39 protein-coding genes and 1 rRNA gene (1 of these 40 running past the window's edge) are annotated in these 57,671 nt (G+C 70.0%); 18 read left to right on the top strand and 22 right to left on the bottom strand.

Annotated elements, in window-relative coordinates; all coding sequences use genetic code 11:
* Nucleotides 1-565, bottom strand: the 5' portion of a protein-coding gene (ftsE, locus tag ACWCP8_RS28505; protein WP_352262681.1) for a cell division ATP-binding protein FtsE. 125 nt of this gene lie to the left of the window's left edge; only the first 565 of its 690 coding nucleotides appear in the window; its start codon is at nt 563-565; its stop codon lies off the left edge, out of view.
* A gap of 268 nt (nt 566-833) precedes the next feature.
* On the opposite strand from ftsE, the gene ACWCP8_RS28500 reads away from it, so the two are divergent.
* The gene (locus tag ACWCP8_RS28500) at nt 834-1,037 is read left to right on the top strand and encodes a hypothetical protein (protein ID WP_030922919.1); all 204 of its coding nucleotides are present in this window, start codon (nt 834-836) and stop codon (nt 1,035-1,037) included.
* A gap of 141 nt (nt 1,038-1,178) precedes the next feature.
* On the opposite strand, the gene ACWCP8_RS28495 is transcribed toward ACWCP8_RS28500, so the two are convergent.
* From ACWCP8_RS28495 to ACWCP8_RS28480, 4 genes are all read right to left on the bottom strand, one after another.
* A complete protein-coding gene (locus ACWCP8_RS28495; protein WP_451118962.1) occupies nt 1,179-2,063 on the bottom strand; it encodes an LPXTG cell wall anchor domain-containing protein in 885 nt (294 codons plus the stop codon).
* 409 nt (nt 2,064-2,472) lie between these two features.
* Nucleotides 2,473-3,579: a peptide chain release factor 2 gene (prfB, locus tag ACWCP8_RS28490; protein WP_352262685.1), complete on the bottom strand. Its 1,107-nt coding sequence runs from the start codon at nt 3,577-3,579 to the stop codon at nt 2,473-2,475.
* Between the two features lie 184 nt (nt 3,580-3,763).
* Nucleotides 3,764-5,002, bottom strand: coding sequence for a serine/threonine-protein kinase (locus tag ACWCP8_RS28485; RefSeq protein WP_451118960.1), 1,239 nt, complete (start codon nt 5,000-5,002; stop codon nt 3,764-3,766).
* 169 nt (nt 5,003-5,171) lie between these two features.
* The gene (locus ACWCP8_RS28480) at nt 5,172-6,821 is read right to left on the bottom strand and encodes a serine/threonine-protein kinase (protein WP_352262689.1); all 1,650 of its coding nucleotides are present in this window, start codon (nt 6,819-6,821) and stop codon (nt 5,172-5,174) included.
* Between the two features lie 511 nt (nt 6,822-7,332).
* Between ACWCP8_RS28480 and ACWCP8_RS28475 the strand changes: the two genes are divergently transcribed.
* From ACWCP8_RS28475 to ACWCP8_RS28450, 6 genes are all read left to right on the top strand, one after another.
* The gene (locus ACWCP8_RS28475; RefSeq protein WP_451118958.1) at nt 7,333-11,301 is read left to right on the top strand and encodes an FHA domain-containing protein; all 3,969 of its coding nucleotides are present in this window, start codon (nt 7,333-7,335) and stop codon (nt 11,299-11,301) included.
* Nucleotides 11,302-11,567: 266 nt separating this feature from the next.
* Entirely contained in the window at nt 11,568-12,926 is a 1,359-nt protein-coding gene (locus ACWCP8_RS28470; RefSeq protein ID WP_352262695.1) for an ABC transporter substrate-binding protein, read from the top strand.
* A 4-nt stretch (nt 12,927-12,930) separates the two neighbouring features.
* Nucleotides 12,931-14,316 carry a carbohydrate ABC transporter permease gene (locus ACWCP8_RS28465; RefSeq protein ID WP_352262697.1) on the top strand — a complete coding sequence of 462 codons (1,386 nt, stop codon included), beginning with the start codon at nt 12,931-12,933 and terminating at the stop codon, nt 14,314-14,316.
* A 97-nt stretch (nt 14,317-14,413) separates the two neighbouring features.
* On the top strand, nt 14,414-15,337 hold the full coding sequence (locus ACWCP8_RS28460; protein WP_352262699.1) for a carbohydrate ABC transporter permease: 924 nt from the start codon (nt 14,414-14,416) through the stop codon (nt 15,335-15,337).
* A gap of 191 nt (nt 15,338-15,528) precedes the next feature.
* Nucleotides 15,529-17,826 carry a bifunctional glycosyltransferase/CDP-glycerol:glycerophosphate glycerophosphotransferase gene (locus ACWCP8_RS28455; protein WP_451118955.1) on the top strand — a complete coding sequence of 766 codons (2,298 nt, stop codon included), beginning with the start codon at nt 15,529-15,531 and terminating at the stop codon, nt 17,824-17,826.
* A gap of 84 nt (nt 17,827-17,910) precedes the next feature.
* Nucleotides 17,911-20,088 (top strand): bifunctional glycosyltransferase/CDP-glycerol:glycerophosphate glycerophosphotransferase, encoded by a 2,178-nt coding sequence (locus ACWCP8_RS28450; protein WP_451118953.1) that lies wholly within the window; start codon nt 17,911-17,913, stop codon nt 20,086-20,088.
* 70 nt (nt 20,089-20,158) lie between these two features.
* Here the strand turns inward: ACWCP8_RS28450 and ACWCP8_RS28445 are convergent, their stop codons facing one another.
* From ACWCP8_RS28445 to ACWCP8_RS28425, 5 genes are all read right to left on the bottom strand, one after another.
* A complete protein-coding gene (locus ACWCP8_RS28445) occupies nt 20,159-20,533 on the bottom strand; it encodes a DMT family transporter (protein WP_352262704.1) in 375 nt (124 codons plus the stop codon).
* 79 nt (nt 20,534-20,612) lie between these two features.
* Complete coding sequence (locus tag ACWCP8_RS28440) at nt 20,613-22,130, bottom strand: methyltransferase domain-containing protein (RefSeq protein WP_451118951.1); 1,518 nt, start codon at nt 22,128-22,130, stop codon at nt 20,613-20,615.
* A 30-nt stretch (nt 22,131-22,160) separates the two neighbouring features.
* Nucleotides 22,161-23,402: a glycosyltransferase family 39 protein gene (locus tag ACWCP8_RS28435; RefSeq protein WP_352262708.1), complete on the bottom strand. Its 1,242-nt coding sequence runs from the start codon at nt 23,400-23,402 to the stop codon at nt 22,161-22,163.
* A 232-nt stretch (nt 23,403-23,634) separates the two neighbouring features.
* The gene (locus ACWCP8_RS28430) at nt 23,635-27,210 is read right to left on the bottom strand and encodes a CDP-glycerol glycerophosphotransferase family protein (RefSeq protein ID WP_451118949.1); all 3,576 of its coding nucleotides are present in this window, start codon (nt 27,208-27,210) and stop codon (nt 23,635-23,637) included.
* Nucleotides 27,211-27,561: 351 nt separating this feature from the next.
* Nucleotides 27,562-28,170: a TetR/AcrR family transcriptional regulator gene (locus ACWCP8_RS28425; protein ID WP_352262710.1), complete on the bottom strand. Its 609-nt coding sequence runs from the start codon at nt 28,168-28,170 to the stop codon at nt 27,562-27,564.
* Between the two features lie 130 nt (nt 28,171-28,300).
* On the opposite strand from ACWCP8_RS28425, the gene ACWCP8_RS28420 reads away from it, so the two are divergent.
* Nucleotides 28,301-29,251 (top strand): ABC transporter permease, encoded by a 951-nt coding sequence (locus ACWCP8_RS28420; RefSeq protein WP_352262712.1) that lies wholly within the window; start codon nt 28,301-28,303, stop codon nt 29,249-29,251.
* Between the two features lie 4 nt (nt 29,252-29,255).
* Nucleotides 29,256-30,032 carry an ABC transporter ATP-binding protein gene (locus ACWCP8_RS28415; protein ID WP_352262790.1) on the top strand — a complete coding sequence of 259 codons (777 nt, stop codon included), beginning with the start codon at nt 29,256-29,258 and terminating at the stop codon, nt 30,030-30,032.
* A 236-nt stretch (nt 30,033-30,268) separates the two neighbouring features.
* Here ACWCP8_RS28415 and ACWCP8_RS28410 read toward each other — a convergent pair whose 3' ends face one another.
* The gene (locus ACWCP8_RS28410; RefSeq protein WP_382832330.1) at nt 30,269-35,299 is read right to left on the bottom strand and encodes an NAD-glutamate dehydrogenase; all 5,031 of its coding nucleotides are present in this window, start codon (nt 35,297-35,299) and stop codon (nt 30,269-30,271) included.
* Between the two features lie 381 nt (nt 35,300-35,680).
* On the opposite strand from ACWCP8_RS28410, the gene ACWCP8_RS28405 reads away from it, so the two are divergent.
* Entirely contained in the window at nt 35,681-36,247 is a 567-nt protein-coding gene (locus tag ACWCP8_RS28405; protein WP_352262716.1) for a DJ-1/PfpI family protein, read from the top strand.
* A 66-nt stretch (nt 36,248-36,313) separates the two neighbouring features.
* Here the strand turns inward: ACWCP8_RS28405 and ACWCP8_RS28400 are convergent, their stop codons facing one another.
* Nucleotides 36,314-36,985: an HAD family hydrolase gene (locus ACWCP8_RS28400; RefSeq protein WP_451118946.1), complete on the bottom strand. Its 672-nt coding sequence runs from the start codon at nt 36,983-36,985 to the stop codon at nt 36,314-36,316.
* Nucleotides 36,986-37,041: 56 nt separating this feature from the next.
* Complete coding sequence (locus tag ACWCP8_RS28395) at nt 37,042-37,548, bottom strand: DUF6912 family protein (protein ID WP_352262720.1); 507 nt, start codon at nt 37,546-37,548, stop codon at nt 37,042-37,044.
* 285 nt (nt 37,549-37,833) lie between these two features.
* Here ACWCP8_RS28395 and ACWCP8_RS28390 point away from each other — a divergent pair, with 285 nt between their 5' ends.
* Nucleotides 37,834-38,253, top strand: a complete 420-nt coding sequence (locus ACWCP8_RS28390; RefSeq protein ID WP_352262721.1) for an Rv3235 family protein — start codon at nt 37,834-37,836, stop codon at nt 38,251-38,253.
* Nucleotides 38,254-38,432: 179 nt separating this feature from the next.
* Here the strand turns inward: ACWCP8_RS28390 and secA are convergent, their stop codons facing one another.
* Nucleotides 38,433-41,258, bottom strand: a complete 2,826-nt coding sequence (gene secA, locus ACWCP8_RS28385) for a preprotein translocase subunit SecA (RefSeq protein ID WP_352262723.1) — start codon at nt 41,256-41,258, stop codon at nt 38,433-38,435.
* 240 nt (nt 41,259-41,498) lie between these two features.
* Between secA and ACWCP8_RS28380 the strand changes: the two genes are divergently transcribed.
* A complete protein-coding gene (locus ACWCP8_RS28380; RefSeq protein ID WP_451118943.1) occupies nt 41,499-42,152 on the top strand; it encodes a GNAT family N-acetyltransferase in 654 nt (217 codons plus the stop codon).
* Between the two features lie 34 nt (nt 42,153-42,186).
* Nucleotides 42,187-43,362 (top strand): winged helix-turn-helix domain-containing protein, encoded by a 1,176-nt coding sequence (locus ACWCP8_RS28375; RefSeq protein ID WP_355993844.1) that lies wholly within the window; start codon nt 42,187-42,189, stop codon nt 43,360-43,362.
* A gap of 13 nt (nt 43,363-43,375) precedes the next feature.
* Here the strand turns inward: ACWCP8_RS28375 and ACWCP8_RS28370 are convergent, their stop codons facing one another.
* The 7 genes from ACWCP8_RS28370 to mtnA all read right to left on the bottom strand — a co-directional run bounded on the left by ACWCP8_RS28370 (nt 43,376) and on the right by mtnA (nt 51,876).
* A complete protein-coding gene (locus tag ACWCP8_RS28370) occupies nt 43,376-44,134 on the bottom strand; it encodes a response regulator transcription factor (protein WP_352262729.1) in 759 nt (252 codons plus the stop codon).
* Between the two features lie 183 nt (nt 44,135-44,317).
* Nucleotides 44,318-45,007: a ribosome hibernation-promoting factor, HPF/YfiA family gene (gene hpf, locus ACWCP8_RS28365; RefSeq protein WP_267004867.1), complete on the bottom strand. Its 690-nt coding sequence runs from the start codon at nt 45,005-45,007 to the stop codon at nt 44,318-44,320.
* 296 nt (nt 45,008-45,303) lie between these two features.
* Nucleotides 45,304-46,059 carry a ComF family protein gene (locus ACWCP8_RS28360; RefSeq protein WP_451118940.1) on the bottom strand — a complete coding sequence of 252 codons (756 nt, stop codon included), beginning with the start codon at nt 46,057-46,059 and terminating at the stop codon, nt 45,304-45,306.
* 96 nt (nt 46,060-46,155) lie between these two features.
* Nucleotides 46,156-48,021 (bottom strand): LpqB family beta-propeller domain-containing protein, encoded by a 1,866-nt coding sequence (locus ACWCP8_RS28355; protein WP_352262734.1) that lies wholly within the window; start codon nt 48,019-48,021, stop codon nt 46,156-46,158.
* Nucleotides 48,011-50,035 (bottom strand): MtrAB system histidine kinase MtrB, encoded by a 2,025-nt coding sequence (mtrB, locus tag ACWCP8_RS28350; RefSeq protein WP_451118939.1) that lies wholly within the window; start codon nt 50,033-50,035, stop codon nt 48,011-48,013. Before mtrB ends, ACWCP8_RS28355 begins: the two co-directional genes overlap by 11 nt.
* Before the next feature lies 1 nt (nt 50,036).
* Nucleotides 50,037-50,726: a two-component system response regulator MtrA gene (mtrA, locus tag ACWCP8_RS28345; protein WP_352262738.1), complete on the bottom strand. Its 690-nt coding sequence runs from the start codon at nt 50,724-50,726 to the stop codon at nt 50,037-50,039.
* 4 nt (nt 50,727-50,730) lie between these two features.
* The gene (gene mtnA / locus ACWCP8_RS28340) at nt 50,731-51,876 is read right to left on the bottom strand and encodes an S-methyl-5-thioribose-1-phosphate isomerase (RefSeq protein ID WP_451118937.1); all 1,146 of its coding nucleotides are present in this window, start codon (nt 51,874-51,876) and stop codon (nt 50,731-50,733) included.
* A gap of 140 nt (nt 51,877-52,016) precedes the next feature.
* On the opposite strand from mtnA, the gene ACWCP8_RS28335 reads away from it, so the two are divergent.
* From ACWCP8_RS28335 to ACWCP8_RS28315, 5 genes are read left to right on the top strand one after another with little or no spacing between them, the layout of a single operon-like run.
* The gene (locus tag ACWCP8_RS28335) at nt 52,017-53,216 is read left to right on the top strand and encodes a glycerophosphoryl diester phosphodiesterase membrane domain-containing protein (RefSeq protein WP_355993832.1); all 1,200 of its coding nucleotides are present in this window, start codon (nt 52,017-52,019) and stop codon (nt 53,214-53,216) included.
* 4 nt (nt 53,217-53,220) lie between these two features.
* The gene (locus tag ACWCP8_RS28330) at nt 53,221-53,910 is read left to right on the top strand and encodes a DUF4129 domain-containing protein (RefSeq protein WP_352262744.1); all 690 of its coding nucleotides are present in this window, start codon (nt 53,221-53,223) and stop codon (nt 53,908-53,910) included.
* Nucleotides 53,907-55,142 (top strand): DUF4350 domain-containing protein, encoded by a 1,236-nt coding sequence (locus ACWCP8_RS28325; RefSeq protein ID WP_451118935.1) that lies wholly within the window; start codon nt 53,907-53,909, stop codon nt 55,140-55,142. The genes ACWCP8_RS28330 and ACWCP8_RS28325 overlap by 4 nt, the downstream gene beginning before the upstream one ends.
* Nucleotides 55,139-56,140, top strand: a complete 1,002-nt coding sequence (locus tag ACWCP8_RS28320; protein ID WP_355993824.1) for an AAA family ATPase — start codon at nt 55,139-55,141, stop codon at nt 56,138-56,140. The genes ACWCP8_RS28325 and ACWCP8_RS28320 overlap by 4 nt, the downstream gene beginning before the upstream one ends.
* A gap of 10 nt (nt 56,141-56,150) precedes the next feature.
* Entirely contained in the window at nt 56,151-57,461 is a 1,311-nt protein-coding gene (locus ACWCP8_RS28315) for a DUF58 domain-containing protein (RefSeq protein ID WP_451118932.1), read from the top strand.
* Nucleotides 57,462-57,579: 118 nt separating this feature from the next.
* Here the strand turns inward: ACWCP8_RS28315 and rrf are convergent.
* A 5S ribosomal RNA gene (rrf, locus tag ACWCP8_RS28310) occupies nt 57,580-57,671 on the bottom strand; the annotation flags it as partial.

Raw genomic sequence — 57,671 nt, 5'->3', positions numbered from 1 at the left:
TCCCGGTCCGGTTGATCCGGTCCAGCAGCTTCATGATGCCCACGGAGGTCTGCGGGTCGAGGTTTCCGGTCGGCTCGTCCGCGATCAGCAGCATGGGACGGTTCACGAATGCCCGCGCGATCGCCACGCGCTGCTGCTCACCACCGGAGAGCTGACCGGGCATCCGGTCCTCCTTGCCGCCGAGCCCGACCAGGTCGAGGACCTGCGGTACGGCCTTGCGGATCTCGCCGCGCGGCTTGCCGATGACTTCCTGGGCGAACGCCACGTTCTCCGCAACGGTCTTGTTGGGGAGGAGCCGGAAGTCCTGGAAGACCGTGCCCAGCTGGCGGCGCATGTGTGGCACCTTCCAGTTGGACAGGCGCGCGAGGTCCTTGCCGAGGACGTGGACCATGCCCTGACTGGCACGCTCCTCGCGGAGGATGAGTCGCATGAAGGTGGACTTGCCGGAGCCGGAGGAGCCCACCAGGAAGACGAACTCGCCCTTCTCGATATCGAGAGACACATCCCGTAGAGCGGGATGGCTCTGCTTCGGGTAGGTCTTGGTGACGTTGTCGAATCGGATCACGGATGCACCACGGTCGGCCGGGAGTAGGTGTGCGTGACCATACGCGAACCGGGCTGAGGCGTGCAGGCGAGCGTCCACTGATGGGCGATTTATGGCGGAACGGAACCGTGCTGGGGCGCAACGGGAGCCGGAACGGACCGGGTGTTTCCGGCGGGCCGCGCCGAAATCAGCGCGAGCTGGCACAGTGGAGGGGGAACGGATGCGTTTCCATGAGCGTTGTGCGGAGAGAACGCGTATGCGGCTCCGCCGCGCGGGAGGAGGAAAGCGCATGACCTATGACCGATTGGTGTGCGCAAACTGCGCGGCGCCCGTGAACGAGGGCCGGTGCCCGGTATGCCGGGCCAGCCGCGCACGGCTGCAGCAGCAGGAAGAGCAGCAGGGACTCTTCGCGGGCCTGAGCCCGGCGATGCTGGTCGCGCTGCTGGTGGTGCTGCTGGCGACGCTGGCACTGCTGGCGCACCAGACCGTATGACCGTGTAGCTGTCTGTAACCGCCGCCGCCCGCATGGCGGAGTGAGTACGTGACTGTGTGCGTGCGTAGAAGGGCCCGGGACGCCGAGCGGCCGTCCCGGGCCCTTCTGTGTACGCAGGCGCGTCCACCGGCCACAGAGGCCTTAGGCGACCGTGCGGCCGTTCACCAGACGCGGCAGGATCCGGAAGCCGATGCCGCCGGCGATCATCGTCGCGGCGCCGAGCAGCAGGAACGTGGTCTCGGCCGCACCGGTCTCGGCGAGCTCGTCCTTGCCCTTGCCCTGCTCGACCGGCTGGTTGCCGACGCTGTCGGTGTCGGTGTTGTCCGCGCACTCGGCACCGTCGAGGTCGACGGTGCAGGTGTTGGCACTACCGTCGTCGCCACCGCCACCGTCGCCGCCACCGGTGACGTCGCCGGAGGCGCCGCCGTTGCCGTTGCCACCGTTGTTGCCGTTGCCACCGTTGTCGGCCGCGCCACCGTTGTCGGCCGCACCGCCGTTGTCAGCCGCGCCACCGTTGTCGGCCGCACCGCCGTTGTCAGCCGCGCCACCGTTGTCAGCCGCGCCACCGTTGTCGGCCGCACCGCCGTTGTCAGCCGCGCCACCGTTATCGGCCGCGCCACCATTGTCGGCAGCACCGCCATTGTCGGCCGCGCCACCGTTATCGGCAGCACCGCCGTTATCGGCCGCGCCACCGTTGTCAGCCGCGCCACCGTTGTCAGCAGCACCGCCGTTGTCAGCCGCACCGCCGTTATCGGCCGCGCCACCTTCAGTGGTCTCGCCCGTGGTCGAAGGCCCCTCGTCGACACCGCCGGCCACATCGCCGCCGCTGTCGCCCTCGGTGTCTCCCTGGACACCCAGGCCGACGTTGAGACCGTCCTCGTTGGCCTCGGCCGTGGCCGAGAGCCCACCGATGTTGACACCGACACCGACGGCCTGCGCCGCGCCGGCAGCGGTCAGCGAGGCACCCGCGGCGATTACCGCACCCGCGGCTATCCGCGCGACGCGGACTCGCGTCTTCTTGGTCATCTGCTGCTACCCCCAGTAGCTGTTCTCGTCAATGGAGCAGCCATATGCGGGCTCACGGCTCTGCCAGGGGCTGCGCTCTCGGCCTGCCGGGCCACGTAGTGCCGTGGCCAAGCCGCCCTCCCCCGCCCACACCCGTCCCAGACATACGCATGCTGCACCAGCACCCTGTCCAGAGTTAAGGACTACGTCAAGCCTGTTCCGTGCAATGTGCACCGCTTTGCGAGCAGTTGACCGTCAATCAGAATCACGACTGTGACGCACTCACCACGGGGCCTACGCAACTCGCGGCCCCAACTCCCCTTCGGACAACGGAATTCCGCACGCACCACGGCGGCCGCCGGGTACCGAAAACGGCGGTGCCGGAACCCAGTGGGGGTCCCGGCACCGCCGTACGCGCGCGAACTGGTTGTTACTTCTCCCGCTGCTTGCGCCAGCGGATGCCCGCCTCCAGGAAGCCGTCGATCTCGCCGTTGAAGACCGCTTCCGGGTTGCCGATCTCGAACTCCGTACGCAGGTCCTTGACCATCTGGTACGGGTGGAGGACGTACGAACGCATCTGGTTGCCCCAGGAGTTGCCGCCGTCGCCCTTGAGCGCGTCCATCTTGGCCTGCTCCTCCTGGCGGCGGCGCTCAAGGAGCTTCGCCTGGAGGACGTTCATCGCGGATGCCTTGTTCTGGATCTGCGAGCGCTCGTTCTGGCAGGAGACGACGATGCCGGTCGGCAGGTGGGTCAGGCGCACCGCGGAGTCGGTCGTGTTGACGCCCTGGCCACCGGGGCCGGAGGAGCGGTACACGTCGACGCGCAGCTCGGACTCGTCGATCTCGATGTGGTCGGTCGTCTCGACGACCGGCAGCACCTCGACACCCGCGAAGGACGTCTGGCGGCGGCCCTGGTTGTCGAAGGGCGAGATCCGGACGAGCCGGTGGGTGCCCTGCTCGACGGAGAGCGTGCCGTAGGCGTACGGAATCTGCACGGCGAAGGTGGTCGACTTGATGCCGGCCTCTTCCGCGTACGACGTCTCGTAGACCTCGGTCTTGTAGCCGTGCCGCTCGGCCCAGCGGATGTACATGCGCTGGAGCTTCTCGGCGAAGTCGGCGGCGTCGACGCCACCGGCCTCGGCCCGGATGTTGACCAGCGCCTCACGGGAGTCGTACTCGCCGGAGAGGAGGGTACGGACCTCCATCTCGTCGAGCGCCTTCCTGACGGACTCCAGCTCCGCCTCGGCCTCGGCGAGGGTGTCGGCGTCGGCCTCGTCCTGGGCGAGCTCGAAGAGGATCGCAAGATCGTCGATGCGCCCGCGCAGGGTCTCGGTCTTTCGGACCTCGGCCTGGAGGTGCGAAAGCTTGCTGGTGATCTTCTGTGCCGCGTCAGGGTCGTCCCAGAGGGACGGCGCCGCCGCCTGCTCCTCGAGCGCGGCGATGTCCGCCCTCAGCGCATCCAGGTCCAGGACGGCCTCGATCGACCCCATGGTCGAGGAGAGGGACTTCAGCTCTTCGGAAATATCGACGACTGCCACGGGTCCAGCGTAACGGCTGTCGGCGCGGACCTGCCCCGGGCTGCTTGATCACGGGCCGGAATCCTTGCGTACCGGGCCGCCGGGCGGCCCGGCATCCTTGCGTACGGGGCCGCCGGGCCGCCCGGCGGACGGACTGAGGGTGTCCGGGACCACAGTGGCCGGACCCGTTCGATCTTCCAGGGGCCTACGGCATCGCCGGTGCCGAGCTCCCCGAGTCCTGTGGAGTCGCGTCCGCGTCGTTGCCGCTCAGGGCCAGCCAGCCGCCGACGCCCACTGCCGCGCACAGCACTATCGCCACCGCGCCGAGCGTGATGCGGCGTTTACGGATGGCGGCTGATTTGTTGCGGGCCGAGCCGGGGCGAGGCTGTCCCGGTGCGCGCGGGGCCCGGGCCGTGCCCCTGGGGCCGCCGGAGAGTTCGTCCGGGGCGGGGACGCGCATGCTCGTGTGGGTGTCGCGGTTGGAGTCGGGGGACGCGCCGGGGACCAGCGGGACCGCGCCGCGGCGGCGGGGTTCGTCGGGGTTGGGGGTGTACTGCTGCTCGTCGTACGGCTGCGGTTCCGGTTCGGTGTCCGGCTCGTCGACGTCGAGGGGCGGGATGCCGGCCAGGTGCGGGAGCTGTTCGCGCAGGCCGGCCGCGAGCTCGGAGGCGCGCAGCCGGGAGGCCGGGGCCTTGGCCAGGCACTGGACCAGGAGCTGCCAGAGCTCCTCGGGGATGCCGGGGAGCGGGACCACTGTCTCCGTGACATGGCGGCGCAGCACCGCGCCGGGATGGCCGCCGCCGAACGGCGTGAAGCCCGCGAGGAGCTCGTACAGCACCGTCGCGAGAGCGTAGATGTCCACGGCGGCGCGCGGCGGCAGACCCTCGACGATCTCGGGGGCCAGATAGTCCGGCGTACCGATGATCTTCGTGGCCTTGGTGCGGTGCGGGGTGTCGATGAGCTTCGCGACGCCGAAGTCCGTGAGCAGTGCCGGGTGCGAGCCGCCGGGGCCGAGCGGGCCCTCCATGTCGAGCAGGATGTTCTCCGGCTTGACGTCGCGGTGCACCACTCCGGCGGCGTGCGCGGCGGCGAGGCCGTCGGCCACGTCCGCGATGATCGCGACCGCTGCCTCGGGGGCGAGGCGGCGCTCGCGGTCGAGGCGGGTGCGCAGATCCGTGCCGCGTACCAGGTTCATGACCAGCGCCAGGTCGTTGCCGTCCACGACGAGGTCGCGGACGCCGACGATGTGCGGGTGGTCGAGCTTGAGCAGGGCGGCGCGCTCCTGGACGAAGCGTCCGACCAGCTCCTGGTCGGACGCGAGGTCCTCACGGAGGAGCTTTATGGCTACGGGACCCTCAGGACCCACGCCGAGCCACACCGTGCCGGCGCTGCCGCGCCCCAGGATCTGGTGGGCGGTGTACCGGCTGCCGATATTCCGTGCCAAGACTGCTCCCTCAGCGGCTGGCGATGGACCTCGCTCACTAACCCCCGGTCGACAAAGTTACGCGTCTATCGGGGTGCTGCGTGCCCTGCATGGCGCCAACCTTCACTTCTGCGGGCGAAATTGGCCCGCAGAAGTCGACAAAGCCACGAAGTCGGTGGTGCGTGCGCTCTCAGTTGGCGCCGCTGTCGCCCAGTTTGGAGAGCCAGTCGGTGGCGGCCGAGATCCCGTCACCGATCACCTGCCAGTAGCTCTTGCCCTGGGCCACCCAGTCCTGCAGGGGCGTCAGTTCCCAGATCAGCCAGCCCGCGACGAACAGCAGCACCATGGTGAACAGGCATCCCTTGAGGCAGCCGAGGCCCGGGATCTTCGTCGGGTTGGCACTGCGCTGCCTCGGCTCGCGGGGCTGGCGCGGCGCCGGCTGCTGGGGCGGCGGCTGCTGCGGGGGCGCGTACTGCTGGCGCTGCGGCTGCTGTTGCGGGTATTGCTGCTGCTGACGGCGCTGGGGGTACTGCTGCTGTTGCTGGGGCTGCTGCCCGTACTGCTGGTGCTGCGGCCGCTGCTGCTGGGGCTGTTGGGACTGCGGCTGCTGGCGCTGGGGGCGGCGGCGCAGCGGGTCCTGGCTCGGGTCGAGGTACTGGACCTGCGTCTGCTCGTTGCGGTCGCGGGCCGCCTGCAGCTGGGACTGCCACGGGTGCGGGCCCTCGGGCTGCGGCGGGCCTTCCGGGCGCGTCGGCACGGGCGGCATGACCGCGGTCGGGTCGGCGTACCCGCCCTGGCCCTGCCCGTATCCCTGGCCGGGGGCGTGCTGCATGACACTGGTCGCCGCGTTCGGGTCGTACGCACCCGCATTGCTCGGCAGCACCTGTGTCGGGTCGGCCGCACCCTGGGTCCCCGGGACCGCCGCGGGCGCCGGGTCGGGGGCGAGCAGAGCGCCCACCCCGTCGGCGGCGGCGATCTGGGCCGAGTTGGCGTGCACGCCGATGCCGGCCGCGACGGTACGCAGTCCACGGGCCAGGTTCTCGGCGCTGGGCCGCCGGTCCGGGTCCTTGCTCAGGCAGCGCTCCATGACTGTCCACAGCGGCGCCGGGACGGTGGTGGGGCGGCGGGGCTCCTCGCTGAGGTGCCGTTGCAGCACTTCGAGGGCGGTGCCGCCGGCGAACGGCGGTCGCCCGGTGACCAGCTCGTACAGCAGGATTCCCGCACCGTAGATGTCGACCGCGGACGTCTGCGGCCGACCCTCGGCGGACTCCGGCGCCACATAGGCGGGCGTGCCGACGAACTCATGGGTCCGGGTCAGCCCCGGGGAGTCGGCGAGCCGCGCGATGCCGAAGTCGGTGAGCATCGGGTGCATCTGGCCGTCGCGCTCGGAGAGCAGGACGTTGGCCGGCTTCAGGTCGCGGTGGACGACGCCGTCGGCATGGCTGGCGGCGAGCGCGTCCGCGATCTGGGCGGTGAGGAGCGAGGCGGCGACCGGGGTGAGCGGACCGTTCTCGCGGAGGTAGCGGTGCAGGTCGGGGCCGTCGACCAGGTCCATCACAAGGGCGAGGAGATCGCCCTCCACGACCAGGTCACGGGTGCGCACGATGTTCTCGTGGGTGAGCCGCAGCAGCACGGAGCGCTCGCGCAGGAAGCGCATCACGACGTCCGCGTCGTTGGCGAGCTCCTCCTTGAGGACCTTGATCGCCACGGTCTCCCCGGGCTGACCCGCGACGGCCGCCTCGGAACCTGCGGTCTCCCGCTGGCGGGCACGCCAGACGGTGCCCGTGGCGCCGCGTCCCAGCGGCTCCTCGAGCAGGTACTTGCTGCCTACCGGCCGCACGTCATGCGCTCCCTGCTGATCGTGGTGCTTGCGGTCCCCCGGGGCCGCCCGGGAGTTCCGGCCCACTCTAGTGCCGCTTCGTGCCCTTCGAACGGGACACGGGTCGGTCGTTCTCCGGTCGTGAACGGCGAGTGAGCCGTCGTGTCCGGAACGTGTGATTCATCGTGTCCGCAAGAAGACGCGCACGCAGGACGGATGGTTGCCGCAGAGTTGCCGCACAAACGTGCCCATGGCCGGCCCCGGACGGCCGCCCGGTTCCTGTGCGCAGCTCCCGGGAACGCCCCAAGCAGGCACTTTTGGGACCACAGCCGACGCTCCAAGATCAATTTCAGGTGGCCCCCGGGCGTGTTGTCGGTGGCAGGTGCGAGGATGCCTCCAGCACGGAACTGTGGGGGCGGGAGCCTCGCGTTACGTGACGACCTGTACCGGACGACGCGTCCGTGCCGGGTGGGGGGAATCACAGGGCGTTTCCCCTGCCGGGCACCCCGCGCAGAAGGGACCGCTGACGGCGATGCAGATCCGGCTGACCGTCCTCGCGCCGCCCAGCGGCCAGACACCGGCTCGCGCCTGTGACGTGCTCGTCACCGCCCCTGCGGGGACAGCGCTCGCCGCTGTGGCCTCCAACCTCACCGCGGCCGTCACCGGGCCGGACGGCTCGCTCGGCAGCGGTGCGGTGGTGCTGTTCGCCGGGCGCGAGCGGCTCGACGCGCAGCGGTGCGCGCTGGGTGAGCCGCCCCTGGTCGACGGGGCGGTGCTGTCGCTCCAGGTCCCGGGCGAGGACGACGAGGCGGCGGACGATGCCGTACCGGCACAGCTCCATGTGGTGGCGGGCCCCGACGCGGGCGGCGTCCATCTGCTGCACGGCGGGCAGATCCGGATCGGCCGCTCCGCCGACGCGGACGTCCCGCTCGACGACCCCGATGTGTCCCGGCTGCACTGCGCGGTGACGGTCTCCGAGGACGGCCGGGTCTCGGTCGCCGACCTGGGCTCCACGAACGGCACCTCGCTGGACGGTACGGAGGTCCACGACCGCCCGGTCCGGCTCGAGCCGGGTGCGCTGCTGCGGCTCGGCGAATCGACGCTGCGGCTGGCCTCGGGGGCGCGTACGCCGACTCTGGCCACGACGCCGGACGGCGAGGGTCATCTGCGGGTGGCGCGGGCAGCGGGCGGCGTCGGCGAGGACGGGAACTTCCCGGAGGGTTCGGAGTCGGGGTCGGCGGAGTACGGCTCCGGTCATGCGTACAGCGCGGGTGTCTCGCCCGGCCTCGGGTCCGGCGACGGCGTCGCGTTTGCGTACGGAAGTGGCACACCGGCCGAGGCCGATGACCGGGGCGGGCGGGGACCGGCCGGCCGGTTCGCGGACGACGAGGTACCCCGGCGCGGCGGGATAGGAGCCTGGGCCCGCAGGCTGGCAGGCAACAAGGGCGAGCCGGTGCACGAGGCCGCGCCCGATGAGTCGCGGCCGGTGGGCCGACCGGGCCCGTCCGCCTCGTCCTCCTTCACGGCTTCGCGCCCGTCGGGCTCGTCGGTCGGGGAGACATGGCCCGATCCGGCGACCGTGCTGCTGACCGCCCTCGGACCGGGCCCCCGGCTGTGGGAGCGCGACGCCGAGCACCCGGAGGCGCTGGTGGTCCGGCTCGGCACCACCGACCGGGCCGATCTGCCCGCAGTACCGGTGACCGTGGGACTGCGGGAGGCCGGTTCGCTCGGGCTCGCCGGACCGCGGGAGCGGCTGGCCGGGCTCGCCCGCTCTGCGGTCGCGCAGCTCGCCGCGCTGCACTCCCCGGCCGACCTGGAGATCGTGCTCATCAGTACCGACCGCGCCCGCAACGCGGACGAGCGCAGCCGTCAGTGGGCGTGGCTCGGCTGGCTCCCCCATCTGCGGCCGATGCACGGCCAGGACTGCCGGCTGCTGCTCGCGTACGACCGGGAGCAGGCCACCGCCCGTACGACCGAGCTGGTGCGCCGGCTGGACGACGGGCCGCTCGGCACCGGCTGGGCCAGCGTCGACCGGGTCACGGTTGCCGAGGCCGCCCGGCGATACGTCGGGCCGCACACCGTGGTGATCGTCGACGGCGACCCCGGTTCCGCGGTGCTGCGCGAGACCACGGCCCGGCTGGCCGCCGCGGGTGCGGCCGCCGGAATCCATCTGATCTGCCTGGCCGAGGCGCCGGCCGCGTCGCCCACCTCGCCGGTCGCGGCGACGTACGAGGCGGCCTGCCATGCGTCGATCGCGTTCCGCGAGTGCGGGGCGGTGGCGATGCTGAGCGGCGATGTGGCGACGGCACTGCGGCTGCTGCGCACGGCGGGCGGGCAGGCTGCGGGCCACGGCACGGTGGCCGCGGTGGACGCGGTGTCGGCGGCCTGGGCGGAGCGGTTCGGGCGGGCGCTGGCCCCGTTGCGTATGGCGGGTTCGGCGACGGCACCGGGCCGCCGGACGGCTGCGGCCCTCCCGTCGTCCGCCCGCCTGCTGGACGAGCTGGGCCTGGCCAGGGCCACCCCGGCCTCGCTGATGGCCCGCTGGGCGTCGACGTCGGACGACCAGCCGGGGGCGACGGTGTATGGGCTCGGCAGTATGGAGGTGCCGCCCGTCGGCACCCACGGTTCGGGCCGCACGGAGTACTCGGGCAGCGCGGGTCCCCGTGCAGGCGCGCAGCGCACGGCCGACGGCGGGCCGGGCGCCCCGTTGCCGTCCTCGCGCCCGGCCGGTGCGGGTGCCGACGGAGCCCGGGGGGCGGATGACGTCTACGGATCCGGGTCGGGGCGTACGCCGTACCCCGGTGGCGAGTCGCCGGAGTCGGGGCGCACTCCGTATCCGGGCACCGCCACGTCCGGCTCCGGCCGCACCCCGTACCCCGGCACGAGCAACGACACCCATGCGGGCAGACCACGGCATACGTCGGTTCACGGCGACGGCAGCCTGTCGGGCACCGGGTCGGGACGCACCCTGTACACGGGCACCCCGAACTCGGGGCGTACGCCGTACCCAGGGGCGGATGCCCCAGGCTCGGGCCGCACCCCGTACCCGGGCGGGACACCCTCGGCATCGGCGCGAACCCCGTACCCCGGCACGGACAACCACGGCTCGGGCCGCACCCCGTACCCCGGCACGGACAACCACGGCTCGGGCCGCACCCCGTACCCCGGCACGGACACCTCGGGCTCGGGCCGAACCCCGTACCCCCGATCCGGCGCGTCCGACTCGGGCCGAACCCCGTACCCCGTCACCCCCCGGATCGGCGCGCAGCGTCACGACCGTGCGGTCGGCGACTCCTCCAGTTCTCGGACCGGTCCCGGTACCGAGCCCGCCGAGCGGGCCGCAAGCCGGGTGAGCGGGCCCCGTGGCGGCGATGCGCCGCAGGTTGCTGCTCGGGTGACCGAGGGCGCGAGCCCGGTCAGGACTGCTGCAGCTTGCACTGCCCCGGCCCCCGACGCGACCGCCGTCGCCGCCCGGCCCGTCGTCGTTCTCGGCGCCGGGCCCCGGGGTGCGGTCTGTGTCGATCTTGCGGACGAAGGACCCCATCTCCTCATCGAGGGCCCAGCCGGCAGTGGACGTACCGAGTTGCTGCGCGCCGTCGCCGCCTCGCTCGCCGCCGCGGCGCGGCCCGACCGGCTCGGCATCCTGCTCGTCGACGGCGCCGGTGGCGAGCGAGGCGAGAGCCTGCGTCCCTGCACCGAACTCCCGCATGCCTTCATGAACTTGACGGCCTCCGATCCGCTGAGGATGCGTGAGTTCGCCCAGGCCCTGGGCGGCGAACTGAAGCGGCGTGCCGAGCTGCTCGGGCGGCTCGACTTCGACGACTGGCACGTCCGGCACGAGGTGGCGCAGCGGATGGTCGGCCAGCGGGCACCGAGCGCCGCCGAGCAGCGCGGCGATCTGGACCCGACGACGAACGGCACGCTCCGGTTGCGGGCCGCCGCCGCGCGGTCCGTGGATTCCGGCCCGTCCCCGCTGCCCCGGCTCGTCGTCCTCGTCGACGACTTCGACGCGTTGGTCGCACCCGCCCTCGGCAGCCCGGGCCGGCCCGCTGCCGGTTCGGTCGTCCGGGCGCTGGAGGCCGTTGCAAGGGACGGCGGCCGGCTGGGCGTGCATCTGGTCGCGACGTCCGCCCGCGCCGACCGTACCGAGGACACGGAACTGGCCCGCGGGGCGCGGCTACGGGTGGTGCTCGACGCGCCCGTCGTGCCGCCCTCGCCGGAGGACCCGCTGCCCGGCCGGGGGAGGCTGGGGCATCCGGACGGGCGGGTGACGCCGTTCCAGGGGGGCCGGGTGACGGGCCGCATTCCGCGTACCGCGACCCTGCGGCCCACCGTCGTCCCGCTGGAGTGGGAGCGGATGGGCGATCCGCCCACCCGGCGACCGGTCCGCGAGCTGGGCAACGGGCCGACGGACCTGGCGCTGCTGGCCAGTGCGCTGGAGCGGGCGGCCCGTTCGGTGAACGCCGAGCGAATAGCTCCGCTCGTGGCCCACCAGCCCTGAGGTCCCCTCACCCCGGCCGGGGCATCCCGCCCCGGCCGCCATTGCGTTATTTCGCTATTTCGTCATTTCGTCCTCGATCACCGGACGGGCTGGGACATCGGGCCCGTCCGACGACCGAACACGACTGACCTCACGTCACGAGCCCATCACGATCGACAAGTTGACACCGAAAGCGGTATTGCGGCGCTCGTGCACCCGGCGTAGGACTGTGCGCACAGGAGCAGACACTCACGTACAGGCAGGCGCACAGGAGAGACGGGGCACGGATGCGCACAACGCTTCGGATTCGCAGGGCCGCCATGGTGTTCACAGCCATCGGCGCACTGGCCCTCACCGGCTGCGGTGACGACGGAAAGGAAAAGGCGGGCGGAGGTTCCAGCAGCTCCAAGGAGACGCCTTCGGGTGTCTCACTGCCCAAGCTGGACGGCGAGAAGATCTCGGTCGCGGCGGTCTGGACCGGCCCCGAGCAGGCCAACTTCGTCAAGGTTCTCAAGGAGTTCGAGAAGCGCACGGGCGCCACGGTCACCTTCGTCCCTGCGCAGGACCCGATCGTCAACTTCCTCGGTACGAAGATCGCGGGCGGCCAGCCGCCGGACGTCGCGATGATCCCGCAGGTCGGCGCGATCAAGCAGGCCGTGGAGAAGAAGTGGGCCAAGCCGGTGGGCGCCGACGCCAAGGCCCAGCTGGACAAGAACTACTCGAAGGTCTGGCAGGACCTCGGCGCGGTGGACGGCACCCAGTACGGCGTCTACTTCAAGGCCGCCAACAAGTCCCTGATCTGGTACAACGCCAAGGCGTTCGAGAACGCGGGGGCGAGCGAGCCGAAGACCTGGAAGGACTTCATGGCGACGGCCGAGACGGTCTCCGCCTCGGGTGTCACCCCGGTCTCGGTCGGCGGGGCGGACGGCTGGACCCTCACCGACTGGTTCGAGAACATCTACCTCTCCCAGGCGGGCCCGGAGAAGTACGACCAGCTGGCCCAGCACAAGATCAAGTGGACCGACCCGTCCGTCAAGGACGCGCTGACCACGCTCGCCGAGCTCTTCGGCAAGCCGTCCCTGATCGCGGGCGGCGCGGACGGTGCGCTGCAGACGGAGTTCCCGGCCTCGGTCACCCAGACGTTCACCGGCGGTGACCAGCCCAAGGGCGCCATGGTCTTCGAGGGCGACTTCGTGGGTATCAACATCGCGCAGACCAAGGCGAAGATCGGTACGGACGCCAAGGTGTTCCCGTTCCCGGCGGTCGGCGCCGAATCCCCCGTGGTGACGGGCGGCGACGCGGCGGTGGCCCTGAAGGACAGCAAGGGCGCCCAGGCCCTGCTGACCTGGCTGGCCTCGACGGACGCGGCGAAGATCTGGGCCGAGCAGGGCGGGTTCATCTCGCCGAACAAGGCCCTGGACACCGCCGCGTATCCCAACGAGGTGCAGCGCACCATGGCGAAGGCGCTGATCGCCGCCGGTGACGCCGTCCGGTTCGACATGTCCGACCAGGCCCCGCAGTCGTTCGGCGGGACGCCCGGGAAGGGCGAGTGGAAGACCCTCCAGGACTTCCTGAAGAACCCGAAGGACATCGCGGGGACCCAGGCGAAACTGGAGTCCGACGCGGCCAAGGCGTACAAGAGCTGACGGGATGACGACAGCGACAGCGGGGGGCGCCGACGCGGTGCCCCCCGCCGACAAGCGTCCCCCTGAGCGCTCCGAGCGCCCTGGGCAGCCGCGCCCCCGCAGGAGCGTGACCGGCACCCGCAAGATCGTCGCGACGGCGTTCCTGCTGCCTGCGCTGGTGCTGCTCGGCGCGCTCGTGCTCTACCCGATCGGCTACTCCGTCTACCGGTCGTTCTTCGACCAGTCGGGTACGGGCTTCGCCGGTGTCGACAACTACAAGGCGCTGTTCACGGACGACACCATCCGTACAGCCGTCAAGAACAACGCGATCTGGGTCGTCTTCGCACCGACGATCTCCACCGCGCTCGGGCTGATCTTCGCGGTGCTGACCGAACGGATCCGCTGGGGTACGGCGTTCAAGCTGATCGTCTTCATGCCGATGGCGATCTCGATGCTGGCCGCGGGCATCATCTTCCGGCTGGTGTACGACCAGGCCCCGGAGCGCGGGGTCGCGAACGCCGTATGGGTGGGTGTGCACGACACGTTCGCCGAGTCGGCCGGCTATCCGAAGGCGCACCCGCTGCCCGTCCATCCGCTCAAGGCGGGCGGCGGCGGATCGTTCGTCACGAAGGTGCCGGTACGGGCCGGCGAACCGGTCCAGTTGCCGCTGGTCGGTGTGGCGCCCGCGAAGATGCCGACCGACGCGAAGCCGGCGAAGGCGGCCACCCCGCAGTCCGGGAAGGTCACCGGTACCGCATGGCTGGACTTCACCAAGGGCGGCGGCGGCAAACCCGATGTCATCGACACCAAGGAGCTCGGTCTCAAGGGGCTCAAGGTCGAGGCGGTCAAGAACGGCAAGGTGGTCGCCTCGGCGAAGGCCGCCGCGGACGGTACGTTCACCCTGCCCGCCTCGGCCGACGGCACCCTGCTCCGGCTCCCCGCATCGAACTTCAAGGAGCCGTACAACGGGGTCGACTGGCTCGGCCCCACCCTGGTGACGCCCGGAATCATCGGCAGTTACGTGTGGATGTGGGCGGGCTTCGCGATGGTGCTGATCGCGGCCGGACTCGCGGGCCTGCCGCGTGAACTCCTCGAAGCGGCCCGGGTGGACGGTGCCAACGAGTGGCAGGTCTTCCGCCGGATCACCGTGCCGATGCTCGCGCCCGTGCTCGCGGTCGTGCTGGTCACGCTGATGATCAACGTCCTCAAGATCTTCGACCTGGTCTTCATCATCGCCCCGGGTTCCTCCCAGGACGATGCGAACGTCCTGGCCCTCCAGTTGTACCGGTCCTCGTTCGGCACGGATGCGGACCTCGGGATCGGCAGCGCCATCGCCGTACTCCTGCTGTTGCTGGTGATCCCGGTGATGATCTTCAATATCCGCCGGATGCGGAGGGAGAGGCGCCGATGACAACTCCGTCGACCACGGTCGCCTCCGGCCGGAGGTCCGGGGGTTGTCCCCCGGAAAAGCACGGCAATATCCGCCGGATACGGAAGGAGGGGCGCCGATGACAACCCCGTCGACGACGGCCGCGGCCACCCGCACGACCCCGGCCTCCGGCAGCGACGCGGCGCGGGCGAAGCAGTCCCTCGGTTCACGGATCGCGGCCCGCGCCGGCGGCGGCGTGATGCGGGTCCTCCTCATCCTGGTGGGCCTGTTCTGGCTGATGCCGACCATCGGACTGCTGCTCTCCTCGCTGCGCAGCGGCGAGGAGATCGCGGCGACCGGCTGGTGGAAGGTCTTCACCGCCCCGTCCCAGCTCACCTTCGACAACTACTCCCGGCTGCTGGACAATTCGACCATCACCCACTCCCTCCTGAGTACGGTGATGATCACTGTCCCGGCGACGGTCCTGGTCGTGGTGTTCGGCTCGCTCGCCGGGTACGCCTTCGCCTGGATGGACTTCCCCGGCCGCGACTGGTGGTTCCTGCTGGTCGTCGGGTTGCTGGTGGTCCCGGTGCAGGTCGCTCTCATCCCGGTGTCCAAGCTCTTCGGCGAGATCGGGATCTTCGAGACCACCTTCGGTGTGATCCTCTTCCACACGGCGTTCGGCCTGCCCTTCGCGATCTTCCTGCTGAGGAACTTCTTCGCGGAGATCCCGCGCGAACTCCTGGAGGCGGCCCGGCTCGACGGGGCGGGTGAGATCCGGCTCTTCACCCGGGTCGTGATGCCGCTGGGCGGTCCGGCGATCGCCTCGCTCGGGATCTTCCAGTTCCTCTGGGTGTGGAACGACATGCTGGTCGCGCTGATCTTCGCGGACTCCGACTCGCCGCCGATCACCGTGGCCTTGCAGCAGCAGGTACGGCAGTTCGGCAACAACATCGATGTACTGGCGCCCGGCGCCTTCGTGTCGATGGTGATTCCACTTGCCGTGTTCTTCGCCTTCCAGCGCCAGTTCGTCTCCGGCGTGATGGCGGGCGCGGTCAAGTAGCAGCACCGCACAGAAATCCAACAGCTGTACGTCGACCGGATGTACGTCAACATGGGGCGTGTCCCGTTACTCCAAACGGGCACGCCCCACCTGGCACTTCGCGCGAATGCCACGTTTCGGCGTAACCATCGCGCCCCATCGGCCGTTTGCGGACCACCCGCCCGCACCAGCGAACGACCCATGGATGTGTTGTGCCCAGGTTCAGTGTCATCGTGCCCGCGTACCGGGTTCAGGCGTATCTGCACGAGAGCCTGGACTCGGTGCTGAGCCAGTCCTACGCGGACTTCGAGGTCATCGCGGTGGATGACTGCTCCCCCGATTCCTGCGGCGCCATCATCGACGGGTTCGCCGCACGCGACAGCCGGGTGCGGGCCCTGCACCTGCCGGAGAACGTGGGCCTCGGCCTCGCCCGCAACGCCGGGATCGCACAGGCCACCGGCGACTACCTGATCTTCCTGGACAGCGACGACACTCTCGCCCCCGGCGCCCTGCGGACCATCGCCGACCGGATCGCGCGGACCGGGGAGCCGGACGTCCTGGTCTACGACTACGCCCGTACGTACTGGACGGGCGAGAGCGTGCGCAACGCCTTCGCCGGGTATCTCGCCGAGACCGGCGCCGCCACCTTCACCCTCGCCGACCGGCCCGGTCTGCTGAAAGTCCTCATGGTCGTCTGGAACAAGGCGTACCGCCGCGAGTTCGTCGAGGCCGAGGGGTTCACCTTCCCGCCCGGCTACTACGAGGACACCCCGTGGACCTATCCGGTGCTGATGGCCGCCGGTTCGATCGCCGTCCTCGACGAGGTGTGCGTCCACTACCGGCAGCGGCGCCGGGGCAACATCCTGTCCACCACCAGCCGCAAGCACTTCGACATCTTCGACCAGTACGACCGGGTCTTCGCGTTCATCGACGCCCACCCCCGGCTCACGAACTGGCGGCCGGTGATCTATCGCCGGATGCTCGACCACTTCTCGACGCTCTTCACCACCCGTGGCAGGCTGCCGCGCGGCAGCCGCGGCGAGTTCTTCCGCCGCGCCCGCGCCCACTGCGGCCGCTACCGCGTCCCCGGCGCCCCCGCGCCACGCCGCGCCCGACTGCGCCACGGACTGATCCGGCTGGGCGCGCACCGTACGTACCGCGCCCTGTGGACCGCGCAGCTGCTGCGGGGGTGGCTGCACCGGATCGCCGGGGCCGCACGCCGGGTGGTGCGGGCCGGCGCGCTCCAGGCGTACTACCGCGTGCAGCTCCGGCTGCCCGTGCGCGCGGACCGCGCGGTGTTCGCTGCGTACTGGCACCGCGGCTATGCCTGCAACCCGGCGGCGATCGAGGAGAAGGCCCGCGAACTGGTGCCCGGGCTGCACACGTCATGGATCTGCCGCGCCGAGGACGCGCACACCGTCCCCACCGGAATCCGCCGGCTCACACCGGGAACGTACCGCTACTGGCAGGCGCTGGCCCGCTCCAAGTACCTGGTGAACAACGTCAACTTCGACCGGCGGCTGGTCAAGCGGCGCGGCCAGGTGCTGCTCCAGACCCATCACGGCACTCCTTTGAAGACGATGGGCCTGGACCTTCAGGACCGTCCCGCGGCGGCCGGCACGATGGACTTCGAGCAGCTGCTCGCCAACGTCGACAAATGGGACTTCTCGCTCTCCGCGAACCGGCACTCCACCCTTGTGTGGGAAAAGGCCTACCCGTCGGAGTCAGCCGGCTTGGAGACATTGGAGTACGGCTGTCCGCGCAACGACCTCTTCCGGCGGGCCACCGCCGACGATGTGGCGCGGTTTCGCGAGTCGATCGGCATCCCCGAGGGTGCCACCGCCCTGCTGTACGCCCCCACCCACCGCGACTACCGGCGCACCCAGCACCTCGGCCTCGACCTGGAGCGGGTGGTCCGGGCGCTCGGCCCCGACTTCGTGATCCTGACCCGCGCGCACTACTCGTACGAGGCTCCGCCGGCCCGCGGCACGCACCCGCGAATCATCGACGTCAGCGACCATCCCTCGGTCGAGGCGGTCGCGCTCGCCTCCGACGCACTGGTCACCGACTACTCGTCGCTGATGTTCGACTACGCCAATCTGGACCGGCCCATCGTCATCCACAACAGTGACCGGGAGGCGTACGAGGCAGCCCGCGGCACCTACTTCGATCTGCGCTCCTGCCCACCGGGTGCGATCGCCCACAGCGATGACGAGCTGCTGGACATCTTCGCCACGGGCCACTGGCGCGACTCCCGCTCCGCGCAGCTGCGAGCGGCGTTCCGGGCGCGGTTCTGCCCGTACGACGACGGGCACGCGGCGGAGCGGGTGGTGCGCCGGGTGTTCCTGGGCGACACGACCGTGCAGGTGCCCGCGGCGTCTGCGGTGTCCCTCGCGGAGCGTTGTCCGGGGCCCGCGCCGGTCCCGGCGTCCGTCCCCGTACCGGCTCTGTTGAGCGGGACCTCGCCGGGACGCAGTCCGTCGACCGGACCTGACCGCCCGACCACCTGACTTACCGGCCTTCCGACTTCCTGTTGTCCCCCGTCTCCCCCGCTGTCTGCGCCCACGGGTGCCAGTGACCGAGAAAGAGCGTGTATGCCCCGGCTGAGTGTCATCATCCCCGTCCGTCGCGTCCGAGGACATCTGCGCGAGTGCCTGGAGTCGGTGCTCTCGCAGTCGTTCACGGATATCGAAGTGATCGGCGTCGACGACGGGGCGCCGGACGGTTCGGGCCTGCTGCTGGACGAGTTCGCCGCCCGGGACGATCGGGTGCAGGCCATCCACCTCCCGGCGGGCGAGGGCGTGGGTCCCGCCGGGCGGCGCAACGCCGGGGCCGAGCGGGCCGTCGGGAGCCATCTGCTCTTCCTGGAGGCGAACTTCGTCCTGCTGCCGGGTGCCCTGCAGGCCGTCGCCGACGCGCTGGACGGGGCGGGCGACCCGGAACTGCTGCTGTTCGGCCATCACAAGCGGTCGTTCCGCGGCAGGCCGCGGCCGACCAGGTCGCTGGAGGTGCTGCACGAACTGCCCGTGGGTCCCCTCACCCTCGCCGACCACCCCGAACTCCTCGACATCGCACAGGTCTCCTGGAACCGGGCCGTACGCCGCACCCTCCACGAGTCCGAGAAGCTGGCCTTCGGCCCCGGACAGCACGGCGAGCGGATGTACGCGCTCCAGACGCTGGCCGCCGCCGAATCCGTCGCCGTCCTGCCGGTCGCCTGCGTCGAGCACCGCCAGCAACGCTATCTGCCGGACCTCGCCGACGCGTCGGAGCCGACCGACGGCACGACACCGCTCCAGCTCGTCGAGGCGTACGCGGGGCTGATGACGTTCCTCCGGGACCGGCCGGCCCTGCATCCGCTGCGGGCGCTGCTCTTCGAGCGGGCCGCCCAGGAACTCCTGGCCGGATACCCGTCGGTGGAGCGGCGGCGCAGGCGGTACGTGCGGTCCGTGGCCGCGTTCCACCGTACGCACCGGCCCGAGGGGCACCGGTTCCCGGGCGGCGCCAGGGGGCTGCGGCCACGGCTGATCGGCGGCGGTCGGTTCGCCGCACTCGGCGCCCTCGACACCGTCCTCACCCTGCGCCGGAGCATGCGCTCCGTGCCCACCGCACTCCGGGCGCGTGCGAAGCGCACGCTGTCCGCGCGCTACTACTGGTGGCAGCGCAGGCGTCCGCTGGACCGCGGGCTCGCCGTCTACGCCGCGTACTGGAACCGCGGGGTCAGCTGCAACCCGGAGGCGATCTTCCGCAAGGCCCAGGATCTGGCCCCGCAGGTGCGCGGCGTGTGGGTGGTCTCGAAGAACCAGGTGGACACGGTGCCGCCCGGCATCGACCACGTGGTGCCGGGGACCCGCCGCTACTGGGCGACGGTGGCCCGTGCCACGTACTTCATCAACAACGTCAACTTCCCCGACCACCTGGTCAAACGCCCCGGTCAGGTCCATGTGATGACCCACCACGGCACCCCGCTGAAGATCATGGGCCTGGACCAGCAGGAGTATCCGGCGGCGGCGCAGGGGCTGAACTTCGACCGGCTGCTGCAGCGCGTCGACCGGTGGGACTGGAGTATCTCCGCCAATCCGCACTCCACGGAGGTGTGGGCCCGCGCCTACCCGAGTGCCGCGCGCTCGCTCGAAACGGGCTACCCGCGCAATGACGTCTTCACCACGGCGACGGCCGGGCAGATCGCCGAGATCCGGGCCGGGCTGGGCATCCGCCCCGGTCAGCGGAGCGTGCTGTACGCGCCGACCCACCGCGACTACGAGGCGTCGTTCACCAGCAGGATCGATCTGGAACGGCTCGCCGAAGCGCTCGGCCCCGACACCGTGATCATGGTCCGGGCACATTACTTCTACGACGAGGCGGGGCTGCCGGACCGTCCGTCGATCCTCGATGTCTGCGACCATCCGCGGATCGAGGAGCTGTGCCTGGCGGCCGACGCGCTGGTGACGGACTACTCGTCGGTGATGTTCGACTATGCCGCGCTGGACCGGCCCATCGTGGTGCACGCCCCGGACTGGGAGACGTACCGCACGGTGCGCGGGGTCTGCTTCGACCTGCTGTCCGGGGAGCCGGGAGACACCCCGGGGGCCGTCTCCACGAGCACGGAGGAGCTGGCCCGGATCTTCCTCGACGGCAGCTGGAACAGTCCGGAGAACGAGGCCCTGCGGGCCGCTTTCCGGGCGAGGTTCTGTCCGTACGACGACGGGCGGGCGGCGGAGCGGGTGGTTCGGGCGGTGCTGCTGGGGGAAGAAGGGGCACCCGGCGGGCGTTAGTCCTCAATCGCCGGACGGGCTTGTCCTTGCCGCCCGGCGATTGATCGCGCACCCGTTCCCGGGATGCGCCTCAGCGTTGCTGGCCCGCCATGACCGTGACGAGGCCGACGACCACGAGCAGCGAGCCGCCCCAGGTCCACATCGAGGTCCGCTCGTGCAGCACCGTCGATCCGGCCAGCACGATCAGCAGATAGCCGAGCGCGTTGAACGGGTACGCGATGCTCAGCGGCACCTTGGCCAGCGTCGCCATCCAGGCGAGCGCGGACACCGCGAAGACGAGGAGCCCGAGGACGACCCACGGGCTGGTCGCCGCGCGCATCGCCAGGGATCCGCCGTCCCGCCCGGCCGCCGCCGCGGCACCCTTCATCCCGTGCTTGAGCATGATCTGGCCGCCCGCCGACGCGAACACGGCGAACAGCAGCAGCGTCAGACTGGGCAGGGTCAAGGTCTTGCTCCTGACGGGGGCGGCGGGCACCGGCTCGGGGGTGCGTGCGGAGTGGGGCACGGAGTCGGCGGTGTCCGTCTCAGACTCCGACCTGGCCGGCAGGGGCGTACTGTCGGTTGAGGATGTCCTGTACATCGACGTGCTCTCCAGCGATGATCGTCTCGGCCGCATGCGGGGTCAGCAGTGCGACGTGCTGATAGCCGAACAGCGTCGGCCGGATCCTGGTCAGCAGCTTCGACAGGCCGCCGAGGATCGTGGCGAGCGGTCCGCGACCGCCGAGCAGCGACCAGAACGGCGCCCCGGTGGACGCGATGTCCAGAACGTCGTAGCCGGCGTTCCGGACGGTGCGGCGCAGGCTGGCCCGGGTGAAGAAGCGCAGATGCGTCTCGTCGAGGATGCCGCGCCGGTCGTAGTCGAAGACTCCGAGCGCCACCCGCAGCCGTGAGTACCAGTGGCTGAAGTTCGGTACGGACAGCAGCACATGGCCGCCCGGCCGGAGCACGGTCGCGGCCTCGGAGAGGACGCGTTCGGGACGGGAGAGGTGCTCGATGACATCGCCGGCGACAACGTAGTCGAAGTCGGCGCCGATCTCCTCGGGCAGCCCCTCCTCCAGGTCGGCGAGGTGGAAGTGCGTGCACTTCTCGCGGACGCCCGGGACCTCGATGTAGTCGACGCCGGTCACTTCGTGGCCGAGCGCCACCAGGCGCTGCGCGAACAGGCCGCCGGAGCAGCCGAGATCGAGGACGCGGCCGGGCGGCAGTGCTCGCATCTTCTCCAGGATGACGGCGTGCGAGGAGCCGTCGCCCTCCTTGAAGGCGTACTCGACGGGCTTGGGGATCCAGGCGCAGGTGCCGAACCCCTTGATGGCGAGGCGGTATTCGAGGACGTCCTTGATGACGTCCTTCGCGTACTTCAGGCCGTTGACGTAGCAGATCTCGTCGCCGTAGTACGTCGGGACGGGGATCTCCTTGATCCGCATCCCTTCGTTGAGCAGCTGGACGATGATCTGGGTGTCGAAGTCGAACGCGTCGGTGTTCCGGGCGATGGGCAGTTTCTTGAGGGCCGCGACGCTGTAGGCACGGTAGCCGGAGTGGAATTCGGTGAGCTTCGAGCCGAGGAGCCTGTTCTCCAGGCGGGTGAGAATACGATTGCCGAGCCACTTGTACATCGGCATGCCGCCCTTGAGGGCGCTGCCGGACTTCATCATCCGCGAACCGAACACGGCTTCGCATTCGCCGCGCTCGATCGGCGCGACCATATCGGGCAGCAGTTCGGGGGCGTACTGTCCGTCGCCGTGCAGCAGCACGATGATGTCCAGTCCGTGTTCGGCGGCCAGCGCGTATCCGGCCTTCTGGTTTCCGCCGTATCCGAGATTCTTGGTGTGCCGCATCACGACGGTCCGCGGCATTCCCTCCGCCAGCGACCAGCGGCATCCTGCGGTGAAGGTCGCATCATGGCTCGCGTCGTCGAGAATGAGGATCTCGGAGATCCGGGACCGGAAATCCTCCGGAATCCGGTCGAGGGTCTTCTCCAGCGTCATCTCGGCGTTGTACGCGACCACCAGGATGCCGATCCTGGGGCTCGTGCTTTCCTTCACGGGAGGATCTCCAGTTGCGCTCGGGTGTGGTCAGTTGACGGCGGAACCGAACGGATGCGAGGTGCGGGGCGCAGTGACCGATGCCGGTTCGCCGGGGGACGACGGGGGCCCGTCCGGCGGGGCGGCGAGAATCCCGCGGACGCCTCTGACCAGGCAGACCGCGAGAACGAACCAGCCGGCAGTGCCCAGTTGCAGCACCGTCTCGCTCCAGTGCACGGGGGAGCGTCCCTGGTAGCCGAGGATGGCTGTCCAGCCGAGCAGACAGCTGTACGCGACCCCTTCCCAGAACCCGATGACGAACATCGCGGCGGCCGCCCAGGTCAGGTACTGCAGGCCGGACGCGGTGGAGAGCAGCAGCAGGAGGCCCATCGTCACGGCGACGACACCGGGCAGCTGCCCGGGCCGCACCCAGGCCAGCCAGACACCGACGGCCACACAGATCAGCACGAAGAGGAAGTGGCCCTCGCCGCGCATGAAGGTGATGAAGGACTCCGGCAGGCCGAGCACATCGGCGAACCGGACGAGGCCCCAGAGGCGGTATCTGCCCCCCGTGTACTCCAGGACGTTCTCATTGAGGTTCTCCGGCACGGTCACCAGCACGGGTCCCCAGACGAGCGCGACCAGCGCGGTGAACCCCGCGGTGAAGCGGACGAACACCGGCCGGCCGGCCCGCAGCGCGACGACGAAGAGCGCCGGGATCACCACGACCGGGATGAACTTGACGCTGATCGACAGCGCGGCGGCCACCCCGGCGGCCAGCGGCGACCTCCGGTCGGCCAGTAGATACGCGGCGGCGAGGGCGAAAGCGATGGCAACCGCGTCGGTGTTGCCGTGGTAGCCCGAGGTGGCGATCAGCACAGGGCTGAGGGCCACTCCGATCCCGCAGGCGACCGCGGTGCGCAGACTGCGACGCCGCCGGACAATTTCGAACACGATGAGTGTGCAGAAGAAGTCGGCGATCGAAGCAGGTGACCGGATCAGCGTCCCGAACGGAATTCCGAGCTCGGCGAGTTCATTCAGCCCGAGGAGCATCCAGCCGGCCAGCGGCGGATGATTGTAGACGGGCAGGCCCGGCAGCGGCTGCTCATAAATGCGAACGGGGCCGTAAACGGTGATGGCCTTGGCGAAACCTTGGAAAAAGCGCACATCGGCGGGGCCCGACGTGTTCGCCGCGATCAGCATTCTGACGAGCAGCCCTATGGCCGCGGCGACGAACACGACAGCTCTCGCGCGCCGCACGCTCCAGGCGTCGCACCACGTTCGGATACCCATGAAAACGAACGTAGCAACCCGCAGCGGCTATCCAGTGCACCGATCAACATACTTAAGCGAACGAGTGAATCGCTCCCCGCCCATCTGCACGTACGTGGACGGTGAGAATCACTCGAACGGTTCACTTATCCCCCCTTGCGCGGGCGCTTCCTGCCGTTCACCACCGCTGCACCCCGGAGTCCGGTTCCGGTCCCGCACGGGCACGGGGGCCGGAACCGGACTCCGGGGTGGACTACCGGGGGTCGGGCTGCAGCATCCGGTCGACCACCCGCTGCGCCGCATGCCCGTCGTCGAGGTCGCAGAAGTCGCGCCGAAATGCCTCGTACGCCTGCGCGTGTCCCGCGGTGGCCCGGACCGGGTCGCGCAGCGCCTCGATGAGATCCGCGGAGTCGGGGATCAGCGGGCCGGGGGCGCGGTTCTCGAAGTCGAAACAGAAGCCGCGCAGGGTGTCGCGGTAGTGAGCGAGGTCGTACGTGTGGAACAGCATCGGGCGGCCGGTCTGGGCGAAGTCGAACATCAGCGAGGAGTAGTCGGTGACGAGCGCGTCGCTGATCAGCATCAGCTCACCGACGTCCCCGTAGCGCGAGACGTCCCGCACGAAGCCGCTGCCGCTGTCCGGGAGCCGGTCGGTGACCAGATAGTGGCGCCGCACCAACAGCACGGTGTCGGAGGCGAGTTCGCGTTCGGCGGCGGCCAGGTCGAGCTGGAGGTCGAGGGCGTATCTGCCGCCGCCCTGCGGCCGGTCCTCACGCCATGTCGGCGCGTACAGCACGACCCGCTTGCCCGCGGGGATCCCCAGCCGCTCCCGTACCGCGGCGGCCACCTTGGTGCGGTCCGAGGCGTGGAAGAGGTCGTTGCGGGGATAGCCGCACTCCAGCATCTCCCCCCGATACCCGAAGGAGCGCCGCAGGACGGAGGTGGAGAAGCTGTTCGGGGAGACCAGGACGCTCCACTGGCTTGCGCGCTGTTCGATGGTGGCGATGTAGGCGGCATTGGCCTGGGCCGTGTCCGCGAGGTCGAGGCCGATGCGCTTGAGCGGGGTGCCGTGCCAGGTCTGGACGACACTCTGGCCATCGCGCCGTTCGAACCATTCGGGCAGCTGGGTGTTGGTGACGATGTGGCGGCTGCGCGCCAGCGCCTCGTGCCAGGCGGCGGAGCCATGGACGACGGCGGTGGCGCCCGCGGGGATCCGGGCCTGCTGATCGCGTACGACCCACAGATGCTCGAACGCGGTGGTGCGGGCGGCCAGTTCCTCGTAGATCGCGCGCGGCGAGTCGGAGTACTGGCGCCCGTCGAAGCTGCTGTGCAGGACGGTGTCGCGCAGGGGGGCGGTGCGCTGTCCGGCGTACGCCTCGCGCAGCAGCCGCTTGCCGCGGGCGCCGCGCTCCGCCGCGGTGAGCATGGACGCGGCGTTGACGAGCAGCTGGTCGTGGTAGCGCCGCTCGATGACGTAGGTGCGGCCCGAGAGCGTACGGGCGGCGGGAAGGGTGCGGTGGGCGGCGGCCGGGATGCGCAACGGCATGTCGCCCGTGTCGTCGGCGGCGCCCTTCGGGCGGAGGAAGAAGTACCAGTGGCCCTCCCCCAGGGGCAGCGGGCCACCGGGCGCTTCGACGGCGTCGGGCCGCAGCTCGGCCCTGAACCGCCGGGCCTGCGCAGGCCCGGAGAACACCACCGGGAAGACGGCCTCCTCGTCGTGACCGCTGTGCCGGGCCACCAGCTCGACGGGGCGGTCGGGGTCGTCGGGGAAGGTGCCCTCCAGGAGCAGCAGCCCGTCCTCCGTCCAGCTCGCCAGCTCGCAGGCGGGCTGCACGGGCCGGTCGCTGATCAGCAGGTTGCCCCGGGAACTGGCGGTGAGCGCGAGCTCACGCGGCTCGTCGGCGCCCCCTTCCGGTGCGGGCGAACCGATCGGGTAGCGGCCCGGCGGAACGGGCCCCGGCACGTCGATCGGTGTCCTGCGGCCGTCCGGTCCGACCAGATGCAGGCTGTACGCGACGGTGGCCGCCTCTGTCGTCGGCCGCGCGTCGGTGACCGCTGCGAGCGGGACCACGGCGGTGAAGCGCCGCCAGCCCGCCGCCGACGGCACGGCGCCCTCGTGGACGGTCGCCGGGAAGTCGAGGGAGGTGCTGGAGGGACGATGGGTGAGACCGATCCGGAGCGGTCCCTTGCCGAGACGGTCGCGGATCATGCCACTGATCACCACGGTGGCGGTCCCGTCGCCCGCATCGCCCGCCCGGTGTGTCTCGAACCGGGCGTCGATCCGCTCCGCGTGAACCACCAGCTTGCCGCCCTCCAAGGCGGGCACGATGCGGTGGTCGCCGTCCGGTCGATGCACGGGCGGCGCCGCCGCGGCCACGTCGGTGGAGACGTCGGAGCGGCGCAGCATCCCGTGTCCGGCGATGCCGACTTCGAGGCGCCAGGTGAGCCGTTCCGTGTCGCCGTCGGCGGAGATCCGGAGCCGGGCCGGGTCGATGACCGTCTCGAAGCCGGACCGGTCGTAGTCGTGCAGGCTCTGCCGGGAACGGACGGTGGCCTCCGGCTCATCGACCGTACGCAGCCGCAGCGGCACCACGTGCCGGCGCCCGGCCCGCAGCCAGCCGGCCCGGAACTCGCTGTGCCACGAGCCGGCGGGCAGGTTGCGGATGTACGCGTACCCCTTGAGGTGCAGCTTGCCGCCCTGCCAGTGCGCCTCGCGCAGCCGGGCGGTGAGCGGCAGGTCCCGGTCGCCGACCCGCAGCACCGAGCGCGGTACCGGCCCGGTGAGGGCCGGGTACGAGGCGCTGCGGTGCCGCACGCCCCGTACGGCGAAGGCACCGGGTTCGGCCTTGTCGTGGGCGAGCAGCTCCAGCAGTTCGTCCGTGCGCCGTTCGCGTACGAGATGCCACATCAGCCGCAGCCGCAGCGGCAGCCCGTCGAGGACGGCCGGGTCGACCTGGTCGGTGAACTCGTTGGCGTACGTGAGGAAGGCGCGGCGGTACTCGTCGTCCCCGTCGGGCAGCGCCTCCATGAAGTACCAGAGGTCGTTGGCGAGGACATGCGCCTCGTAGTGGCGTTTGTCGGCGGCGCCGCGGTGCTGTTCGAGGAAGGTGGAGACGCCCAGTACGTGCGAGGCCCGGTCCCGGATGCCGCGGACGACGGCGCGGCGGGTGGTGATCGAGCCGGCCCGGTCGCGCCAGTGGTAGACGGCGTCCTTGACCACGTCGACGGAGCGGGCGAGGAAGTGGGCGGGGAGGACGACGGGGATGTCCTCGTAGAGGGTGCCGACCGGGAAGGCGAAGGCGTGTTCGTCCCAGAAGGACCGGCGGAAGACCTTGTTGCAGGCGATCCGGTCGGCGGCGAGGTCCCAGTCGCGCGAGATGTGAGTGCGCAGCCGGGTGGTCGCCATGGGCTTGCGGAAGTTGGGCGACTGCTGCAGCTTGCCGGAGGCCCGCAGCCGGAGCACATTGCCGGATGCGATGTCCGAACCCGTCTTGTCGAGTACGCCGACGAGGAGTTCGTACGCCCGGGGCGGCACGATGTCGTCGCTGTCGACGAAGGCGACATAGCCGCTGCCCGGATCGCAGTTGCGGACACCGGTGTTGCGGGCGTGCCCGAGGCCGCCGTTCTTCTGGCTCACCAGCCGGAACCGGCTGTCCTGTTCCGCGAAGGCAGTGGCCAGGGCGGCGCTGCCGTCGGTGGATCCGTCGTCGACCATCACCACCTCCAGGTCGTCCATGGTCTGCTCCGCGAGGGACTTCAGGCAGTCCGTCAGATAGAGCTCCACGTTGTAGACGGGGACGACGACACTGAGCCGTGGCGGCATGTTGAGCACGTCCGTTCATCGGGGGCCTGGTTGTCCGTATGGCTCAACCGCGTGAACGGCCGGGGGTCACCGGTTACGGCCTCGAACGAGTGACATCACAAGCCGTTCAGGAACACCATCGCACCACGCGGTCGGCAGCGTGGCCGTCATGGTACGGACGGAACCACTCCCGGAACATGCCCCGGAGCCCGCCCGCCCGCTGTGACCTCCACTCCCCGATCCGAAGACCCCCGGCAGCTCGCCCTCGGTGGTGGCGACAGCTCCGGGGGTGTCGCCGGGGCGGCCGGACGGCAGGCCGACGTGCGCGCCGTACGAGGCCCGGTAGGCGTACGGGCCGGGGCGCAGCCGATGGTCGGGCGGTCAGTTCTTCTTGAGGGCGGCGACGGCCGACTCGGCCAGATCGTCCAGATAGCCCTTGGGCAGATCGCCGCGGACCACGGCGAGCCGCCAGTAGAGCGGGCCGACGATCAGGTCCAGGGCGCGGTCCGGGTCGCTGTCCTCGGGCAGCTCACCGCGGGCGACGGCGTCCCGGACGACCACGGCGGCGATGCCCTGCTGCGGGTCCAGCAGGGCCGACTTGATCGTGTCGGAGATCTCCGGGTTCCGCGCCGCCTCGACCAGCAGATCCGGGATGACCTGCGAGGCGACGGGGTGGCGCAGCGCATAGGCGGCCAGCTGGAGCACAGCGCGGACATCCCCGTACAGCGAACCGGTGGCCGGCGCCGGCATGCCCTGGACCGCGACGGCGGAGACCAGGTCGAGGACGAGGGCCAGCTTGGACTTCCAGCGGCGGTAGACGGCGGTCTTCCCGACGCCCGCGCGCCGGGCGATGCCCTCGATCGACATCCGGGCGAAGCCGACCACCGCCAGCTCCTCGAAGACGGCGCTGCGGATGGCATCGGTGACGTCCTCGCGCAGCACAGCGGCTCCGGCGGGGACGCGGCGGCGGGTTCCCGGGTCGGTGGTCATGACGCGAATGATAGTCCGTAACGACGAAACGGTTGCGTTGCGACGTGATCACGTCCTACTCTCGGCGTTGCGACGATACGGTTCCGTTCCGGCGTTCGCGATGGTTCCTGTCCTCCCGTCGAAAGCGATCGTGGTGAGCCAGACAACAGCCCCGCCGACCACCCCGGCGGTGACCGACGCAGCCCCCACCCCCCTCCTCCCGGTCTACGAGCCGGGTGAGCTCGCCGCGCTCGCGGCCCGGCACGGGCTGACCGTGAGCGGGGCCCGGCCGACACTCGGCGCGTACGTCCGGCAGCTGTGGGGCCGCCGGCACTTCATCACGGCGTTCGCCACCGCCAAACTCACCGCCCAGTACAGCCAGGCGAAGCTCGGCCAGATCTGGCAGATCATGACCCCGCTGCTCAACGCGACGGTCTACTACTTCATCTTCGGCATCCTGTTGAACACGAAGAAGAACGTCGAGGACTTCGTTCCGTTCCTCATCACGGGCGTGTTCATCTGGACCTTCACCGCCAGCTCGATCACCGCGGGCACCCGCGCGATCAGCGGGAACCTCGGCCTCGTCCGGGCGCTGCACTTCCCGCGCGCCTCACTGCCCGTCGCACTGGCGCTGCAGCAGCTCCAGCAGCTGCTGTTCTCCCTGGGTGCACTGGTCCTGATCCTGATCGGGTTCGGGCAGTTCCCCCGGCCGTCGTGGCTGCTGGCGATCCCGGCGCTGCTCCTGCAGACCGTCTTCAACACCGGGCTCTCGATGGTCGTCGCGCGGCTGGCCGCCCGGACCCCGGACATCGCGCAGCTGACGCCGTTCGTCCTGCGCACCTGGATGTACGCGTCGGGCGTCATGTTCAGCCTCGACGAAAAGCTGAAGGGGGACACGGTTCCGCACTTCGTGAAGGTGGCGCTGGAATGCAATCCGGCCGCCGTCTTCATCGACCTGATGCGGTTCGCACTCATCGACAGCTTCAGCGGGGCGCAGCTGCCCCCGCATGTGTGGGCCGTCGCCGCGGGCTGGGCGCTCGTGTGCGGAGTGGGCGGCTTCGTGTACTTCTGGAAGGCCGAGGAGCTGTACGGACGTGGCTGAGAACATGACTGGCGACAACGAGCAGGTGCCGACCGTCGTCGTGGACGACGTCCACATCACCTACAAGGTCAACGGCGCGCGCACCGGAAAGGGCAGCGCCACCTCGGCCCTCAGCCGGATCACTTCCCGGCGGCAGGCCCCCGGCATGCGCGAGGTGCATGCCGTGAAGGGCGTCAGCTTCGCCGCGTACAAGGGCGAGGCGATCGGCCTGATCGGTTCCAACGGCTCGGGGAAGTCGACGCTGCTGAAGGCGATCGCCGGTCTGCTCCCGCCGTCGAAGGGCCGGGTGCACACCCAGGGGCAGCCGTCGCTGCTCGGCGTGAACGCGGCGCTGATGAGCGATCTGACCGGCGAGCGGAACGTCATCCTCGGTGGGCTGGCGATGGGCATGACGCGCGACGAGATCCGCGAGCGCTACCAGAGGATCGTCGACTTCTCCGGCATCAACGAGAAGGGCGACTTCATCACGCTGCCGATGCGTACGTACTCGTCGGGCATGGGGGCCAGGCTCCGGTTCTCCATCGCCGCCGCCAAGAGCCATGACGTTCTGCTGATCGACGAGGCACTGTCCACGGGCGACGCCAAGTTCCAGCGACGCAGCAAGGAGCGGATCATCGAGCTGCGCAAGGAGGCGGGCACGGTGTTCCTGGTCAGCCACAGCAACAAGTCGATCACCGAGACCTGCGACCGGGCGCTGTGGCTGGAGGCGGGGACGCTGCGGATGGACGGTCCGGCGAAGGAAGTCGTCGCCGCGTACGAGAAGTTCACCACCAAGAAGTGAAGTCCGCCGCCGCGAACTGGGGGCGGCGGGCGGCGCGGTCACCTCGCGGGCGTACTCCCCCTCAGCCGCAGCAGCCCGCTCCTCCGGTTCGCCTCGCGCCGGCCCGGTGATCAAGCCCGTCCGACGATCGAGGACACCCCCACCGCCGGACGGTGAGGCACCACATCCAGCCCCGTCCGGCGTTCGAGGGGGGAGCGGCCGCCGGACGCACCGGCGGCCGCTCCCCCCTCAGACCACTACCCGTGCGTACGCAGCAACGTCCGCATGGTCCGCATGGCCACCGACAGGTTCGCCAGATCGAACGAGTCCGACCCCCGGATCTCCTCCAGCGTGGTGCGCGAACGCGTCAGGATCGCCGCGTTCTTGTCCTCCCAGGCCGCGAACCGTTCCTCCGGCGTCGACGTCCCGTTGCCCACACTCAGCACATCCCCGGTGAGCGCGGCATGCGCGGCGTACAGGTCCTCGCGGATGGAGGCGCGGGCCATGGACTGCCAGCGGTCGTTCCGCGGCAGCTCGATGATCCGGTCCATCAGCTGGGTGACGCCCAGCCGGTCGGCGAGGTCGTAGTAGACCTCGGCGACGGCAAGGGGGTCCTTGCCGATGCGCTCGGCGATCGCCACGATGTCGAGCGCCGGGAAGGCGGACGAGAATCCTGCGACGCGCTGCGCCAGCTCGTCCGGGACGCCCGCCTCGGTCAGCTCGTCCAGGATCGACTGGTACCACTCCTGGTCGGCGCCCTTCAGCATCTTGGGCAGTTCGGCCCAGACCTGGTCGACACCGTCCTTGAAGAAGCCGATCGTCTCGGCGATCTCCAGCGGCTGCGGACGGTTGCCGAGCAGCCAGCGCGAGCCGCGCTCGACGAGCCGGCGCGAGTGCAGCCGGATCCGGGTCTGCACATCGGCGGCGACCTTGTTGTCGAGCGCCTCGACGGCGTCCCACACCTGGCCGAGGCCGAAAATCTCGCGGGCCGCGGTCTGGGCCCGCACGATCTCCGCGATCGACGCGCCGGTCTCTTCCCGCAGCCGGTGCAGGAAGGTCGAACCACCGGTGTTCACCGTGTCGTTGACCAGCACCGTGGTGATGATCTCGCGGCGCAGTGCGTGCCCGTCGACCGCCTCGGGGAACTGCGCGCGCAGCTGCGCGGGGAAGTAGGCGTACAGCAGCTTCTGCAGGTACGGGTCGTCCGGCAGGCTGGTCTTGATCAGCTCGTCGGACGCGGTGATCTTCGTGTAGGCGATCAGCACGGCGAGCTCGGGCTGGGTAAGCCCCTTGCCGCCGTTCAGCAGCTCGCGGATCTGCCGGTCGGTGGGCAGGAACTCCAGCGCCCGGTCGAGGTGTCCGTCGCGGCCGAGACGGCGCATGAAGCGCTGCTGGGCGTGGAGCAGGGAGGCGGACTGGGCGACGGAATTGGCGAGCGCGGTGTTCTGGGCGTAGTTGTTGCGCAGCACCAGACGCCCGATCTCGTCGGTCATCTCGGCAAGCAGCTTGTTGCGCTGCTTGACGGTCATGTCTCCGTCCCGCACCAGGCCGTTGAGCAGGATCTTGATGTTCACCTCGTGGTCGGAGGTGTCCACACCGGCGCTGTTGTCGATCGCGTCGGTGTTGATCCGGCCGCCGCCCCGGGCGAATTCGATCCGGCCGAGCTGGGTGGCGCCGAGGTTGCCGCCCTCGCCGACGACCTTGGCCCGCAGGTCCTCGCCGTTGACGCGGATCGCGTCGTTGGCCTTGTCGCCGACGTCCGCGTTCGACTCGGTGGAGGACTTGATGTACGTACCGATGCCGCCGTTCCACACCAGGTCGACGCGGGCCTTGAGGATGGTCTTCATCAGGTCGGCAGGCGTCATCTTGGTGACACCCGACTCGATGCCGAGCGCCTCGCGGACGTGCGCGTTGACCGGGATCGACTTCGCGGTACGGGGGTGGATGCCGCCGCCCGTGGAGAGCAGTTCCTTGTTGTAGTCGGCCCAGGAGCTGCGCGGCAGGTCGAAGAGACGGCGCCGCTCGGCGTACGAGGTGGCGGCGTCCGGGGTCGGGTCGAGGAAGATGTGCCGGTGATCGAAGGCTGCGACGAGCCGGATGTGCTCGGAGAGCAGCATGCCGTTGCCGAACACGTCACCGGACATGTCGCCGACGCCGACGACCGTGAAGTCCTCGGTCTGGGTGTCGTGGCCGAGCTCGCGGAAGTGCCGCTTGACGGACTCCCAGGCGCCGCGGGCGGTGATGCCCATGCCCTTGTGGTCGTATCCGGCGGAGCCACCGGAGGCGAACGCATCGCCGAGCCAGAAGCCGTACGAGACGGCGACCTCGTTGGCGATGTCGGAGAAGCTCGCGGTGCCCTTGTCCGCTGCGACGACGAGGTAGGTGTCGTCCTCGTCGTGTCGGACGACACCTACGGGCGGCACGACCTCGCCGGCCACCAGGTTGTCGGTGATGTCGAGCAGCGCCGAGACGAACGTCCGGTACGCGGCGATGCCCTCGGCCATCCAGGCGTCGCGGTCGGCGGCCGGATCCGGCAGCTGCTTGGCGACGAAGCCGCCCTTGGCGCCGACCGGCACGATGACGGTGTTCTTCACCATCTGTGCCTTGACCAGGCCGAGGATCTCCGTACGGAAGTCCTCCCGCCGGTCCGACCAGCGCAGGCCACCGCGGGCGACCTTGCCGAAGCGCAGGTGGACGCCCTCGACACGCGGCGAGTACACCCAGATCTCGAACGCCGGGCGGGGCGCCGGCAGGTCCGGGATGGCCTGCGGGTCGAACTTCATCGAGACGTAGGAGTGCGGCTTGCCGCTCTCCGCCTGCTGGAAGAAGTTGGTGCGCAGGGTGGCCTTGATGACGGTGAGGAAGGACCGCAGGATCCGGTCCTCGTCGAGTGAGGCGACCTGGTCGAGCGCCCCGTCGAGCTCCTCGAGGAGACCGTCGGTCAGCTCGGTGCCGGCGCTCTGACGACCGGGCGACATCCGGGCCTCGAAGAGCGAGACCAGCAGACGGGTGGTGTGGACGTTGTTACGGAGGGTGTCCTCCATGTAGTCCTGGCTGAAGGTCGAACCGGCCTGCCGCAGGTACTTCGCGTAGGCGCGCAGCACCATCGCCTGCCGCCAGTTCAGACCGGCGCCGAGCACCAGGGAGTTGAAGCCGTCGTTCTCTGCCTCACCGGTCCACACCGCGGCGAACGCGTCCTGGAAGCGGTCGCGGGCGTCGTCGGCGAGGTAGTTGCCACTGCCGTTGACCTGCGGCATCCGCAGACCGAAGTCGTAGATCCAGGCGTGCTTACGGTCGGCGCAGCGCAGCTCGTACGGACGCTCGTCGACAACCTCGACACCGAGCCGCTGGAGCGCCGGAAGGACGGCGGAGAGGGAGACCTGCTCGCCGGTCCGGTAGATCTTGAAGCGGCGCTCGCCCGGGGCGGCACCGACCGGCTCGTACAGGCTGAGCGCGAAATCCTTCCCGTCGTGCTTGAGCGCTTCGAGGTGGACCAGGTCGGCGACGGCGGAGCGCGGCGAGTGGTCGGCCTTGTAGCCCTCGGGGAACGAGTGACCGTACTGCCGCAGCAGCTCGGCGGCACGCTCCTCGCCGCACTCGGCGTTCAGCGCCTCCTGGAAGCCGTCGGCCCAGGAGCGGGCGGCCTCGACAAGACGGGCCTCGATGCGGTCGGCCTCGACGTCGGTGAGGTCGGGCAGCTCGGTGCCGGGTGCGACACGGACGACGAAGTGCAGCCGGGACAGGATCGACTCGGTGTTCCAGGCGGTGAAGTCGACGCTGGTGCCGCCGAGCTCCTCCTTCAGGATGTCGATCAGCCGGAGCCGCACACCGGTGGTGTAGCGGTCGCGCGGCAGGTAGACGATCGCGGAGTAGTAGCGCCCGTACTCGTCCTGGCGCAGGTACAGCCGCAGCCGGCGCCGCTCCTGGAGGTAGAGCACGGAGGTGACGATGGAGCGCAGCTGGTCGACGGGCGTCTGGAAGAGCTCGTCGCGCGGGTACGTCTCCAGGATCTGCAGCAGGTCGCGGCCGTCGTGGCTGTTGGGCGAGAAGCCCGCGCCCTCCAGCACCTCGGCGACCTTGCGGCGGATGACGGGCACCCGGCGCACGGACTCGGTGTAGGCGGCGGACGAGAACAGTCCGAGGAAGCGGCGCTCACCGATGACGTTGCCGTCGGCGTCGAACTTCTTCACCCCGACGTAGTCGAGGTAGCTGGGGCGGTGCACGGTCGACCGGCTGTTCGCCTTGGTCAGGATGAGCAGCTTGCGCTCACGGGCCTTGGCGCGGGCGTCGGCGGGCAGCCGGTCGAAGGACGGGCTGACCGGGTGCGCCTCGTCCTCGCTGTGGTGCGGGTCGGAGCGCAGGATGCCGAGGCCGGTGCCGGGGACCGCAGCCAGTGCGTCGGTCTCCCTCAGCTCGTACTCGCGGTAGCCCAGGAAGGTGAAGTGGTCGGCGGCGAGCCAGCGCAGCAGCTCCCGCGCCTCGTTCACCTCTTCGTCGGCGAGGGCGTCGAGCGGCTCGCCGGGCAGGTCGTCGGCGATGCGCAGCGCGGCGTCACGCATCTTGTCCCAGTCCTCGACGGTCTCCCGTACGTCGGACAGCACCCGGAGCAGGTTCTCGGAGATCTGCTTGAGGTCGGAGCGGTCGGTCTCGCGGTCGATCTCGACGTGGATCCAGGACTCGACGACCGCGTCGTGCGGCAGCGCGGTCCTGGTGTCCTTGGCCCCGTCTGCGCCCTTGCGGACCTGCGGGCCCGCCGAGAGGCCGTTGCCCTCGGCGAGGACCTCGATGAGCCTGCCGGTGACATCACGGCGGACGACGATCTGCGGGTGGATCACGACATGGATGCCGCGGCCCTGCCGGGACAGCTCGTTCGTGACGGAGTCGACCAGGAAGGGCATGTCGTCCGTGACCACCTCGACGACGGAGTGGCTGGACGTCCAGCCGTTCTCCTCGACGGTCGGGGTGTGCACCCGGACGTTCGCGGTGCCCTGCGGGCGGTTCTCCGCGAGCCGGTAGTGGGAGGAAGCCGCACCGAAGACATCGACCGGGTCGCGGCCCGCGATGTCCTCCGGAGCGGTGTGCAGGTAGTAGCGCTGGAGGTAGGAGAGCAGCACATCCTCGCCGGGACGCTCGTCCTGCCCGGCCCCGGTGCCCCCGGCCCCGGCGCCGGCAACCTGCACCCGGGTGGTACCGCCCGGGCCGCCGACACCACCGCCCGGGCCGTTGTCAGCTACCTTGGCGGCCCGTGCGAGCAGCTCGGCCTTGGCTTCGTCCAGCTTGGTCTGCATGTCCTCTGGCTCCTGTCGCGCGCCGTTGCGTGACGTAGGTGAAAAAGGCGACGTACCGCCACGACACGGGGTTTCCGGTCTGGGACGACGCTATGCCGCTATGAGAGATACCCGGGACCTTATTGGCCATTTTTGGCAGTGGGTCCGGGCTGAGGGGATCAGTCATCGCCCGGGCACGTTGGCACTCCGGGCGCAGGCCGGGGGCTTCGCTGCCCCCGAGGCGTATCGCGCTGATCACGGGGTCCAGGCTATCTCGCCCGTACCCGGAACCGTCATGAGCCGTATGTGTACAAAAGATGGTCCCGAACTTTGACACTCTGGACAGCGCGCGACGGACAGATGCACGCTTATGGGAGACGTCCGCGCGAGGGGAGCCGCACCATGGCACCGAAGGTCCTGATCGTCACCGGCGACGCTGCCGAGTCCCTGGAGGTCCTCTACCCGTACCAGCGGCTGCGCGAGGAGGGGTACGACGTCCATATCGCGGCCCCCGCCCGCAAGACGCTCCGCTTCGTGATCCACGACTTCGAACCCGGCTTCGACACGTACACCGAGAAGCCCGGGTACACCTGGCCGGCCGACCTGGCGTTCTCCGAGGTGGACGCCGGCGACTACGTCGCCGTGGTCATCCCCGGCGGACGCGCCCCCGAGTACCTGCGCAACGACGCCGAGCTCCGCAAGATCCTCAAGGCCTTCTTCGACACGGACAAGCCGGTGGCCCAGATCTGCCACGGCCCTCTGCTGACGGCGGCGATCGGCGAACTGGGCGGCCGCCGCGTCACGGCCTACCCCGCACTGGAACTCGACATGCAGGCGGCGGGCGCCAGCTTCGAGGACCACGAAGCGGTGGTCGACGGCACCCTGATCTCGTCGCGTGCCTGGCCGGACCACTCGGCCTGGATGCGCGAATTCCTGAAGGTCCTGCGCGCCACGGCCCCGGCGCTCTAAGCCCTCTCTCGGATCATTCCGGGCCTTTCCGGGGCTCATCCTCCGGCCCGGCGGTCCCGCGCCCCCTCAGCCGGCCATCTGCTCGGCGAGCGCCACAGCCTCGCCCAGGCTGTCCACCACCGGCACCCCGGCCTGCTCCAGGCTGCTCCGGCTGTGCGACCCCCCGGTGTAGAGCACCGCGCGCGCACCGACATGCGCCGCGGCCACCGCGTCGTCCACCGCGTCACCGATCACCACCGTGTAATCGGGAGACACCCCGCCCATCGCGGCGAGGTGCCGCTCCATGTGCTGCGCCTTGCTGCCGCCGGACGGCCCGGTGCGGCCGTCGACCCGCGTGAAGTGCCGCTCGATTCCGTACCCCCGCACCACCGGAACCAGCTGCTCGTGGACGTACATGCTCAGCAGCGACTGACTACGGCCGGCCAGCTGCCACTCCGCGAGCAGCTCCTCGACACCTGCGGTGAGACCACAGACGACCCGCTGCTCCATGTAGTACCGGTGGAAGATCCCGTCCATCCGCTCCCACTCGGCCTCGGTGGGCAGCCGGCCCATCAGCCGCTCGTAGAAGCGCGGGATAGGGATGCAGTACATCTCGCGGTACTGCTCAAGCGTGATCGGCTCCAGGCCGACCTCGGCGAACGCGGCGTTCGTCGCACCGATGACCGCTGCGTTGTCGTCGAGCAGTGTGCCGTTCCAGTCCCAGACCAGATGTATGCGGTGCTTCCCGTTCGTCCCCATGGAATGAAAATACCCGCCGGGTACGACAACGATTCCGCGCGCTCGGCCCGCGCCCGTCAGCCGATCAGGTTGGGAATCTCCTGCACCCCGAACCAGAGCAGCTCATGGTCCTCCGCGCCGTCCACGACGAACTGCGCGTCGTCGTCGCCGAGGTCCGCGGCGCCGAGCACCGACGCGGCCGCCGCCACGTCCTTCTCCGCGTCGTCCGCGTCGACATGCACCGCGGCCGCCTTCGCCAGCGCCACCGCGGAAGCGATGCGCACCTCGCCGAGCGACGAGGGGTCCATGCTGTGGTCGGGGTCGGCGACGGCCTGCCCGTCCGGCACGTCGACGGCGACGACCACCCGCCTGCGCACCGCACCGGGGTCCCCGGCGATCAGGCGCAGCGAAGCGGCCGCGGCCCGGTTCAGTGCCGCGTACTCCAGCTCCTCGATGTCGTCGGAGACGTACCACTCACGCAGCGCGGGAGTCACCGCGTACGCGGTCAGCGGACCGGGGCCGATTTCGCCCGCCCGGTGCGCCGCTGCGAGACCGGAGAGGGTCAGGGGGACGTACACGCGCATGGCTGGCCGCTTTCGTAGTCGGAGACGCCCTCAGGATACGTGCGCGTCCCCCTTCGGGGTTACGAGTACGGCCCCCGACCCGTCCACCCGGCAACCGCCCGTCACCCTCCCCACGCCCTCCCATAGCCTTGCGGCACCGGGTCCGTCACCCGGATAGGTGAACTTCACGCACCGCGCCACGCAGCCCCTCGGCGCTTGCGGTCGCGTCCGCCGCCCCCGTAGAAGATCCACAGCAGAAGTTACCGCCCGGTATGAACCGGGCTCGGATCACGGGGGCGATCAATGATGAGCGTGAACAGGACCCGGCCCGCCGGACGCCACGACCGGCGCAGGCCCGAGACCGTACCGTCGCAGCGCCGGACACCTCAGCGGACGCTGCGCCCGCACCACTGGTTCGCGGAGCGCCTCCTGGCGGTCCTCAGCGGCCAGCGCCCGGTGCACTGGATGCTGGGTCACACGATCGGCGAGGCGTACGACCAGCTCGCCGAACTGGCCCCGACCACCCCGCTGAGGGCCCGCGGCGCCCGCCCGGTGGTGCGCCAGTGCCACGGTGCGCAGCCCGCCCCGGGCGTGGTGGAGGCCTGCGCGAGCATCGCGGCGGGCGAACAGGTACGAGCAATGGCCTTCCGCCTGGAACAGGGCCCCGACCTCCGCTGGCGCTGCGCCGCAGTAGAACTCGGCACCCCCACCCCGACCACCAAATGAAACCCGTCCGCCGCCCAGGGCCCACCCGGCGATCGAGGACGAAGCGTCCACCGGGTGCCCCGGCGCCCCCCACCCGGCCCCACACACGGCTGGGGCCGGACACCCTTCGGTGCCCGGCCCCGGCCGCCCTGCAACACAAACCCACGCCGAAGAGCCACAGGCTCCACAGCAACCGCAAACTACTTCTTGCGGCGCCGCCCGCCACCACCGTTCTTCTGCGCCCTGCGCCGCTCCGCCCGGGTCAGCCCGTCCGACTCCGACACCGCTCCACCGTCACCGTTGGAGAAGTCGCCCTCGACGATGCCGCCCTCCCCGTCCACCGTAGGAGCGGAGAAGTGCAGCCGGTCGGGACGCTGCGGAGCGTCCAGCCCCTTGGCACGGATCTCCGGACGCGCCCCGGCCGGAACCGCGGTGTCCTCCTTGGACAGCGACGGCCGCTCGGCCGCATCCTTCACCGGAACCTCCTCGACCTGCTGCTCGACCTGGACCTCCAGGTTGAACAGGTAGCCGACGGACTCCTCCTTGATGCCCTCCATCATGGCGTTGAACATGTCGAAGCCCTCGCGCTGGTACTCGACCAGCGGATCCTTCTGCGCCATGGCCCGCAGGCCGATGCCCTCCTGGAGATAGTCCATCTCGTAGAGGTGCTCACGCCACTTGCGGTCCAGGACGGACAGCACCACACGCCGCTCGAGCTCACGCATGATGTCCGAGCCGAGCTGCTTCTCGCGCTCGTCGTACTGCTCGTGGATGTCGTCCTTGATGGACTCGCCGATGAACTCGGCGGTGATCCCGGCCCGGTCCCCGGCCGCGTCCTCCAGCTCGTCGACGGTGACCTTCACCGGATAGAGCTGCTTGAACGCACCCCACAGCCGGTCGAGGTCCCACTCCTCGGCGAAGCCCTCGGCGGTCTCCTGCCGGATGTAGTCGTCGATGGTGTCGTCCATGAAGTGGCGGATCTGCTCCTGCAGGTCCTCACCCTGGAGGACGCGACGGCGCTCACCGTAGATGACCTCACGCTGCCGGTTGAGCACCTCGTCGTACTTCAGGACGTTCTTACGCGTCTCGAAGTTCTGCTGCTCGACCTGCGACTGCGCGGACGCGATGGCCCGCGTCACCATCTTGTTCTCGATCGGCACGTCGTCCGGCACATTCGCCATCGACATGACGCGCTCGACCATCTGCGCCTTGAACAGCCGCATCAGGTCGTCACCCAGCGACAGGTAGAAGCGGGACTCGCCCGGGTCGCCCTGACGGCCGGAACGACCGCGCAGCTGGTTGTCGATACGCCGCGACTCGTGCCGCTCGGTACCGAGCACGTACAGCCCGCCGAGCTCCTTGACCTCTTCGAACTCCGCCTTCACGGCCTGCTCGGCCCTCGCCAGGGCGGCGGGCAGCGCGGCCGCCCACTCCTCGACGTGCTCGACGGGGTCGAGACCGCGCTGGCGCAGTTCCGCCTCGGCGAGGTCGTCGGGGTTGCCGCCGAGCTTGATGTCCGTGCCGCGGCCCGCCATGTTCGTCGCGACCGTGACCGCGCCCTTGCGGCCGGCCTGGGCGACGATCGTCGCCTCACGGTCGTGCTGCTTGGCGTTGAGCACCTCGTGCTGCACACCGCGCTTGGAGAGCTGCTGCGAGAGGTACTCGGACTTCTCGACCGAGGTGGTGCCGACCAGGATCGGCTGGCCCTTCTCGTGCTTGTCGGCGATGTCGTCGACGACTGCGGCGAACTTCGCGACCTCGGTGCGGTAGATCAGGTCGGACTGGTCCTGGCGGACCATCGGCCGATTCGTCGGGATCGGCACGACGCCCAGCTTGTAGATCTGGTGGAACTCGGCGGCCTCGGTCATCGCCGTACCGGTCATGCCGGAGAGCTTGCCGTAGAGGCGGAAGAAGTTCTGCAGGGTGATCGTGGCGAGAGTCTGGTTCTCATCCTTGATGTCCACCCCTTCCTTCGCCTCGATCGCCTGGTGCATGCCCTCGTTGTAGCGGCGGCCGGCGAGGATACGGCCGGTGTGCTCGTCGACGATCATGACTTCGCCGTCGATGACGACGTAGTCCTTGTCCTTCTTGAAGAGCTCCTTGGCCTTGATGGCGTTGTTGAGGTACCCGACGAGGGGGGTGTTCACCGACTCGTAGAGGTTCTCGATGCCGAGCCAGTCCTCGACCTTCGCGACACCGGGCTCATGGATGGCGACGGTCCGCTTCTTCTCGTCGACCTCGTAGTCGCCGGTCTCCTCGATGCCCTTGAGCGGGTTGCCGGCCTCGCCCTTGGCCAGACGCGTGACCAGCTTGGCGAAGTCGCCGTACCACTTGGTGGCCTGGTCGGCCGGGCCGGAGATGATCAGCGGCGTACGGGCCTCGTCGACGAGGATCGAGTCGACCTCGTCGACCACGGCGAAGTTGTGGCCGCGCTGGACGAGCTCGTCCGCGGACCACGCCATGTTGTCGCGGAGGTAGTCGAATCCGAACTCGTTGTTCGTGCCGTACGTGATGTCGCAGGCGTACTGCTCGCGGCGCTGGGCCGGCGTCATGTTGGCCAGGATGCAGCCGACGGTCAGGCCCAGGAACTTGTGGACCCGGCCCATCATTTCGGAGTCTCGCTCGGCCAGATAGTCATTGACCGTGATCAAGTGCACGCCCTTGCCGGAGAGCGCGTTGAGATACGCGGGCAGGGTGCCGACGAGGGTCTTGCCCTCACCGGTCTTCATCTCGGCCACGTAGCCGAGGTGCAGGGCCGCGCCGCCCATCATCTGGACGTCGTAATGGCGCTGTCCGAGGACACGCTTCGCGGCCTCTCGGACCGTTGCGAATGCCTCGGGAAGCAGGTCGTCCAGGCTCTCGCCGTCCGCGTACCGTTCCTTGTACTCGTCGGTGAGCGCCCGCAGCTCGGCGTCGGAGAGGTTGACGAAGTCCTCTTCGATGGAGCTGACCTGGTCCGCGATGCGGTGCAGTTTGCGCAGGATCTTACCTTCGCCTGCACGCATGAGCTTGTTGAAGACGGACACTGAGGCTGGTCTCCTTGCCGGTCGGGCCTGGCACTGGGTCGTGTTATGGACACTGGCGCGGGCACGGCAGGTGGGCCCCACCGCAACGGCCATCGTAAGCGAGGACCCCGCCGCGCCGGGAGGGCTGCCGCCGCGTTGCCCCCACTGGGCCCCTCCGAGTCAACGGACAGAGGGCCCCGAAGGTGCCGGGAACCCCGAAAAGTGCTCGCATCACCGTCGGTACCTCACCAGAATCCGTACATGGAGCCGATCACTCTCACGACCGAGCGTCTGCTGCTGCGCGCCTTCCGCGAGGGCGACGCGGACGAGGTGTACGCCGCCTGTCAGGACCCGGACATCCAGCGCTGGACGGTCGTCCCTTCCCCGTACACCCACGCCGACGCGGAACTCTTCACCCGGAAGCTGTCCCCCGGCGGCTGGCAGGACGACTCGATGTACAACTTCGCGGTGGTTCTGCGCGACGGCGGGGCCATGACAGGTGCGCTCGGCATCAACCGCCGCAACCTGCACGGCACGTACGAGGTGGGGTTCTGGACTGCGCAGCAGCACCGCGGTCTCGGTTACATGACGGAGGCGGTACGGGCCGCGGCCCACTGGACCTTCACCTCGCTCGGCGGGGACCGGCTGGAGTGGCGGGCCGAGGTGGGCAACGAACCCTCGCGGGCCGTGGCGCGGCGAGCGGGCTTCCGCATGGAGGGCGACCAGCGGTCGGGGCTGCTGAACAAGGGGGTGCGGCGGGACATCTGGGTCGGTGCGCTGCTCCCTTCCGACCTCGGCCTGCCGGGAGCCCACCCGTATCTCCCGGCCACGGCCCCCACCGCCGTCGCCCCCTCGGCCGGCCTCTCCTCCGGTCCGGTCCCCGGGCTCCCCACAGGTCTGTCCACCGCACCGTGAACGGATGTCAGTGCCGCCCTCTAGGGTGCGAGACATGACGCCAGTGCCGCCTCCCGCCGCCGAACTCTCCGCCGACCAGGCCCGCAGAATCGCCCTGCGCGCCCAGGGTTTCCTCGGCGCGCCGGACCACCGGGCCGGGGTGCCGGGCGTGCTGCGGCACCTCGGCGCCGTACAGCTCGACACGATCTCGGTGCTGGCCCGCTCGCACGAACTGATCCCGTACGCACGCCTCGGCGCCGTGGGCCGGCGCACGGTCGAGGACGCGTACTGGTCGGCCGGCCGCAGCTTCGAGTACTGGTCGCATGCGGCGTGCATCCTTCCGGTCGAGGAGTGGCCGCACTTCGCGTTCCGTCGCCGCGCCTACCGCTCGCGCCCGCACTGGCACCACGACCTGCCGGACGGGGCCTACGACACGGTGATCAAGCAGCTGCGCGCCGAGGGCCCGCTGACGGCGACGGAGCTGGGCGGCGCGAAGAACGGCGGGGAGTGGTGGGACTGGTCCGCGTCGAAGGTCGCCGTCGAGCGGGCCCTGATGTACGGCGAGGTGGTGTGCACCGAGCGGCGCAGCTGGAAGCGGGTCTACGACCTCGCGGAGCGCGCCCTGCCCGATGCCGTGCTCCACGACGATCTGGACGACAGGGAGTGCCTGCGCCGGCTGGTCGCGCTTGCGGGCCAGTCCCTGGGGGTCGGCACCCGCGCCGACATCGCGGACTACCACCGGATCAGGGGCGAGCAGTTCGACGCGGTGGTGGCGGACTCCGGTCTGGTACCGGTGACGGTGGAGGGCTGGGCGAAGCCCGCCTGGGCCGACCCGGCGGCGCTGGCCTCGGAGCCCCGCGGACGACACCGTACGACGCTGCTGTCGCCGTTCGACTCACTGATCTGGGAGCGGGCCCGGACGGAGCGGATATTCGGCTTCACGCACCGCCTGGAGGCGTACGTCCCCAAGCCCAAGCGGATCCACGGCTATTTCGCGATGCCGCTGCTGGCCGGCGGCAAGCTGCAGGGCCGGGTCGATCCGGCACGCGAGGGCACCACGCTGGTCGCCCGGCAGGTGTCCCTGGCGGGCAGGAAGGCCGTGGCGCCTATGGCCGAGGCCCTGGTGGGGGCGGCGTCCTGGGTCGGCTGTACGGACGTACGACTGGAGCGGGTCGACGCACCGGAGCTGCGCGAGCCGCTCGCCCAGGAAATCGCCCGCGCCCTCAATTGACCATGCCGTTGCTTTACCTGATCTCGAGGATCTTCTCCCGCATGGCATAGACCACTGCTTCCATCCTGGAGTGCAGCTGCAGCTTCTCCAGAATGTTGCGGACGTGGTTCTTCACGGTGTTCTCGGAAATGAACAGCTCCTTCGCGATATCGCGATTGTTCATGCCCGTGGCAACCAGTTTGAGGACTTCGAGCTCCCGATCGGTCAGCCGCGGCGCCGGCACCAGTCGGCGCTCGTCGGTCCGCTGGATCATCGACTTGAACTCGGTGAGCAATTTGGACGCCATGGATGGGCTGATCTGGGACTGCCCGTCGGCGACCGCGCGGATCGCCGTGGCCACCTCGTCCGTGGAGATCTCCTTGAGGAGATAGCCGGTGGCGCCCGCCTTGATCGCGTCGTAGAGGTCGGCCTCCTCGTCGCTGATCGTCAGCATGATGATCTTCGCGCTGGGGGCCACCTCCTTGATGGACGTGCAGGCCTCGATGCCGCCCCGCTTGGGCATACGCACATCCATCAGCACGATGTCGGGCAGCAGATCGGCCGCCTTGTCGACGGCCTCCGCCCCGTCACCCGCCTCGCCGACGACCTGGATGTCCTCCTCCTGGGCGAGGACGATCTCCAGGCCTCTGCGGAAGAGCGCATGGTCGTCCACCACCAGAACGCGGATCGGCTCCTTGCCGGAACCGCTGTCCGTGTCCGCGCCGGTATCGGCACCGGCAGCGTCGTCTCCGCCGTCATTTGCATCGCGCACGGGCCCGAAGGTGTCCGCCATCGTTCCTCCCCCTGAAGGCCATGGCCTGAAGTTCAAAAACTCTCCGCCAACGGCAGTTCACAGAGCACCGAATGGCTTGGGGCGCCATGATTTCATGCCTGGACGTCAGAGCGGTGGTTCTGTCGTCGCACGCGGGTGCCCCTGGCGCGAATTACGCCCCAGGGGCACCACCGATGCGGGGCGTCAGCCGCCGAGCGCACCGCCCGCGCCGCCCGCCTCGTCAGCGGCCAGCGGGTCGGTCCTCAGATGAATGACACCGTAGTCGTAAGCATGCCGCCGATAGACGACACTGGGCTCCTTCGTCTCGGAGTCGACGAACAGATAGAAGTCGTGCCCGACCAGCTCCATCTCGTAGAGCGCCTGGTCGAGCGTCATCGGTGCCGCGACGTGCGTCTTCTCGCGCATCACCAGCGGTCCTTCGCCCTGTACCTCGAGCGAGCCGATCCTGGTGATGGGTACAGACGGGCCGGCGCCGTCGCCGGCCAGGTCGCCCTCACTGTTGAAGGACGCCGTACCCGGCACCGTCTCGGCGACTTCGGCAGCGGGAATCCGGCCGTTGCCACGGCGGCTGTAGCGCTTGTCGTGCTGCTTGCGCAGCCGCGCCTCCAGCTTCCCGGTGGCCAGGTCCAGCGCTGCATACGGGTCGCCTGCGGCCGCTTCAGCGCGGATCACCGGCCCACGCGAGCGGAGCGTGATCTCCACCCGGTCGGAGCGGTCTGCCTGACGGGGGTTTGGCTCCTTGGACACCTCGACGTCGAGGCTGATCACCTTGCCGTCGAACTTCTGGATCTTGTCCAGCTTCAGCTTCTCGGCCACGTGCTTGCGGAACCGCTCGGGCACCTCGGTCTTGCGGCCCTTGACGACGATGTCCACGCAGAACTCCGTTCCCGGATCACTCCGCTCAGCGGCGGAGCATCTCCCTTTTGCACCAGGCCCCGGTGGTCGCCGGAGCCGCGGACTCGGTGACTTCCACCTCCTCCTCCCCCGTCGGGGAGGTCTCCACCCCACCGATCTTTTTGAACGTCTGGCTACCGGTGAGTCGCCTGCCCGAAAACTGGTGGTGCACTCGTCGAGGTCTGGCATTCACCATTCCTCACAACCGAACATAGCCTGATCGGCCGGATGTCGGCACCCGCTACTCGCACGTACCTCCGTTCAGGGCCCTTTACCTACTCACTACCTGCAACGATGCAAGTCGACCAGCAGTTCCGGTTTATTGCGAAGGCAGACGGAGAAGCTGCGACAACGGCCGCCTGCCCCGTTCCGGAACCCGGTCTTCCATACCCGCCCGCGGCTTCGACCGCCCGTGCAGCCTCCGCCAGCGAGGCCCCGGTCGTCAGAAGGTCGTCCACGAGTACTACCCGTTCGGCCGCAAGCAGCCGCTCACCACCGGCCACCACCTCCAGCGCACCCGCCAGATTCGCCTGCCGCTGCCGGGCGCCGAGCCCCGACTGATCGGCCACCGGGCGCCGTTGCCGCAGCACCGGAACCACTCTGGCCGGAATCCCGCCACGCCTCAGCTCCCTCGCTGCGGCCAGCGCGATCCGGCCTGCCGGATCATGCCCGCGCGCCGCAACGGCCCGCCGCGACGACGGCACGGGTACCAGCAGCAGCGGCCCCGGACCGCCCACCTGCCCCGTCACGGCCCGCACGGCACCCGCCAGCGCCCTGCCGAGCGCCCGCGACAGAGGAAGCGCGCCACGCTCCTTGTGTGCCAGGAGCACCGCCCGTACCGCGTTCTCGTAGGCGGCGGCGGCATGCACCACCGGCAGTCCGGCCGGCTCCGGCGCGGGTCTCACCCGCTGCGGCGCCACCCCGTACAGCGCTGCCCGACAGTCCTCGCACAGCTCGCTCCGCGGCCTGCCGCAGCCACCACAGGCCACCGGCAGCACCAACCCGGCGATCTCCCGCCACCACCCCCGCATATCTCCACTGTGCCCCCGGCCCACGAACCCGGCCACCCCTGTGGAAAACGCAGGCGCCCTTGCGCAAGGCCCGTTGTTCACCCGCCTGCACAGGCCTCAGCCCGGGTAGACCAGCGACGAGCCTTCCTTGAGCACCGTCTGCCAGTTGTCACCCGGCGACAGCTTCACTATCCCGTCACCCTCGGTGTCCGCCATCAGCGGCAACTGCTCGTCGTCGGCCGCCGCGACCGCCGACACCTGGTTCACCCCGGGCAGCACACCCGAGGCCGGTGCCGAACCGTCCGCCTGCACATAGCGCACCTGCTGCACGCCGCCCTGCTCCTTGCCGACCACCACGAGACGGCTCCGGCCCGACCAGGACATCGCGGTGACATCCGCCAGCTGCGGTGCGGCCTGCCGCAGCTCGACGACGGAGACCTCCTGCTTCGAGGCCGGTCCCTGACGCTCGATCCGGCCGATTTTCAGCGTGGTGTGCCCGTCCTTGGCCAGCAGCAGCGCGATCCGCACCCCGTCCGCCGACAGCCTCAACGCCTCCAGTCGCGCGCCGTCCAGGCTCGGAACTGTGACCTCCGACGGCTTACCGGCACCGCCGGCCAGCCGCAGCAGGCGGGAGTTCTCCGGGTCCCGGTCAGCCACCCAGAGATCGCCCCGGCCGTCCCAGCTGGGCGCCGACAGACGGTCGTTCAGATTCTTGCCGCTGCTGGTCACCGCGGGCGCGGGCAGCTCGCCCTCCGAGACGATGGAGGACACGTACAGGGACTCGTTGTTCTGCGAGACCGCTGCCGCCAACTGCTCGTCACGGGCCACGCCGACCGCACTCATCCGCACCGGCCCGTCACCGAACGGGCCGGTCACCGGCTCCGGATCGCCGCTGCCCCTGGTGGATCCCGGGATGCACCGGACATGCCCCTTGGCATCGACGAAGTACTGGCTGTCGGGCCCGCCCGACGAACCGTCCGGAGCGAACTCCTCCGCCTGATCGGCGCCCAGCACACACAGCGGCGAGCTGTCGGACCGCTGCAGCTCCACCTGCTCGACCCGGGCGGACGTCAGGTCCCGCACGGTGTAGAGCACCTGAGAGGCCATCATGCGGCAGGAGCGCTGCCCGACGTTGTCCGCCCTCTTGTTCAGCGGAACCTTCAGGACGCTTCGGTCGTCGGGCGCCAGTGAGGTGACGCCCTTGCGCAGCGCCGTACTGGTGGGGAATCGGGAATTGACCACCGGCTGCAGCCAGTTGGTCGGCCCCTCGATGAGACTGCGGACCGTCTGCGTCACGGTGTCCATCCCCGTGACGGGATCCGTCCGATTGCGTACGTAGACCGGGTCGGCAACCAGGGTGGACTGTCCTGCCGTCCGCCCGGCGGCGAAGTAGTACTTGTTGACGGAGCGGTAGAGGCGCTTGAAGTCGGACTGGCCGAGCAGCAGACCGTCCGGCACGAGGTCGATACGCCACTCCTTGCCGTCCGGCCCGTTCTGCCGCACCAGATGCAGGGTCCGGTTGAACTCCGTGGGCGCGACCGGCTGGTAGGCGCTCTGTGCGTCGACCGTCGCCACCTTCTCGCCGGTCAGGGTGTAGCTGAGCTCCGTGCTGCTGCGCTCGCCGTCGTGGACCGGGCGGTCGCCGCGGTTCGGCGCCTTGGAGAGCACCGTGGTGAACGCGCTCGGCTTCCAGGTGCCGGCCGCCTTCTTCGTCAGGTACTTGCGGGTGGTCCGGAAGCCGGGGTCATCGCTGGTCATGGACTCCAGGAAGCCGTCGACCACCTCGCTGGGAGTGGCGTTGTCGCGCGGCGCCACCGCGTACACCTGGACCTGGGAGTCACCCGGCTGCGAGGCGTCGACCGCCTTGACGTCCCCGGTGACGGGCATCGAGCCGCACGCGGACAGCAGCACGATGCCGCACCCCAGCAACGCAGTCACTCCCACCGCACGTCCACGGCCGTCCTGACGACGGTCAATGCCCACGAGTCGTGTCCTCCCGCTCCGGGTGGTGCGCAGCAGATTCGACGTCGCCACCCGGCCGGTCGTCGGCGGGGCGGGCGACCACTCGGGCGCCGCTGCCCGGCAGAGCCGCCGGATGCACCGAAGCGGGCGCCGTGCGGGGAGCCACGGAGTCACGCGCCGACACGGGCAGCGGCGACCGGTCCGGGCCGGTCTGCTGGGCCGGCACCGAGGTCAGCCGGTGCTCACTACCGGTCGTGACCCCGTCCGCGGCCCGCTCCCGGTTCTCCCGGTTGCGGCGCGAGTCCTCGGGCTCCAGCGGTATCGGCGATCCGCGCAGCGGCTCGTCCGCCGTACGCGGCAGGGTCAGGCGGAACTGCGAACCGCCGCCCGGCTCGCCCCACGCCTGCAGCCAGCCGCCGTGCAGCCGGGCGTCCTCGACGGCGATCGACAGCCCTAGACCGGTGCCGCCCGTCGTCCGGGCCCGCGCCGGGTCGGCGCGCCAGAAGCGGTTGAAGACCCGGGTCGCCTCCCCCGGCTTGAGACCCACGCCGTAGTCCCGGACGGCGATGGCGACCGCTCCTCCGGCCACCCCCAGCCGCACCACGACATCCCGGCCCTCGCCGTGCTCGACGGCGTTGACGACCAGGTTGCGCAGCACACGCTCGACCCGTCGTGCGTCGGCCTCCGCGATCACCGGCTGCTCGTCACCGACCACCCTGATCCGGGTGCCCTTGCGCTCGGCGAGCGGCTCGGCACCGCCGATCACCCGTCGTACGACCTGCCGCAGGTCTATCGGCTCGGCCTCCAGCGCCGCGGCGCCCGCGTCGAACCGGCTGATCTCCAGCAGATCGGAGAGCAGCGACTCGAACCGGTCGAGCTGGTCCCCGAGGAGCTCGGCGGAGCGTGCCGTCACGGGGTCGAAGTCGACGCGCGCCTCATGGATCACATCGGCGGCCATCCGCACGGTCGTCAGCGGTGTCCGCAGCTCGTGCGAGACGTCCGATACGAAGCGCCGCTGCATCCGGGAGAGCTCCTCCAGCTGCTGGATCTTCAGCTGGAGGTTCTGCGCCATCTTGTTGAAGGCCTCACCGAGCCGGGCGATGTCGTCCTCGCCGGTGACCTTCATCCGCTCCTGGAGCCGGCCCGCGGAGAGCCGCTCGGCGATTCCCGCCGCCATCCGTACGGGTGTGACGACCTGCCGCACCACGAACCAGGCGATGGCCCCGAGCAGCACGACCACGAACAGTCCTGCGGTCGCCAGGGTGCCCTTGACCAGGGTCAGTGACTTCTCCTCCTGCGTCAGCGGGAAGAGGTAGTAGAGCTGGTACGGGTTGTGGTCGATGTCGTACAGGCGCTTGCCCACGACGAGCCCCGGCTGCGACTCCTGCCCGTTCGCATACCTGATCAGCGAGTACGTCTGGAAGGCACCTGGCCCCTTGTCCACGGCCTCCCGCAGGCTCTGCGGGACGCTGGCCGCTTCCACGCTGCCCGAGCCGCGCGGCGCACGGGTGCCGTCGTCGGCGCTGAGCGCCACCACGTTGAAGGCGTTCTTGCCGCCACTGGCGAGCTGATCGACGAGCTCGGTCCGCCACGAGTTGTTGGCGGTCGCCCCGTCACCGGCATCGCCTCCCCGCCCACCGGGGGTGAGCGGAGCGTTCGCCTTGTCCTGGGCCGCCGCGAAACCACCGGCGGCCTGTGTCTGGGCAGCCTTGCCCTTCGCGTCGAGCAGACCGTTGCGCACCTGCCCGATCACGACCAGGCCGAGCAGCAGCACCACACCGAGTGACATGAGCAGCGTGCCCGCGACAACCCGCAGCTGGAGGTTGCGCCGCCACAACCGGACGGCGGGCAGCAGCGGACGCCGCACCCAGCGCATCAGCAGTCGCGGCACAGGACCGCCGGGCGCCCGGTCATGGAACAACCGGCCGCCCTGCAGAAGCCTCCCCAACGGCGAAGGCCCATGTCCCGAACCGGCAGCCCGCCCCGTACGGACTCCCGGCCCCCCGGGCTTCGGAGCAGCGCTACCCAGGGACATGTCAGCTCGGTCCGGCCTTGTAACCGACGCCTCGGACGGTCACCACGATCTCCGGCCGCTCCGGGTCCTTCTCGACCTTGGAACGCAGCCGCTGGACATGCACATTCACCAGACGGGTGTCGGCGGCATGGCGATACCCCCACACCTGCTCGAGCAGTACTTCACGGGTGAAGACCTGCCACGGCTTACGGGCGAGCGCGACCAGTAGGTCGAACTCCAGCGGGGTCAGAGCGATGGATTGCCCCTCCCGCTTCACCGAATGACCGGCCACATCGATGACCAGGTCCCCGATGGTCAGCTGTTCCGGTGTCGGTTCTTCGGACCTACGCAAACGTGCCCTGATTCGGGCAACCAACTCCTTAGGTTTGAACGGCTTGACGATGTAGTCGTCGGCCCCGGACTCCAGGCCCACCACCACATCAACCGTGTCGCTCTTAGCCGTGAGCATGACGATCGGCACACCCGACTCGGCCCTGATCAGCCTGCAGACCTCGATGCCGTCCCGTCCGGGCAGCATGAGATCCAGCAGAACCAGGTCCGGCTTGGCCTCACGAAATGCGGCAAGTGCCTTGTCGCCGTCCGCTACGAACGACGGCTCGAACCCTTCACCACGCAGCACAATCCCGAGCATCTCGGCCAGTGCGGTGTCGTCGTCGACGACAAGGACGCGTCCCTTCATAATCGACATCATCCCATTAGCTAATCGTTATCTGCGATGACCTGGCACACAGCTCTGCCAGTCCGACCCCCGTGACCGGGGAAACTGCGCCCTCCTCCGTGACGATCGCCATGATCAGTTCCGGCGGCGTGATGTCGAATGCGGGGTTGTACGCCTGGGTTCCGAGCGGTGCCACGAGCAGTCCGCCCGCCTCCCCGCCGTCCGGCCCGATCTGCGGAGATGTGAGCTCCGTCACCTCTCGGCCGGAGCGCTGCTCCACAATGATCGACGCCCCGTCCGCGGTCTCCAGATCCACGGTCGTGGTCGGCGCCACCACAATGAACGGCACACGGTGGTATTTGGCAAGCACCGCCAGCGGATAACTCCCGACCTTGTTCGCCACGGACCCGTCCGCCGCGATGCGGTCGGCGCCGATGAGCACGGCGTCGACCTCCCCCGCGGCGAACAGCGATCCCGCCGCGTTGTCCGTGAGCAGGCTGTACGCCATCCCGTTGCGCGCCGCCTCATAGGCGGTCAGCCGAGCCCCCTGCAACAGCGGACGTGTCTCGTCCACCCAGAGCCTTCGCAGCCGCCCCGCCCGGTGCGCGCGAAGCGCCACCGCGAAGGCCGTGCCCTCACCGCCCGAGACGAGCGCCCCCGAATTGCAGTGCGTGAGCAGCTGATGCCCGCCGCCCGGCAGCAGCTCGTCGAGCAGCGCGAGCCCGTACTGCGCCATGCGCCGACTGGCCTCGGCGTCCTCCCGGTGCAGCGCCTTGGCCTCCGCCAGCGCCACTGCGGCCGCCCGCTGTGGATCCGCACCCTCGTCCAGGGCCGCCCAGTACGCCCCTGCCGCACGCCGCACCCCGTATCCGAGGTTCACGGCGGTGGGCCGCGCCCCCTCCAGCAGCCCCGCAGCCTCCGCGACGTCATAACCCCGAACAGCGGCCAGCGCCACCCCGTAGGCCCCGGCGATGCCCAGCAACGGCGCCCCGCGTACAGCCAGCGTCTGGATCGCCCGCACCAGCACGGGCACATCCGTACACACCAGCCCGACCTCCTCGGCAGGCAGCCGCGTCTGGTCGAGGAGGACCAGCACAGGGCCTCCCGGAGGCTCGTCCCAGCGGATGGTGGGAAGCGCGGGGGGCTCGATGCCCACCGGCGATTGCGCGTCCTGATCAGCCATCCGCCCAGTCTGCCGGGTGAGCCGCCCACAAATGAAGGTGCGAAGGAGATCGAGCACCCGGCCCGTACCGGACCAACGCGTGGCACGATGGCTGCCAACCTGTCGCTTCGATGCGCGGACAGGACCGTGAAGGAGCGAGAATGAACGACACTCCGGGCTGGGCCTCGCCCGGATCTGCCCCCTCCGACAGCCAGGAGGCGGGCGTCCCCCAGCCTTCCGCGCCCACGGACGGCAACGGCCACGCCGGGAACTGGTCTCCCACGCAGCCGCCCGCAGGGCAGTGGTCCCCACCGAGCATCCCCGGCAGCGGTCACGGCGCACCGCCGCCCGTCCCCGGCTGGGGCAGCAGGCCACAGGGATCCGGCTGGGGTCAGCCACCTGCGGCAAAGCCCGGTGTCATCCCGCTCCGCCCGCTCGGCGTCGGCGAGATCCTCGACGGTGCGGTGTCCGCGATGCGCGCGCACTGGCGCACGGTCCTCGGAATCACGCTCACCGTCTCCGTGATCGCCCAGATCGCCATCATCCTCGTGCAGCGCTACCTGCTGCCGGAGCCCCCGTCGGTCGACCCGAACGCGACCGGCGCGGAGGCGCTCCGCCAGGCCGCCGACTCCGCCCGGTCCACCCTGATCTACAGCGCCCCGTCCACGCTCATCACCCTGATCGCGACGCTCTTCACCACATCCATGCTCACCGTGGTGATCAGCCGCTCGGTACTGGGCCGCTCCGTGACGCTCTCCGAAGCGTGGGCCGAGGCCCGACCCCGCCTGCTCCAGCTGCTGGGCCTGACCCTTCTGCTGGCCTTGATGGCCGCCGGAATCATGGCAGTGGGCGTGCTGCCCGGTGCGCTGATGGGCTCCACCGCAGGCGTCGGCCTCATCCTCATCGGCTTCATGGCCGCCTGTGTCGTCGTCATCTGGCTCATGGTCCGCTTCTGCCTCGCCACGCCGGCGCTGATGCTGGAGCGGCAGTCGATCACCGTCTCGATGCGCCGGTCCGCGAAGCTGGTCCGGGGCGCCTGGTGGCGGATGTTCGGCATCCTGCTCCTCACCTGGCTCCTGACGCTCATCGTGACCCTGGTCATCGCGATCCCGTTCGGCATCATCGCGATGATCGTGGACGGCGACGGGCTGAGCACCTTCCTCACCGGCGATTCCACCGGATTCGGTTGGCCGTTCCTGATCATCTCCGGCATCGGAGAGGTCATCATCTCCACGATCACCTACCCGCTCTCCGCCGGTGTGATGGCTCTGCTCTACGTGGACCAGCGCATCCGTCGCGAAGCACTCGACCTCGAACTCGCCAGGGCCGCAGGCCTGCCCGGCTACGACACCAGGAGCTGATGCCGTGTCGGGGGTGGGGGGCACCACAACAGCACGGCTACTGATCCACGCGAGCAGCGACGTACCGGTGGACACTCCGCGCGTCCCCGCCCGTGAGGCGGCGAAGCACGAGCTGTCCCACCCGATGTACCACGAGAACGACCCGAACCTCCTCCAGCGCGGCCTGGACCGCCTGTGGGGGTGGCTCGGCGATCTCTTCGCCACGGCCTCGAACGCCGCACCGGGCGGACCTCTCGGGCTGATCGTCCTCGTACTGGTGGTCATTGGCCTGGCCGTCGCTCTCTGGTGGCGGCTGGGTACCCCGCAGCGCAGCCCCCGCACCACGGACGCACTCTTCGACGACGGCCCCCGCAGTGCGGCCGAACACCGCACGGCCGCCGAGGCCCACGCTGCCGCCCAACGCTGGAACGAGGCCGTCCAGGAACGCATGCGCGCCATCGTGCGCTCCCTCGAAGAACGCGCCCTCCTCGACCCACGCCCCGGCCGCACGGCCGACGAGGCCGCCGCCGAGGCGGGCCGCTCACTGCCCGGACACGAGATACCGCTTCGCGCCGCCGCCCGTAACTTCGACGACGTCACATACGGCGGCCGGACCGTCGACCAGCAGACGTATCTGACGGTGCGGGCCCTCGACGGCGACCTCGAGAGCGCCAAGCCCCTGCTGACCACCGCGGACCGGGGAGCCGCCGAATGACCGCAGTCGCCACCGCCACCACCGTGTCCCCCACCTCGGCCTCCTCCTCTCCCCGCCAGGTCTGGGCCCGCACCCGCGGTCTGCTGTTCGCCCTCCTCCTTCTCGTAGCGGCCGGAATCGTGCTGGCCACCGCACGCTCCGGCGACCAGCACGGCCGACTCGACCCCCGCTCCGCCGACCAGCACGGCAGCCGGGCCGTCGCCGAACTCCTCAAGGACCGCGGCGTCTCCGTCCGCGTGACCACCACGCTCGACGACGCCACTGCGGCGACCGGCCCCGACACCACTCTGCTCGTCACCGCCCCGAACCTGCTGACGCCGCATCAGCAGAACGAACTCCGCGCCGCGACCATCGACTCGGCCGGCCGCACCGTCCTCCTCGCGGCAGACCCCCTGTCCGTGAACGCACTGGCCCCCGGCGTCCGCGCGAACTCCTCCGGCCCGGTGGCTGCCCGCGCACCGCAGTGCTCCCTGCCCGCAGCCCGCACGGCGGGCGACGCCGAGACGGGGGGCTTCCGCTACACGGCGGACGGCCTCGACACCATCGGCTGCTACCCAAGTGGCCACCTCCCCACCCTGCTCCTCGTCCAGGAGAAGGGCGCCGGCGACACCGTCCTCCTCGGCTCCCCCGATCTGCTCTACAACAACCGGCTCGCCAGCCACGGCAACGCCTCCCTGGCCCTGCAACTCCTTGGTTCCCGCCCGCATCTGGTCTGGTACCTCCCCTCGCTCGCTGATCCCACCGCCGCTCAGGACCGCAACGGTGTCGACGACGGCACGGGTGACGGCACCGGCGACGACCGCAGCTTCGTCGACCTCATCCCGTCGGGCTGGCTCTGGGGCACCCTGCAGCTCGCAGTCGCCGCCGTGCTCGCAGCCATCTGGCGCGCCCGCAGGCTGGGCCCGCTGGTCACCGAACGGCTGCCCGTGGCCATTCGCGCCTCCGAATCCACAGAGGGCCGCGCTCGCCTCTACCGCAAGGCGAGCGCCCGCGACCGGGCCGCCTCCTCACTGCGCTCCGCCACCCGCACCCGTATCGCACCCCTCATAGGCGTCTCCCCACGCGATGCCCACTCCCCCGCCGTGCTCCTCCCCGCCGTCTCCGCGCGCCTCAGCACCGCTGAAGGCGGCCTGGACACCCTGCTCTTCGGCCCGGAGCCGGCCGACGACGCCACCCTTGTCCGTCTGGCAGACCAACTCGACACCCTCGAAAGAGAGGTACGCACTTCATGAGCGCCCCGCCCCCAGTGCCCGCCGGGACAACCGAGACCGTCGGGAACGACGACACAGCCCGCGCATCCCTGGAAGCTCTGCGCTCCGAGATCGCCAAGGCCGTGGTCGGCCAGGACCCGGCTGTCACCGGACTGGTCGTCGCACTGCTCTGCCGAGGCCACGTCCTCCTCGAAGGCGTCCCCGGCGTAGCCAAGACCCTCCTGGTCCGCGCCCTCGCCGCCTCCCTCGAACTCGACACCAAGCGTGTCCAGTTCACCCCCGATCTGATGCCGAGCGACGTCACCGGATCCCTCGTCTACGACGCCCGCACGGCCGAGTTCTCCTTCCAGCCCGGCCCGGTCTTCACCAACCTCCTCCTGGCCGACGAGATCAACCGCACGCCCCCCAAAACACAGTCCTCCCTCCTGGAGGCAATGGAGGAGCGCCAGGTCACCGTCGACGGAACCCCTCGCCCCCTGCCGGACCCCTTCCTGGTCGCCGCCACCCAGAACCCCGTCGAGTACGAGGGCACGTATCCGCTCCCCGAGGCCCAACTGGACCGCTTCCTCCTCAAACTGACGGTTCCGCTGCCGTCACGCGACGAGGAGATCAACGTCCTGACCCGCCATGCCGATGGCTTCAATCCCCGCGACCTGGCGTCAGCAGGCATACGCCCCGTCGCAGGCCCCGTCGACCTGGAGGCCGCCCGCAACGCGGTCGCCAAGACCACGGTCTCCCCCGAGATCGCCGGCTATGTCGTCGATATCTGCCGTGCCACGCGTGAATCCCCCTCGCTCTCCCTCGGTGTATCCCCCCGCGGCGCAACCGCCCTGCTCTCCACGGCCCGCGCATGGGCCTGGCTCACCGGCCGTGACTACGTCATCCCGGATGACGTGAAAGCCCTGGCACTCCCCACGCTCCGCCATCGCATCCAGCTGCGGCCCGAGGCAGAGATGGAAGGAGTCACCCCCGACTCCGTCATCAGCGCAGTCCTCGCCCACGTACCCGTACCCCGATGAGGGGCTGACCGTGGCCCTCACCGGACGAACCGCACTGCTCGCCGCTCTGGGGTCACTCCCCGTAGGCATCCTGGCCCCGAGCTGGACAGGCATGCTCGCGGTCAACGCCCCGCTCTCTCTAGCAATTCTGTGCGACTACGCCCTGGCAGCGCCAGTGCGAACGCTCCAGTTCACCCGATCCGGCGACACAACCGTTCGACTCGGTGATGGCGCAGAAGTGCAACTGACCGTAACCAATCCCTCTCGTCGTCGGCTGCGCGCGCACCTCCGCGACGCCTGGCCACCCAGCAGCTGGCTCACCGGCACGGAGCAGGCCGCATCCCGTCACACCTTGAACATCCCGGCCGGCGAACGCCGTCGCGTCACCACGCTCCTGCGCCCCACCCGTCGCGGCGACCGCCGAGCGGAGCGAGTCACCGTCCGCTCCTACGGGCCGCTGGGACTGGCAGCCCGGCAGGGAAATCATCACGTCCCGTGGACAGTGCGTGTCCTTCCGCCCTTCACCAGCCGCAAGCATCTGCCGTCCCGCCTTGCCAGACTCCGCGAGCTCGACGGCCGCACCAGTGTCCTCACTCGTGGCGAAGGCACGGAGTTCGACAGTCTGCGCGCCTACGTCCCCGGTGACGACACCCGCTCCATCGACTGGCGGGCAACAGCACGCCAGTCCGCTGTCGCTGTCCGTACGTGGCGCCCTGAGCGGGACCGCCACATCCTCATCGTTCTCGATACGGGCCGTACCTCGGCGGGCCGGGTCGGTGATGTGCCTCGGCTCGACGCGGCAATGGACGCGGCGCTGCTCCTCGCCGCTCTCGCGACACGCGCCGACGACCGCGTCGACCTGCTGGCCCATGACCGCCGCACCCGCGCCCAGGTTCAGGGCCGCGCCGCAGGGGAACTCCTGTCGGCCATGGTCACGGCGATGGCTCCGCTCGAACCGGAGCTCGTGGAAACAGACGCCCGAGGACTCGCCGCCGCTGCGCTGGCAAGCGCCCCTCGTCGCTCTCTGATCGTGCTTCTCACCAGTCTGGACGCGGCCCCTGTCGAAGAGGGCCTGCTCCCCGTCCTCCCCCGGCTGACCCAGCGCCACACGGTGCTGGTGGCCGCGGTGGCCGACCCGTACATCGAGGAGATGGCCGGCGCCCGAGGCACAGTGGACGCGGTCTACGAAGCGGCAGCGGCGACACAAGCTCAAGCACAGCGACGCCGCACTGCGGAACAGCTCCAGCGCCATGGTGTGGTGGTCGTCGATGCCACTCCGGATAATCTCGCCCCGGCTCTCGCCGACACCTATCTCGCCCTCAAGGCAGCAGGCCGCCTCTGATCCCACCCGGCGACCATGCGCTCACGCCGAGGAGTCATGGTCGCCGCGGCAGGAAACGGCCGGCCCGTAAACGCAGAAAAGCCCCGCACCAGAGGTGCGGGGCTTTCCCGGAATAATTGTTCGGCGGCGTCCTACTCTCCCACAGGGTCCCCCCTGCAGTACCATCGGCGCTGAAAGGCTTAGCTTCCGGGTTCGGAATGTAACCGGGCG

This window comes from Streptomyces sp. NPDC002206 (assembly GCF_053593595.1).
This window is presented reverse-complemented; position numbering and strand designations above follow the sequence as displayed.

Bases quoted from the DNA above. Each gene is read 5' to 3' on its own strand.
- ACWCP8_RS28320 (WP_355993824.1), top strand. From the start codon at position 55,139: ATGAGCGCCCCGCCCCCAGTGCCCGCCGGGACAACCGAGACCGTCGGG.
- ACWCP8_RS28460 (WP_352262699.1), top strand. From the start codon at position 14,414: ATGACAACCCCGTCGACGACGGCCGCGGCCACCCGCACGACCCCGGCC.
- ACWCP8_RS28405 (WP_352262716.1), top strand. From the start codon at position 35,681: ATGGCACCGAAGGTCCTGATCGTCACCGGCGACGCTGCCGAGTCCCTG.
- ACWCP8_RS28410 (WP_382832330.1), bottom strand. From the start codon at position 35,299: ATGCAGACCAAGCTGGACGAAGCCAAGGCCGAGCTGCTCGCACGGGCC.
- ACWCP8_RS28425 (WP_352262710.1), bottom strand. From the start codon at position 28,170: ATGACCACCGACCCGGGAACCCGCCGCCGCGTCCCCGCCGGAGCCGCT.
- ACWCP8_RS28335 (WP_355993832.1), top strand. From the start codon at position 52,017: ATGAACGACACTCCGGGCTGGGCCTCGCCCGGATCTGCCCCCTCCGAC.
- ACWCP8_RS28450 (WP_451118953.1), top strand. From the start codon at position 17,911: ATGCCCCGGCTGAGTGTCATCATCCCCGTCCGTCGCGTCCGAGGACAT.
- ACWCP8_RS28325 (WP_451118935.1), top strand. From the start codon at position 53,907: ATGACCGCAGTCGCCACCGCCACCACCGTGTCCCCCACCTCGGCCTCC.
- ACWCP8_RS28475 (WP_451118958.1), top strand. From the start codon at position 7,333: ATGCAGATCCGGCTGACCGTCCTCGCGCCGCCCAGCGGCCAGACACCG.
- ACWCP8_RS28370 (WP_352262729.1), bottom strand. From the start codon at position 44,134: ATGGCGGACACCTTCGGGCCCGTGCGCGATGCAAATGACGGCGGAGAC.
- ACWCP8_RS28380 (WP_451118943.1), top strand. From the start codon at position 41,499: ATGGAGCCGATCACTCTCACGACCGAGCGTCTGCTGCTGCGCGCCTTC.
- ACWCP8_RS28375 (WP_355993844.1), top strand. From the start codon at position 42,187: ATGACGCCAGTGCCGCCTCCCGCCGCCGAACTCTCCGCCGACCAGGCC.
- ACWCP8_RS28415 (WP_352262790.1), top strand. From the start codon at position 29,256: ATGACTGGCGACAACGAGCAGGTGCCGACCGTCGTCGTGGACGACGTC.
- mtrA (WP_352262738.1), bottom strand. From the start codon at position 50,726: ATGATGTCGATTATGAAGGGACGCGTCCTTGTCGTCGACGACGACACC.
- ACWCP8_RS28465 (WP_352262697.1), top strand. From the start codon at position 12,931: ATGACGACAGCGACAGCGGGGGGCGCCGACGCGGTGCCCCCCGCCGAC.
- mtnA (WP_451118937.1), bottom strand. From the start codon at position 51,876: ATGGCTGATCAGGACGCGCAATCGCCGGTGGGCATCGAGCCCCCCGCG.
- ACWCP8_RS28470 (WP_352262695.1), top strand. From the start codon at position 11,568: ATGCGCACAACGCTTCGGATTCGCAGGGCCGCCATGGTGTTCACAGCC.
- ACWCP8_RS28360 (WP_451118940.1), bottom strand. From the start codon at position 46,059: ATGCGGGGGTGGTGGCGGGAGATCGCCGGGTTGGTGCTGCCGGTGGCC.
- mtrB (WP_451118939.1), bottom strand. From the start codon at position 50,035: ATGTCCCTGGGTAGCGCTGCTCCGAAGCCCGGGGGGCCGGGAGTCCGT.
- ACWCP8_RS28495 (WP_451118962.1), bottom strand. From the start codon at position 2,063: ATGACCAAGAAGACGCGAGTCCGCGTCGCGCGGATAGCCGCGGGTGCG.
- ACWCP8_RS28435 (WP_352262708.1), bottom strand. From the start codon at position 23,402: ATGGGTATCCGAACGTGGTGCGACGCCTGGAGCGTGCGGCGCGCGAGA.
- ACWCP8_RS28395 (WP_352262720.1), bottom strand. From the start codon at position 37,548: ATGCGCGTGTACGTCCCCCTGACCCTCTCCGGTCTCGCAGCGGCGCAC.
- ACWCP8_RS28400 (WP_451118946.1), bottom strand. From the start codon at position 36,985: ATGGGGACGAACGGGAAGCACCGCATACATCTGGTCTGGGACTGGAAC.
- ACWCP8_RS28390 (WP_352262721.1), top strand. From the start codon at position 37,834: ATGAGCGTGAACAGGACCCGGCCCGCCGGACGCCACGACCGGCGCAGG.
- ACWCP8_RS28500 (WP_030922919.1), top strand. From the start codon at position 834: ATGACCTATGACCGATTGGTGTGCGCAAACTGCGCGGCGCCCGTGAAC.